General features: G+C 65.1%; 51 protein-coding genes, 1 tRNA gene and 1 riboswitch (2 of these 53 only partly in view). Of the genes, 38 read left to right on the top strand and 14 right to left on the bottom strand.

Annotated elements, in window-relative coordinates:
- The 3 genes from ACXR2T_RS08000 to ACXR2T_RS07990 all read left to right on the top strand — a co-directional run.
- Nucleotides 1-541 carry the end of a PucR family transcriptional regulator gene (locus ACXR2T_RS08000; RefSeq protein ID WP_458838804.1) on the top strand. Its footprint begins 749 nt before the window's first position, so the window shows 541 of its 1,290 coding nt (coding positions 750-1,290); its start codon lies off the left edge, out of view; the stop codon is at nucleotides 539-541.
- A 136-nt stretch (nucleotides 542-677) separates the two neighbouring features.
- Nucleotides 678-2,036, top strand: coding sequence for an MFS transporter (locus ACXR2T_RS07995; protein WP_458838805.1), 1,359 nt, complete (start codon nucleotides 678-680; stop codon nucleotides 2,034-2,036).
- Nucleotides 2,033-3,142, top strand: a complete 1,110-nt coding sequence (locus tag ACXR2T_RS07990) for an alcohol dehydrogenase catalytic domain-containing protein (protein ID WP_458838806.1) — start codon at nucleotides 2,033-2,035, stop codon at nucleotides 3,140-3,142. The genes ACXR2T_RS07995 and ACXR2T_RS07990 overlap by 4 nt, the downstream gene beginning before the upstream one ends.
- Nucleotides 3,143-3,251: 109 nt before the next feature.
- Here the strand turns inward: ACXR2T_RS07990 and ACXR2T_RS07985 are convergent, their stop codons facing one another.
- Entirely contained in the window at nucleotides 3,252-4,604 is a 1,353-nt protein-coding gene (locus tag ACXR2T_RS07985; RefSeq protein ID WP_458838807.1) for an MATE family efflux transporter, read from the bottom strand.
- 86 nt (nucleotides 4,605-4,690) lie between these two features.
- Here ACXR2T_RS07985 and ACXR2T_RS07980 point away from each other — a divergent pair, with 86 nt between their 5' ends.
- From ACXR2T_RS07980 to ACXR2T_RS07935, 10 genes are all read left to right on the top strand, one after another.
- Nucleotides 4,691-6,703 (top strand): M13 family metallopeptidase, encoded by a 2,013-nt coding sequence (locus ACXR2T_RS07980; RefSeq protein WP_458838808.1) that lies wholly within the window; start codon nucleotides 4,691-4,693, stop codon nucleotides 6,701-6,703.
- A 40-nt stretch (nucleotides 6,704-6,743) separates the two neighbouring features.
- Nucleotides 6,744-8,051, top strand: a complete 1,308-nt coding sequence (locus ACXR2T_RS07975) for a DUF4232 domain-containing protein (protein WP_458838809.1) — start codon at nucleotides 6,744-6,746, stop codon at nucleotides 8,049-8,051.
- Nucleotides 8,052-8,086: 35 nt separating this feature from the next.
- Nucleotides 8,087-8,180, top strand: a riboswitch (TPP riboswitch).
- On the top strand, nucleotides 8,170-9,009 hold the full coding sequence (thiM, locus tag ACXR2T_RS07970) for a hydroxyethylthiazole kinase (RefSeq protein ID WP_458838810.1): 840 nt from the start codon (nucleotides 8,170-8,172) through the stop codon (nucleotides 9,007-9,009). It overlaps the preceding riboswitch by 11 nt.
- Complete coding sequence (gene thiD / locus ACXR2T_RS07965; protein ID WP_458838811.1) at nucleotides 9,006-11,408, top strand: bifunctional hydroxymethylpyrimidine kinase/phosphomethylpyrimidine kinase; 2,403 nt, start codon at nucleotides 9,006-9,008, stop codon at nucleotides 11,406-11,408. Before thiM ends, thiD begins: the two co-directional genes overlap by 4 nt.
- Before the next feature lie 149 nt (nucleotides 11,409-11,557).
- Nucleotides 11,558-12,376 (top strand): DUF1684 domain-containing protein, encoded by an 819-nt coding sequence (locus tag ACXR2T_RS07960; RefSeq protein WP_458838812.1) that lies wholly within the window; start codon nucleotides 11,558-11,560, stop codon nucleotides 12,374-12,376.
- Nucleotides 12,377-12,515: 139 nt separating this feature from the next.
- Nucleotides 12,516-14,030, top strand: coding sequence for an ABC transporter substrate-binding protein (locus ACXR2T_RS07955; protein ID WP_458815833.1), 1,515 nt, complete (start codon nucleotides 12,516-12,518; stop codon nucleotides 14,028-14,030).
- Between the two features lie 6 nt (nucleotides 14,031-14,036).
- Nucleotides 14,037-14,999, top strand: a complete 963-nt coding sequence (locus ACXR2T_RS07950; RefSeq protein WP_458838813.1) for an ABC transporter permease — start codon at nucleotides 14,037-14,039, stop codon at nucleotides 14,997-14,999.
- Nucleotides 14,996-15,937 (top strand): ABC transporter permease, encoded by a 942-nt coding sequence (locus ACXR2T_RS07945; protein ID WP_458838814.1) that lies wholly within the window; start codon nucleotides 14,996-14,998, stop codon nucleotides 15,935-15,937. Before ACXR2T_RS07950 ends, ACXR2T_RS07945 begins: the two co-directional genes overlap by 4 nt.
- Nucleotides 15,934-16,818: an ATP-binding cassette domain-containing protein gene (locus tag ACXR2T_RS07940; RefSeq protein ID WP_458838815.1), complete on the top strand. Its 885-nt coding sequence runs from the start codon at nucleotides 15,934-15,936 to the stop codon at nucleotides 16,816-16,818. The genes ACXR2T_RS07945 and ACXR2T_RS07940 overlap by 4 nt, the downstream gene beginning before the upstream one ends.
- The gene (locus ACXR2T_RS07935) at nucleotides 16,815-17,588 is read left to right on the top strand and encodes an ABC transporter ATP-binding protein (RefSeq protein ID WP_458838816.1); all 774 of its coding nucleotides are present in this window, start codon (nucleotides 16,815-16,817) and stop codon (nucleotides 17,586-17,588) included. Before ACXR2T_RS07940 ends, ACXR2T_RS07935 begins: the two co-directional genes overlap by 4 nt.
- Before the next feature lie 134 nt (nucleotides 17,589-17,722).
- Here the strand turns inward: ACXR2T_RS07935 and ACXR2T_RS07930 are convergent, their stop codons facing one another.
- Nucleotides 17,723-18,658 carry a tRNA uridine(34) hydroxylase gene (locus ACXR2T_RS07930; RefSeq protein ID WP_458838817.1) on the bottom strand — a complete coding sequence of 312 codons (936 nt, stop codon included), beginning with the start codon at nucleotides 18,656-18,658 and terminating at the stop codon, nucleotides 17,723-17,725.
- A gap of 259 nt (nucleotides 18,659-18,917) precedes the next feature.
- On the opposite strand from ACXR2T_RS07930, the gene ACXR2T_RS07925 reads away from it, so the two are divergent.
- Nucleotides 18,918-19,712: a MerR family transcriptional regulator gene (locus tag ACXR2T_RS07925; protein WP_458838818.1), complete on the top strand. Its 795-nt coding sequence runs from the start codon at nucleotides 18,918-18,920 to the stop codon at nucleotides 19,710-19,712.
- Nucleotides 19,713-19,852: 140 nt separating this feature from the next.
- On the opposite strand, the gene ACXR2T_RS07920 is transcribed toward ACXR2T_RS07925, so the two are convergent.
- The gene (locus tag ACXR2T_RS07920; protein ID WP_458838819.1) at nucleotides 19,853-21,355 is read right to left on the bottom strand and encodes a carboxylesterase/lipase family protein; all 1,503 of its coding nucleotides are present in this window, start codon (nucleotides 21,353-21,355) and stop codon (nucleotides 19,853-19,855) included.
- 50 nt (nucleotides 21,356-21,405) lie between these two features.
- On the bottom strand, nucleotides 21,406-22,212 hold the full coding sequence (locus ACXR2T_RS07915) for a FadR/GntR family transcriptional regulator (protein ID WP_458838820.1): 807 nt from the start codon (nucleotides 22,210-22,212) through the stop codon (nucleotides 21,406-21,408).
- Nucleotides 22,213-22,280: 68 nt separating this feature from the next.
- Here ACXR2T_RS07915 and ACXR2T_RS07910 point away from each other — a divergent pair, with 68 nt between their 5' ends.
- From ACXR2T_RS07910 to ACXR2T_RS07890, 5 genes are all read left to right on the top strand, one after another.
- Entirely contained in the window at nucleotides 22,281-22,841 is a 561-nt protein-coding gene (locus ACXR2T_RS07910; protein WP_458838821.1) for a YbhB/YbcL family Raf kinase inhibitor-like protein, read from the top strand.
- 148 nt (nucleotides 22,842-22,989) lie between these two features.
- Complete coding sequence (locus ACXR2T_RS07905) at nucleotides 22,990-24,015, top strand: ABC transporter substrate-binding protein (protein WP_458815854.1); 1,026 nt, start codon at nucleotides 22,990-22,992, stop codon at nucleotides 24,013-24,015.
- A gap of 132 nt (nucleotides 24,016-24,147) precedes the next feature.
- Complete coding sequence (locus ACXR2T_RS07900; protein WP_458815856.1) at nucleotides 24,148-25,167, top strand: ABC transporter permease; 1,020 nt, start codon at nucleotides 24,148-24,150, stop codon at nucleotides 25,165-25,167.
- Nucleotides 25,168-25,171: 4 nt separating this feature from the next.
- A complete protein-coding gene (locus ACXR2T_RS07895) occupies nucleotides 25,172-25,963 on the top strand; it encodes an ABC transporter ATP-binding protein (protein WP_458815858.1) in 792 nt (263 codons plus the stop codon).
- A gap of 177 nt (nucleotides 25,964-26,140) precedes the next feature.
- Entirely contained in the window at nucleotides 26,141-30,064 is a 3,924-nt protein-coding gene (locus tag ACXR2T_RS07890) for an aldehyde dehydrogenase family protein (protein WP_458838822.1), read from the top strand.
- A 6-nt stretch (nucleotides 30,065-30,070) separates the two neighbouring features.
- On the opposite strand, the gene ACXR2T_RS07885 is transcribed toward ACXR2T_RS07890, so the two are convergent.
- Nucleotides 30,071-30,568, bottom strand: a complete 498-nt coding sequence (locus tag ACXR2T_RS07885) for a GNAT family N-acetyltransferase (protein WP_458838823.1) — start codon at nucleotides 30,566-30,568, stop codon at nucleotides 30,071-30,073.
- Between the two features lie 91 nt (nucleotides 30,569-30,659).
- Between ACXR2T_RS07885 and ACXR2T_RS07880 the strand changes: the two genes are divergently transcribed.
- From ACXR2T_RS07880 to ACXR2T_RS07870, 3 genes are all read left to right on the top strand, one after another.
- Nucleotides 30,660-30,740, top strand: a tRNA-Tyr gene (locus tag ACXR2T_RS07880).
- 165 nt (nucleotides 30,741-30,905) lie between these two features.
- A complete protein-coding gene (locus ACXR2T_RS07875) occupies nucleotides 30,906-31,433 on the top strand; it encodes a DUF7718 family protein (RefSeq protein ID WP_489945506.1) in 528 nt (175 codons plus the stop codon).
- Between the two features lie 103 nt (nucleotides 31,434-31,536).
- On the top strand, nucleotides 31,537-31,839 hold the full coding sequence (locus ACXR2T_RS07870; RefSeq protein ID WP_458838824.1) for a hypothetical protein: 303 nt from the start codon (nucleotides 31,537-31,539) through the stop codon (nucleotides 31,837-31,839).
- A 79-nt stretch (nucleotides 31,840-31,918) separates the two neighbouring features.
- Here ACXR2T_RS07870 and ACXR2T_RS07865 read toward each other — a convergent pair whose 3' ends face one another.
- Nucleotides 31,919-32,380, bottom strand: a complete 462-nt coding sequence (locus ACXR2T_RS07865; RefSeq protein ID WP_458838825.1) for a tRNA (cytidine(34)-2'-O)-methyltransferase — start codon at nucleotides 32,378-32,380, stop codon at nucleotides 31,919-31,921.
- Between the two features lie 95 nt (nucleotides 32,381-32,475).
- On the opposite strand from ACXR2T_RS07865, the gene ACXR2T_RS07860 reads away from it, so the two are divergent.
- The gene (locus ACXR2T_RS07860; RefSeq protein WP_458815870.1) at nucleotides 32,476-33,984 is read left to right on the top strand and encodes an APC family permease; all 1,509 of its coding nucleotides are present in this window, start codon (nucleotides 32,476-32,478) and stop codon (nucleotides 33,982-33,984) included.
- 123 nt (nucleotides 33,985-34,107) lie between these two features.
- On the opposite strand, the gene ACXR2T_RS07855 is transcribed toward ACXR2T_RS07860, so the two are convergent.
- Both ACXR2T_RS07855 and ACXR2T_RS07850 read right to left on the bottom strand, forming a co-directional pair.
- Nucleotides 34,108-34,662, bottom strand: a complete 555-nt coding sequence (locus tag ACXR2T_RS07855) for a hypothetical protein (protein WP_458838826.1) — start codon at nucleotides 34,660-34,662, stop codon at nucleotides 34,108-34,110.
- A 155-nt stretch (nucleotides 34,663-34,817) separates the two neighbouring features.
- The gene (locus tag ACXR2T_RS07850) at nucleotides 34,818-35,018 is read right to left on the bottom strand and encodes a hypothetical protein (protein ID WP_458815874.1); all 201 of its coding nucleotides are present in this window, start codon (nucleotides 35,016-35,018) and stop codon (nucleotides 34,818-34,820) included.
- Nucleotides 35,019-35,066: 48 nt separating this feature from the next.
- Between ACXR2T_RS07850 and ACXR2T_RS07845 the strand changes: the two genes are divergently transcribed.
- Both ACXR2T_RS07845 and ACXR2T_RS07840 read left to right on the top strand, forming a co-directional pair.
- Nucleotides 35,067-36,017 (top strand): 2-hydroxyacid dehydrogenase, encoded by a 951-nt coding sequence (locus ACXR2T_RS07845; protein WP_458815876.1) that lies wholly within the window; start codon nucleotides 35,067-35,069, stop codon nucleotides 36,015-36,017.
- Between the two features lie 131 nt (nucleotides 36,018-36,148).
- On the top strand, nucleotides 36,149-37,525 hold the full coding sequence (locus ACXR2T_RS07840; RefSeq protein ID WP_458838827.1) for an NAD-dependent succinate-semialdehyde dehydrogenase: 1,377 nt from the start codon (nucleotides 36,149-36,151) through the stop codon (nucleotides 37,523-37,525).
- A 380-nt stretch (nucleotides 37,526-37,905) separates the two neighbouring features.
- On the opposite strand, the gene ACXR2T_RS07835 is transcribed toward ACXR2T_RS07840, so the two are convergent.
- Nucleotides 37,906-39,225 (bottom strand): MFS transporter, encoded by a 1,320-nt coding sequence (locus tag ACXR2T_RS07835; protein WP_458838828.1) that lies wholly within the window; start codon nucleotides 39,223-39,225, stop codon nucleotides 37,906-37,908.
- A 120-nt stretch (nucleotides 39,226-39,345) separates the two neighbouring features.
- Here ACXR2T_RS07835 and ACXR2T_RS07830 point away from each other — a divergent pair, with 120 nt between their 5' ends.
- The 8 genes from ACXR2T_RS07830 (at nucleotide 39,346) to ACXR2T_RS07795 (ending at nucleotide 46,065) form a co-directional block, all read left to right on the top strand.
- Entirely contained in the window at nucleotides 39,346-40,731 is a 1,386-nt protein-coding gene (locus ACXR2T_RS07830; protein WP_458838829.1) for a glycine--tRNA ligase, read from the top strand.
- A gap of 122 nt (nucleotides 40,732-40,853) precedes the next feature.
- Nucleotides 40,854-42,062 (top strand): CPBP family intramembrane glutamic endopeptidase, encoded by a 1,209-nt coding sequence (locus tag ACXR2T_RS07825; RefSeq protein ID WP_458838830.1) that lies wholly within the window; start codon nucleotides 40,854-40,856, stop codon nucleotides 42,060-42,062.
- On the top strand, nucleotides 42,055-43,539 hold the full coding sequence (locus ACXR2T_RS07820) for a hypothetical protein (protein WP_458838831.1): 1,485 nt from the start codon (nucleotides 42,055-42,057) through the stop codon (nucleotides 43,537-43,539). The genes ACXR2T_RS07825 and ACXR2T_RS07820 overlap by 8 nt, the downstream gene beginning before the upstream one ends.
- Before the next feature lie 86 nt (nucleotides 43,540-43,625).
- The gene (locus ACXR2T_RS07815) at nucleotides 43,626-43,967 is read left to right on the top strand and encodes a YtxH domain-containing protein (protein WP_458838832.1); all 342 of its coding nucleotides are present in this window, start codon (nucleotides 43,626-43,628) and stop codon (nucleotides 43,965-43,967) included.
- Nucleotides 43,964-44,425, top strand: coding sequence for a phage holin family protein (locus ACXR2T_RS07810; RefSeq protein ID WP_458838833.1), 462 nt, complete (start codon nucleotides 43,964-43,966; stop codon nucleotides 44,423-44,425). Before ACXR2T_RS07815 ends, ACXR2T_RS07810 begins: the two co-directional genes overlap by 4 nt.
- Complete coding sequence (locus ACXR2T_RS07805) at nucleotides 44,422-44,679, top strand: DUF3618 domain-containing protein (protein ID WP_458838834.1); 258 nt, start codon at nucleotides 44,422-44,424, stop codon at nucleotides 44,677-44,679. The genes ACXR2T_RS07810 and ACXR2T_RS07805 overlap by 4 nt, the downstream gene beginning before the upstream one ends.
- A gap of 175 nt (nucleotides 44,680-44,854) precedes the next feature.
- The gene (locus ACXR2T_RS07800; RefSeq protein WP_458815894.1) at nucleotides 44,855-45,646 is read left to right on the top strand and encodes a uroporphyrinogen-III synthase; all 792 of its coding nucleotides are present in this window, start codon (nucleotides 44,855-44,857) and stop codon (nucleotides 45,644-45,646) included.
- Between the two features lie 2 nt (nucleotides 45,647-45,648).
- A complete protein-coding gene (locus ACXR2T_RS07795) occupies nucleotides 45,649-46,065 on the top strand; it encodes a hypothetical protein (protein ID WP_458815896.1) in 417 nt (138 codons plus the stop codon).
- Nucleotides 46,066-46,211: 146 nt separating this feature from the next.
- On the opposite strand, the gene ACXR2T_RS07790 is transcribed toward ACXR2T_RS07795, so the two are convergent.
- On the bottom strand, nucleotides 46,212-46,787 hold the full coding sequence (locus ACXR2T_RS07790; protein WP_458815898.1) for a nitroreductase family protein: 576 nt from the start codon (nucleotides 46,785-46,787) through the stop codon (nucleotides 46,212-46,214).
- 114 nt (nucleotides 46,788-46,901) lie between these two features.
- Nucleotides 46,902-47,792: a LysR family transcriptional regulator ArgP gene (locus ACXR2T_RS07785; protein WP_458838835.1), complete on the bottom strand. Its 891-nt coding sequence runs from the start codon at nucleotides 47,790-47,792 to the stop codon at nucleotides 46,902-46,904.
- A 94-nt stretch (nucleotides 47,793-47,886) separates the two neighbouring features.
- On the opposite strand from ACXR2T_RS07785, the gene ACXR2T_RS07780 reads away from it, so the two are divergent.
- Nucleotides 47,887-48,528 (top strand): LysE/ArgO family amino acid transporter, encoded by a 642-nt coding sequence (locus ACXR2T_RS07780; protein ID WP_458815902.1) that lies wholly within the window; start codon nucleotides 47,887-47,889, stop codon nucleotides 48,526-48,528.
- A 2-nt stretch (nucleotides 48,529-48,530) separates the two neighbouring features.
- On the opposite strand, the gene ACXR2T_RS07775 is transcribed toward ACXR2T_RS07780, so the two are convergent.
- Nucleotides 48,531-49,379, bottom strand: a complete 849-nt coding sequence (locus ACXR2T_RS07775) for a MurR/RpiR family transcriptional regulator (protein ID WP_458838836.1) — start codon at nucleotides 49,377-49,379, stop codon at nucleotides 48,531-48,533.
- An 80-nt stretch (nucleotides 49,380-49,459) separates the two neighbouring features.
- On the opposite strand from ACXR2T_RS07775, the gene ACXR2T_RS07770 reads away from it, so the two are divergent.
- The 4 genes from ACXR2T_RS07770 (at nucleotide 49,460) to ACXR2T_RS07755 (ending at nucleotide 53,265) form a co-directional block, all read left to right on the top strand.
- Nucleotides 49,460-50,389: an ABC transporter substrate-binding protein gene (locus ACXR2T_RS07770; RefSeq protein ID WP_458815906.1), complete on the top strand. Its 930-nt coding sequence runs from the start codon at nucleotides 49,460-49,462 to the stop codon at nucleotides 50,387-50,389.
- Nucleotides 50,390-50,487: 98 nt separating this feature from the next.
- Nucleotides 50,488-51,246: an amino acid ABC transporter permease gene (locus ACXR2T_RS07765; RefSeq protein WP_458815908.1), complete on the top strand. Its 759-nt coding sequence runs from the start codon at nucleotides 50,488-50,490 to the stop codon at nucleotides 51,244-51,246.
- Nucleotides 51,239-52,042 (top strand): amino acid ABC transporter ATP-binding protein, encoded by an 804-nt coding sequence (locus ACXR2T_RS07760; RefSeq protein WP_458815910.1) that lies wholly within the window; start codon nucleotides 51,239-51,241, stop codon nucleotides 52,040-52,042. The genes ACXR2T_RS07765 and ACXR2T_RS07760 overlap by 8 nt, the downstream gene beginning before the upstream one ends.
- A 38-nt stretch (nucleotides 52,043-52,080) precedes the next feature.
- Nucleotides 52,081-53,265 (top strand): NAD(P)/FAD-dependent oxidoreductase, encoded by a 1,185-nt coding sequence (locus ACXR2T_RS07755; protein ID WP_458815912.1) that lies wholly within the window; start codon nucleotides 52,081-52,083, stop codon nucleotides 53,263-53,265.
- Nucleotides 53,266-53,430: 165 nt separating this feature from the next.
- Here ACXR2T_RS07755 and ACXR2T_RS07750 read toward each other — a convergent pair whose 3' ends face one another.
- Nucleotides 53,431-55,233: a hypothetical protein gene (locus ACXR2T_RS07750; RefSeq protein ID WP_458838837.1), complete on the bottom strand. Its 1,803-nt coding sequence runs from the start codon at nucleotides 55,231-55,233 to the stop codon at nucleotides 53,431-53,433.
- Nucleotides 55,234-55,374: 141 nt separating this feature from the next.
- Nucleotides 55,375-56,601 carry the 3' portion of a PucR family transcriptional regulator gene (locus ACXR2T_RS07745; protein WP_458815916.1) on the bottom strand. Its footprint extends 408 nt past the window's final position, so the window shows 1,227 of its 1,635 coding nt (coding positions 409-1,635); its start codon lies beyond the right edge, outside the window — the gene reads right to left on this strand; the stop codon is at nucleotides 55,375-55,377.

Genomic DNA, 56,601 nt, shown 5'->3' with positions numbered 1-56,601 from the left:
GTCGGGAATTCGCGGCGACGAAATCGTGGTGGTTGCTCCAGTCGATACACCCGCTGACTACGAAGCATTGAAAGCGCGATCACGAGAAGCAGCTGGTCAATTGTCGGTCTTTGTCGGGGCGATTGGGCGCATGCACCGACAAGTTGCAGGCATCGTGAAGAGTTATAGCGAAGCGCACGAGGCCGTAGTGACTGGCCTGTCTGCCGAGTTAACCGGACAGTGCCTCGCGTACTCAGACGTGTTACTAGATAACCTCGTGCGTGAATCCAAGTACGCGGATGACTTGCTCCAAGAGGTGATTATTCCCTTGAATGATTATGATGCTCGTCGTGGTACGGAGTTGTTGCATACTCTTGAGTGTTTCTATGACAACCGCTTCAACCTGTCGCGTGCCGCCGCAACATTGCTGGTGCGACCCAACACGGTCACGTATCGCCTCGAACGGATTCGAGACATTACGGGTTACGACCCGGCGTACCCCGACGGGCTGTTACTGCTGAGTCTTGCTCTGAAGCGACACCGCATTCGTAGAATTCTATAACCAGTTGCGCTTCTTGCAATGAATTGTCTGATTTTCTGCAGAAAAGTCCATTCAAGAGGTTGGAAGTTGCCCTCTACAGTGTGGGGAGCGTCTCTTCGACGCGAATGCACCATGAGGGATTCAAAGGAGATGGCCCATGGCTTCCAATACACAATCGGTCACGGCGAGACGGGTCGCGTTCGCGAGTCTCGTTGGTACCAGTATCGAATGGTATGACTATTTTTTGTTCGGTACAGCGGCGGTTCTCGTCTTCAATACTCAGTTTTTCAGCAGCCTTAACCCGACGGCAGGAATGCTCGCCTCGCTTGCAACATTTGGAGTGGCATTTATCGCTCGGCCCTTTGGCGGTATCATTTTCGGGCACTTTGGGGACCGGATCGGGCGTAAATCAATGCTCGTGCTCTCATTGCTCATGATGGGAGGCGGCACGATTGTGATCGGTCTGCTGCCCACCTATGCGCAGATCGGTGTTTGGGCGCCGATTTTACTGGTGGCGGCACGCGTATTGCAGGGCTTCGCTGTTGGAGGTGAGTGGAGCGGCGCGGTGTTGATGGCGGCTGAGCACGCCCCTGCCGACAAACGCGCCTTTTACGCGAGCTGGCCTCAGAGCGGTGTCCCGATTGGAATGGCATTGTCGACGGGGGCGTTCTTCTTTATTCAGTTGTTACCAGCGGAAGACGTGCAAGCCTGGGCTTGGCGTATTCCGTTCCTAGCGAGTGGCATTCTGGTGGTGCTTGGGTTGTGGATTCGCCTCACAGTAACCGAATCTCCAGAGTTCGCAAAGATTAAAGCATCGGGCTCCGAGGCCAAGTTGCCCGTCGCTGAGGTAATGGCGACGTCGAAGAAGCCACTGTTACTTGGTATCTTCGTTCTCTTCGCGCCCAATATACCGTTCTACATCGCAACTGTGTTTCTACTTACTTACGTACCCGAAAATGTGGGTATTGGTTCGAGTGTGGTGCTACTCCAACTCACTGTCGTCTCTGTGCTCGAGGCCTTCACGATCCCTCGCGCGGCACAGTTGGCCGATAAAATTGGCCGTTCGAAGACGCTAATGATCGGCGCGGGGATGTTTATCGTGCTGGCGTTTCCCATGTTCTTGATGATTAACACCGGATCTGCGTTCTGGCTCTTCATCGCCTTGCTTCTACTCTTGCCCGTCTCACACGCGTTGTCGTACGCTGCCGCGGCGAGCTACATCTCAGACATCTTCCCAGCTCGTGTCCGATACACAGGAACGGCTATGTCATACCAACTGGGAAGCATCGCGTCGTCGGCAGTAGCGCCGCTCATCGCGGGAGGACTTCTTGCTGCAACCGGATCTTGGGTGGGCGTGGCGCTCTACCTTGCTCTAGCGGGGGCTATAACCGTCACAGGTCTCGCGGTGTCGGGTGGCGACGCAGCACTGCAGCATAAGGGCGAGGACGGGCGGAATTCGCCCGGGAATCGCAGCGGAGATACGGGGCCTAAGGATAAGGTGCTGGTGAACCGATGAACATTACAGGAGCCGTTCTCGAAGAGTGCGGGCGCCCGGGGCCCTATGAACAAACTCTCCCGTTGTCGGTGGGAGAACTGCAGCTCGCATCACCCCAGCAAAATGAGGTATTGGTACGCATGGAAGCCGCAGGGGTCTGCCATTCAGATCTCTCGGTCATTAATGGTGATCGCGTTCGTCAGGTGCCGATGGTCCTTGGGCATGAGGCTTGCGGCATCCTTGAAGAAGTGGGTGATGGTGTAGATCTTCAGCCTGGCCAACGTGTGGTAATTGTGTTTCAACCCCGATGCGGCGAATGCGAAGCTTGCCGCGTGGGTGGGAGAAAACTATGCACGCCTGGTAACCAAGCAAATTCAGCTGGTCTGCTGATGGGAGGCGGTATGCGCCTGCAACGTCAAGGGCAGCCGGTTCACCATCACTCGGGTGTTTCGGGGTTCGCCACTCACTCAGTGCTCCACCGCAGCTCAGTGATTCCGATCCCGCAAGATGTGCCCGCTCACGTGGGTGCGCTTCTTGGTTGCGCGGTTCTTACCGGGGGTGGAGCCGTTAAGAATGCTGCCAGAATCCGTGCTGGTGAAACCGTTGTCGTGTTTGGTGCGGGCGGCGTCGGTCTAGCAGCAGCACTAGTTGCCTCCGCACTGGGAGCATCCAGGGTGACGGTCATCGACCCTATCGAAAGCAAGCACGAGGTTGCGTGCAAGATCGTGGCAGATGAAGCTATGACGCCTCAGGAAGCCGTCGAATGTGGCTTGCAGGCAGATATCGTGATTGAGGCGACAGGTAACGCACATGCCTTTGAGCAGGGAATCGAAACGCTGGCACCGGGCGGCCGACTCGTGGCCGTCGGTTTGGGTCACCCGGCCGACACCGCGAGGGTCAACCCGCTCGGGGTAGTGTCACAGTCAAAGACCATCATTGGTTCGTATCTGGGGTCTGGAGATCCCGTGCGAGATGTGCCTGAGTATGTCGAACTATGGAAGGCAGGCCGCTTGCCAGTTGAACGACTGGTAAGCGCAACTGTGGGACTGCGTGAGATCAATCGAGCAATGGACGACCTTGCTGCCGGTCGTGCCCTTCGACAGATCGTCGACTTCTCAATCGCGTAGATCTCATATGTGACGACTGCTCCGGCCTCTCATATGGAGGCCGGGGCAGTAGGGGTGAGTGATGGCTGAAGTGCGGCGCGGGGTGCGGCAGCTTGGAATGATCCGGAGCTTAGGCCCCAAGCACCACCCAGCGGTCGCCCCGAGCGCGCAGCCCGAGGGTGAGCGCGCGGGCGAGCATAAACACGAGCGTAAACCCGGCAGTGAGCGCGACGAGCGCGGCGGTGCCGGTGGGCACGAGCACCGTGATCGCCCACAGCACGGGCAGGTAGAACGCGAGGTTCACGAGGCTCGTCCACGCGAGGTAGCGGGCGTCGCCCGCGCCCATGAGCACCCCGTCGAGCACGAACACGAAGCCGCCCAGCGGCAGTGAGATACCCAGCGTGAGCACCGCGGCGGGCAAGATCGAGAGCACCCGCTCGTCGCTCGTGAATACGAGGCCGAGCACCGGGCTGAGCGCGGCGAGCAGCGCGCCGATCGCGACGCCGCAGGCGACGCCCCAGAACACGCAACGCCGCACGATCGCCTTCGCGCGGGGGGCGTCGCGGGCGCCGAGCGCGTCACCCACGAGCGCCTGCGCGGCGATGGCGAGCGCGTCGAGCGCGAACGCGGCGGTCGAAAAAACGGTGAAGATAACTTGGTACCCGGCGGTGGCGGCGGTGCCGTGACTCGTTGCTGCAAACACGGTCGCGAGTAGGGCCGCGCGCAGCCCGAGCGTGCGCACAAACAACCACCAGCCGCTGCGGCCAGCGTGCCCGAGTCCGTCGCGCCGGGGCCAGGCGCCCGCGCCGGCCTGGCGCGCGTGCCGCGCAATCACGGCGAGGTAGACGGCAACCATGCCCCACTGCGCGATCACCGTGCCGATAGCGCTGCCCGCGACACCGTAGCCGAGCACGTAAATGAACATCCAGTTGAGGCCGACGTTCGCGGCGAACGCGATCGTCGCCACGACGAGCGGTGTGCGGGTGTCCATGAGCCCGCGCAACAGCCCGCTCGCTGCGAACACGAGCAGCATCGCGGGCACACCGAGGCACGAGATCTTGAGGTAGGCGAGAGCCGCGGCCGCGGTCTCAGCGTCGACTCCAAAGGCAGCCACCAGGGGGCCCGAACTGAGCCACAGCACGCCGCCCACGATGACACCGATGCCGAGCGCCAGCCACAGCCCATCGATGCCCGCCTGCACTGCACCAGTGAGATCGCCCGCACCCCGCCGCCGGGCGACGAGCGGAGTCGTCGAGTACGCAAGAAACACCATCAGCCCGACGGCAGTCTGCAAGATCGCGCTGGCGACCGCGAGCCCCGCAAGCGGTGCGGCGCCCAGGTGCCCCACCATCGCCGAGTCGGCAATGAGAAACAGCGGCTCGGCGATGAGCGCGCCGAGCGCGGGGAGCGCGAGGTGCGCGATCCGGCGGTCGATGACGGCGCGCTGAGCGCGGTCGCGCGGGGACTGGGGCGTGCGGGGCATACACGCAACGCTACCGGGCTGCGCCCGCCGCTACGCCGCCAGCTGACTCTCGCCACGCGGCCCGGGGCGCCCGCTAGGCTTGACGCATGAGCAACGCAGCGCCCGCCTCCGGCCCCGTATCAGGCAGCATCTCAGGTCAAATCTCAGGCATCGACCTCGCAGAACTCGACCCCGCGACCCGCCCGCAAGACGATCTCTATCGTCACGTCAATGGCCGCTGGATCGACCGCACCGAGATTCCCGGCGATAAGGCTCGCTATGGCTCCTTCGCCGTTCTCGCCGAGAACGCCGAGGCCGCTGTGCGCGACATCATCACCGGCACTGAGGCCCCCGCGGCCGGCGCCCCCGCCCAGACCGAGGCCGACAAGGTCGCGGCCCTGTACGCGAGTTTCATGGACACGGAGCGCGTCGACGCACTGGGGGCCCAGCCCATCGCGCCGGATCTCGCGCGTGCGGCCGAAGTCACTTCAATCACTGAGCTGGTGGCGCTCGTGGCCGAGCTCGAGCGGCAGGGGCTCAGCGGCTTCTACGGTATGTTCATCGACAACGACCCGGGTAACCCCGAGCGCTACATCGTGTTCGTGATGCAGGGCGGTATTGGCCTGCCCGACGAGTCGTACTACCGCGAAGAGCAGTTCGCCGAGATTCGCGAGCAGTACCGAGCCCACATTGCGCGCATGCTGGCGCTCGCGGGCGTGGCTGACGCCGAACGCGTCGCCGAGCTCGCCTACGGGCTTGAAGCGCGCATCGCCGAGTCTCACTGGGACAAGGTCGCCAGCCGCGACATTCAAAAGCTGTACAACCTGCGCACGTTCGAGGGGCTCGGCGAGATCACCCCCGAGCTTGACTGGCCCACCTACCTTGCCGCGATGGGCGCCCCCGAGTCTGCGTTCGCCGAGGTCGTCGCCGCCCAGCCTGAGGCCCTCGCCGGGCTTGCTGCTCTGCTCGTCGATAGCGAGCTCGAAGCATGGAAGGCCTGGCTCACCTGGTCGATCGTGCGCGGGTCCGCGGCGCTTCTGTCGCAAGAGATTTCACGCGCCAACTTCGACTTCTACGGCACCGCACTCACCGGTGCACCCGAGCAGCGTGACCGCTGGCGCCGTGGCGTCTCGTTTGTTGAGGGGGCGATGGGCGAGGCGGTAGGCAAGCTCTACGTTGAGCGTCACTTCGACGAAAACTCGAAGGGCGCGATGGACGAACTCGTCGGCCACCTGATCGAGGCCTACCGCGACTCGATCACCTCACTGTCGTGGATGAGCCCCGAAACCCGCGAGCGCGCCCTCGACAAGCTCGACAAGTTCACGCCCAAGATTGGTTACCCCGTCAAGTGGCGTGACTACTCGGCGCTCGCCGCTGACTCGGGTGACCTGCTGGGCAACTCGCGCCACGTCGCTGAGTACGAGTTCGCGCGCGAGTTCGCCAAGATCGGCAAGCCCATCGACCACGACGAGTGGTTTATGACCCCGCAGACGGTCAACGCGTACTACAACCCGGGCTTCAACGAGATCGTGTTCCCCGCCGCCATCTTGCAGCCGCCGTTCTTTGACGTGGCGTGGGACGCGGCGACGAACTTCGGCGCGATCGGTGCGGTGATTGGGCACGAGATCGGTCACGGCTTCGACGACCAGGGCTCGCGCTACGACGGCGACGGCAAGCTCGTCGACTGGTGGACGGAGGGCGACCGTGAGGCGTTCGAGAAGCTGACCGGCGCGCTGATCGAGCAGTACAACGAGCTGTCACCCGAGGGCGCAGACGGCCAGAAGGTCAACGGCGAGCTCACCATCGGCGAGAACATTGGTGACCTCTCGGGCCTCGAGATCGCGTGGAAGGCGTATCTGCGCTCGCTCGCCGGGGCCGAGTCGCCGGTGATCGACGGCCTCACGGGAGCCGAACGCTTCTTCCTCGCCTGGTCGCAGGCGTGGCAGCAGAAGTCGCGCCCCGCAGAGACCGTGCGGCTGCTCACGATCGACCCGCACTCGCCCAACGAGTTTCGCTGCAACCAGATCGTCAAGAACCTCGAGGCGTTTCACACCGCGTTCGAGACGCAGCCCGGCGACGGGCTGTGGCTCGACGAGGCCGAGCGCGTCTCGATCTGGTGATCCAGACCTGGTGATCCCGACCTGGTGAAGTAGGGCGACGATGAACATGATGCGGCGTAGCGTCCTCTGGCCCAGTGCGACCGCGGGCCTCCTGTGGCTGCTGGTTGGGGGCGTCGCGCAGGCGCTGACCTGGTTCACCAGCGTGGGGTGGCTGATGCGGCCGGTGGCGCCGCACACGATGCCCGGCGCCGTGTGGATGTGGCCCGGCGCGTGGGGCATCGCCGCCGCGCTGCTCGGCGCGCTCGCGGTCGGCTGCGGCACCGCCGCGGTCTTGGCCTTGCAGGCGCGCGGCCCCTCCTTCGGCTGGGTGGGGGCCGGGCGTGCCTGGCTCGCGATGATTCTGGCTTCGACCGTCGTGGGCATCGCGACCGACGTGGGCGTGCTGCTGGGCTTTGGCCCGATCCCCAGCGTGGGGGAGGGGCTCAGGTCTCAGCTATCCATCGCCAGCCTCGGCTCGTACGCTGCACTGGGCGCCTACTTTGGGGTGCTCTACGGGTGGGTTGCGGCGCTGGTGGCCCGCTCGCTCGATCGGGCCGCGCTGCGCGAGGCGGTGCGGGCGGCACAGCTCGAGGCGGCGGCGGGCGCTGGGTTTGATCCGGATCGTGCGGAGAGCAGCCGTGGCGCCGGTGTCGGCGGAGCGCCCGGGCCCAGAAACGTCGCGCCGCCGCGCCGCGCCGGCGCATTTGTGGGCGCGGTGCTGCCCGTGCTGGCGGCGGTAGCGCTCGCCGTCGCGTACACGGCGGTGTCGAGCGAGGGCGCGCGCGTGCACACGCGGGTCACGCAGGCCGAGCTTGCCCAAGCAGAGCGAGACGCGGCAGAAGCAGCCGGGGTTTTAAGCGTTGGTGCCCTGCCAGATTCGACTGCCGAGGGAGATCCCGTGCCCAGCCGCGACGAGGGCGCGCCACCGCGCGACCCAACGTGGTGCAGCGCCGCAGACACGACGCTCATGTTCGATGGGCCCGATGCGGCGACAGGGCATCGCCTATTGACGCTGCGCGTCGTGAACGGCGGTGAGGAGTCGTGCGTGCTCGAAGGGTATCCCGACATTGCGTTCGCCGATCAAAATGGCCACCTGCTCGATGCAGAGCTGTCACACGGAGGCTCTTTCATGCGGCAAGATGCGGGGCCCGCGGCGATCACGCTCGAGCCAGGAGCTTGGGCATCGAGCGGCATCGGTTGGAATGCGAACTCGACGCAGGGTGAGCTCGTGGCAGCTCAGGTGTACAGCGCGCTCGTGCCGGGAGACGAACGGCACGCATGGCCGCCGCGCACGCCGCTCGACATCGTGCCGGGAGCGAGCGTGGCAGTGAGCGCCTGGGAGCCCAGCGACGGGCCGCAGCCTGATTGATGCGGTCGACGCGCACCGTGCGATAGGCTCACACTGCAAGTGACACGGGGTGCCGCGTAAGCGGCTGAGACCACACCCGTCGAACCTGATCTAGTTCGTACTAGCGAAGGGATGTCGCGTGAGCGATCGTCTATTTTGTACACCCGCAAACCTGGCCACGGCCACCCACCAGCTGCTGGCGGAGGTGAGACGGCGCAGCCCGCTCACCCACTCCATCACCAATAATGTGGTGCCCAACTTCACGGCCAACGTGCTCCTGGCGCTGGGAGCGGCCCCGGCCATGGTCGACATCGTGGGCGAAGCCGGAGCGTTCGCCGAGGTCGCCGATGGTCTGCTCATCAACCTGGGCACACCGACCCCCGAGCAGTGCGGCGCCATCGCCGAAGCCGTGCCGGGCGCCGCTTTAGGCGGCACGCCCTGGGTGCTCGACCCCGTCGCGGTGGGCCTGCTGCCCATTCGCACGGCCCTCGCCCACGAACTTCTCGCGGCCGGCCCCACGGCGGTGCGCGGCAACGCATCAGAAATCATTGCGCTCGCGGGGCTCGGCGACGGCGGGCGCGGCACCGACGCAGCTGACGACGTCGATCAGGCACTGCCCGCAGCGCTCCGGATCGCCACCCGCCAGCCCGGTACCGTCGTTGCGGTATCGGGCGACCGTGACCTCATCACTGACGGTGCAACCGTGGTGCGCGTACTGGGCGGAAGCGCACTGCTCACGCGGGTGACGGGAGGCGGCTGCGCACTCGGTTCGGTGATCGCGGCCTTCTTGGGGGTGCGGGCAGACATACCTGCGCTCACGGCGGTCGCGGCCGCGCACGCCGTCTACAGCGTTGCTGCCGAGCATGCCGCGCTCGCGTGCGAAGGTCCCGGCACATTCGCCGCGCACTTTCTCGACGCGCTCGCCGCAGTGACGCCCACAGCAGTGGCCGCGCAGGCTCGATTCGAGGTGGCAGCGTGAACGTGCAACTCGACGTCTACTTCATCACCGACAGGGCGCTGAGCGGCCCCCGCGGCGTAGCTGAAACGGTGCGTCAGGCGGTAGATGGAGGGGCCACGATCGTGCAGCTGCGCGATAAACACGCAAGCTTTGACGAGCTGCTTGACGAAACCGAGCGGGTCGCCGCTGCCATCGCTGGCAGAGTGCCGCTGCTCATCAACGACCGGCTTGATGTAGTGCTCGAAGCGCGCAAGCGTGGAATCCGCGTCGATGGTGTGCACCTGGGGCAGGGCGACACCGCTGTGTTGGGTGCGCGCGAGGCGCTCGGGCCCGACGCCGTTATTGGACTCACCGCCAATGCCCCCGAGCATCTCGACGCGGTAGCCGCGTTGCCCGCGGGAACTGTTGATCACTTGGGGGTGGGCGTGATCCGGCCCACCAGCACGAAGCCCGATCACCCTGAGCCGCTTGGCGTGAGTGGGTTTGAACGGTTCGCGGCCCGCGCTGCGCAGCTGGGTCTGCCGTGTGTGGCGATTGGCGGCGTTGAAGTGGGGGACGCCGCCGCACTGCGGCGCGCGGGGGCCGCGGGGCTTGCCGTTGTCTCGGCGATCGCGGCCGCGCCCGATGCTGCGGCGGCAGCGCGGCAGTTTGTGCGCGCGTGGCAGTCGGCTGATCAGCCGCGGCGCGAGCAGGAACCGTCCGCAGAAGCGCTGCGCGAGCAGGCGCTGCCTGCCGCGGGGCCCACGAAGCGTGCGCGAGCGAGTTCGACGCCGAACGTGCTGTCGATCGCGGGCACCGATCCGACGGGCGGTGCTGGAGTGCAGGCCGACCTGAAGGCGATTGCGGCGGGCGGCGGCTATGGCATGGCCGTGGTGACGGCGCTCGTGGCGCAGAACACCAGGGGCGTGCGTGAGGTGCACATCCCGCCCACAGCGTTCTTGGCGGCACAGCTTGACGCCGTGAGTGACGATGTGCGCATCGATGCGGTCAAGATTGGCATGCTCGCGAACGACGCCGTGATTGACACGGTACGCGCGTGGCTGGAGCGGGTGCGGCCGCCGCGCGTGGTGATTGACCCCGTGATGATCGCGGCGAGCGGTGACACGCTGCTTGACGAGCAGGCTGTAGCAGCGCTGCGACGATTGCTGCCGCTGGCAGACCTGGTGACTCCGAATCTGCCCGAATTGGCAGTGCTCGTGGGCGAGCCGGAGGCAGAAGACTGGGCGGCGGCGCTCGCACAGGCCGCAGAACTGGCGAAGCAGTGTGGCGTGCGCGTGCTTGCGAAGGGCGGGCACCTCGCGGGGGACGCGGTGCCCGACGCGCTTGTGCTGCCATCGGGGGCGATGCAGGAGTATGCGGGGCGCCGGATCGCGACCCGCAATACACACGGCACCGGGTGCTCGCTGTCGGCGGGCATCGCGGCCCGAGCGGCCCGGGGCATCGACTGGAGCGACGCTGTCGCCGAGTCAAAACTGTGGTTACGCGAGTCGATCGAAGCCGCTGACTCACTCGACGTTGGCGGCGGGGCAGGGCCCGTGCACCACTTCGCCGGGATGTGGCAGCGCGGCGGGTTGGCGACCGTTGGTGTGGGTGTGGGTGTGGGTGTGGGTGTGGGTGTTGGCGTTGGCGTTGGTGTTGGTGTTGGTGTTGGCGGGTCTGAGTGTGGGGCTGGCGGGGTCGCCACTAAGCGGCTGCGGGAGGATTGGTGGCAGGGCATCGCTCGGGTGCGTCAAGAGACAGACGAACTCGGATTCATTACGCAGCTCGCCGACGGCACTCTCGACCGCGCAGACTTCTTGTTCTACGTGGCGCAAGATGCGCTGTACTTGCGTGAGTATGCCCGCGTGCTGGCGCGCATCTCAGCATTGGCGCCGTCGTCGCAAGAACAGCAGTTCTGGGCCGACAGCGCCAAGGGTGCAATCGCGGGTGAATATGCGCTGCACGAGGAGCGGCTGAGCGCCGGTGTTGCTGCCGGTGTTGCTGCCGGTGTTGGCGTGGCTGCTGGCGAACCGGTTGCGGGTGGGGTGGCCCAGGCCGGCACGTCGACTCGACTCGGGGGAGCGACCCAGCGTTCGCGCGTTACAGACGGCTACATCTCGCATCTGCTCGCGGCCACCACGAGGGGGTACGCGGTGGCCGCAGCGGCGGCGCTACCGTGTTTTTGGATGTACACCGATATTGGCACGCGCCTCAAGGGCGGGCATCTCGGCGAGTATGCGCGTTCGAGCGATCACCCGTACGCCGAGTGGCTTGACACCTACGATGACCCCGCATTTGCCGTCGCCACCGAGCAAGCGATCAGCTACGTGGCTGCGGCAGTGACCGCTGCACACGAGCACACGAGGGCCGAAGCGTGGCGTGCGTTTGCCGTGTCGGCCGAGTGGGAGCGCGACTTCTTTGGGCAAACCCGGGCCCGCTGATCAATACTGGAGGGCTGACACACAGCTGGCGGGGCGACCGCCAGCTGTGTGACGCTGTGTGTCGGGTGTGGTGCAGCCGATTCGTGCGCGGTAGGGGTTATGCGCCATGCTTTCAGTAAGTGAATAGCTCGTATTGCAATAATCGAGTAATGAGCGCGACGAAGGACACCGACTTGACGACCGCGACACCCCAGGCCGCGCACGATATATGGCGCGAGAGTCGCTACGAAGCATTGATCGCCCCCACCGGCAACCTGAGCCTCACGCTGACGCGGTGGCTGCCCACCGGCACCTCCGCTGAAGACGCGGCCGCGCAGGTGGCTCAGGCGCGCACCACTGACGCCGTCACTGTCACTGAGCTGTCGCGCCGCAACATCGGCACCGGCGAACCCGAGTACGGCCTGCGGGTGTGGGATGCGCATTCGCAGGCGATTCGAGCCTTCGAGCACGTCGACACGTTTGACTACAACCCCGACTGGGTGGTCGACGCGACCTTTACCCCCGTTGCGGCCGATCGCACCGTGCCGTTTGAGCACATTCGCGATGCCGGTGGCACACGCGACCTTGTGGTGCCCGGCGATATTACGTTTGAGCGCGACGGGCAGAGCTTCACTCTCGCTGCCTTCGACGACGACGGCACGCTGCTACTCGTCTTCGGTGACCCCACGAACACCGCGACCGACGACACCCAGACGTACGGCTCTGGCCGGTTCTTGTTCGTCGAGTTCACCGATGGCGAGACGAAAGCTGACGCTGAAGTTGACGCTGACGCTGACACCGTCACGCGGACGCCAGCGCGCCCGGTGCGGCTCAACTTTAACCGCGCCTTCGTGCCCCCGTGCGGGTTCTCGGCGCAGTACAACTGCCCCATGCCGCCCCCGCAAAACCGCCTCCCCTGGCCGGTCACCGCGGGCGAGAAGCTGCCCGTCTTCTCGGGCGGTTTCGACATTTACGACGCGCTGGTGTGACGCGCTTCATCTGACGCGCAGGCCCTGATCCGGAACGAAGCCGGTTCGCCCCACGGGCCTGCAGCCAGCCAGGCCCGCAACACCCAAGCACCCAAGCACCCAAACCCACCCCCACCCCCCCCACTCCAAAGGAACCCCGATGCCCTCGTTCAAGAAGCACCTCTTCGCCGCAGCAGGCGTGCTCGCCGTCTCGGCGCTCGCCCTTACAGGCTGTGCAGGGTCAGGCGGCCAAGACCGCGGCGGGGCAATCGGCCCAGACGCCACGATCTCGATCGGCTCACTCTACGAGCCCGTGAACCTGAGCAACACCGCGGGCGGCGGCCAGGGCGTAACCGAGGCGCTCACCGGCAACGTGTACGAGAGCCTGTCAAAGCTGAACGACGACGGCACGGTCACACCGCTGCTCGCGACGGGCCACGAGGTCAGCGATGACGGCCTCACCTACACGTACACGCTGCGCAACGACGTGAAGTTTCAGTCGGGCAAGGCCCTCACCGCCGAAGACGTGAAGGCCAGCATCGAAGCCGTACTCGCCCCCGACTCGCAGTCGGCGCGCAAGGGAAGCCTCGAGGTCATCACGGGCATCGAAACCCCTGACGAGCACACGGTCGTGTTTACGCTCGACCAGCCGTCGATCTCGCTGCCGTACCTCCTTTCGTACGTGTGGATCATTAACGCAGATGCCACCGACATTGAGAAGCAGGCCGACGGCACCGGCCCGTACACGCTCGGTGAGTGGAAGCGCGGCTCGACCCTCACGCTCGACCGCTGGGACGACTACTGGGGCGACAAAGCAACCAATAAGCAGGTCGTGTTCAACTACTTCACCGACGCAACGGCCGAAGACACCGCGCTGCGCAGCGGCCGCGTCGACCTGATTACGAGCGTGCAGAACCCAGACTCGCTGCCGCAGTTCGAGCAAGAGGGCGGGTTTACGATCAGCGAGGGCCAGTCGACCACCAAGGAGCTGCTCGCGTTCAACGACCGCGTTGCACCCTTCGACGATGCCAAGGTGCGCCAGGCCGTCTACTCGGCGATCGACCGCGAGAAGCTACTGAACGCGATCTGGGGCGACTACGGCACCCTGATCGGCTCGATGGTGCCGCCGAGCGACCCCTGGTATGAAGACCTGAACGACCTCAACCCCTACGACCCGGCACGCTCAGAAAAGCTGCTCAAAGAAGCGGGTCTGCCAGACGGCTTCGAGTTCACGCTCGACACCCCCAGCTACGACCCGCACCCCGCGGTCGCAGAGCTCTTGCAGTCAGAGCTCAAAAAGGTGGGCATCGACGTCAAGATCAACACGATCAGCGCCGACGAGTGGTACACGAAGGTGTTCAAGGAGCGCGACTTCGAGGCGACGCTGCAAGAGCACGTGAACGACCGCGACGTCGTCTGGTACGGCAACCCCGACTTCTACTGGGGCTACGACAACGCTGAAGTGAGCAAGTGGATTAGCGAAGCTGAGCAGGCCGCCACCGAGGCTGAGCAGACCGACCTACTGCGCAAGGCCAACCGTCAGATCGCCACCGACGCGGCGAGTGTCTGGCTGTACCTCTACCCGCAGATCGTCGTCGCGTCTGACAAAGTGTCGGGGTATCCCGTCAACGGTCTCAACTCGCAGTTCTTCGCGTACGACATCGTGAAGAAGTAGCCGCCTATGCTCGCATACGTGCTGCGGCGCGGCGCGCTGCTGCTGGGGTCGTTCGCCATCGCAATGGTGCTGATTTTTGTACTGTTGCGCATGCTGCCGGGCGACCCCGCCAACGCGCTGCTCTCGGTGGGCGCAACAGATGAGCAGATCGCGGCCGCCCAGGCACAGGTCGGCTCCGATAACCCGCTGCTCGTGCAGTTCGGTGCGTGGGCAGCGCAAATGCTGCGCTTCGATCTTGGTGAATCGGTCATCACCGGCGCCGCGATCGGCCCCGACGTGGCGGCGCGGCTGCAGGTCACGATCCCGCTCACACTCATCGCGTTCGTGGGGGCGGTGATCGTTGCCCTCGTCGCGGGTGTTACGAGCGCCGTGCGCGCCGACCGATGGTACGGCGTCGCCCTCTCGGGCGTCGCCCAGCTGGGCATCGCGGTGCCCGTGTTTTGGATCGGCATGATCCTCGTGTGGATCTTCGGCCTCATGCTCGGCTGGTTTCCGACCGGAGGGTTTCCGACCGACGACTGGGCCTACCCGCAAGACGCGCTCTCATCGCTCGCACTGCCTGCCATCTCGATCGCCATCGTCATGGGAGCATCGTTGACCCGGTACGTGCGCTCGGCCACGCTCGACGTGCTCGGCAGCGACTACCTACGCACGGCCCGCGCGCACGGATCGGGGTTTGGTGAGGCGCTGTGGCGCCACGGCCTGCGCAACGGCTCGGTGCCGGTGATCTCGATTCTCGGTATCGAGCTCGCGTCAACCCTGCTGGGCGCGGTCGTCGTCGAGAGCGTGTTCGCGCTGCCGGGGCTCGGCAGCTACCTCGTCGACGGCATCGCCAAGCACGACTTCGCCGCTATCCAAGGAGTGCTCGTGGTGACCACGCTCATGGTGCTGCTCGTCGGCTTCACCGCCGATCTCGCGCAGCGCTTCGTCGACCCCCGCCTGCGCAAAACCGCGGGGGTGAGCGCATGACCGCGCCAGTGACCGGCCAGGGCGAGACCGCCCCCACGGGCGAGCGCACCACGGGCCAGCACGCCGCGAGCTCCCTGGCTGCCGCGGGCATCGCGGCAGAAGGATCCGGATCAAAAAAGCGCCCGCGCAGCGTCACCCTGTGGGCGGGCGCCGCGATGGTGGGCCTCGTCGTGCTGGCGGCCCTCGTGTCGCTTGTGTGGCTGCCGTACGCGCTCGACGATACGTCGGGCGGGCGGCTCGAGGGCCCCAGCCTCGAGCACCTGTTCGGCACCGACAAGCTGGGCCGCGACCTCGCGAGCCAGCTGATGGTCGGTGCCCGCATCGCGCTCGCGGTCGGCGCCGGGTCGGTCGCGATTGCGGCCGTGTTGGGTGTCGCGATTGGGCTCGTGGCGGCGCTTGCAACCGCGTGGGTCGACGACGCCATCTCGGCGTTCATCGACGTCGCGATCGCCTTTCCGGTGCTGCTCACGGCCATGCTTTTCGTCGCGCTGCAGCCGCCGTCGCTGGGATCAGCGATCGTCGCGATCGGCCTCGCCATGTCGGCGGTCGTCGCCCGCATCGCCCGCATCCTCGCGAAGGGCATCGTGTCGGCGCAGTTCGTGACGGCCGCCCGCACGAGCGGCACCTCGACCTGGGGCATCGTGCGCCGGCACCTGCTGCCCAACATGGCGCCCACGCTGTACGTCACGTTCGCGCTGCAGTTTGGCGCCGCGGTACTCGCCGAGGCGAGCCTGTCGTACCTGGGGCTCGGCGCGCCGCCGCCCAACGCCTCATGGGGGCGGCTGCTGCAGGAGGCGCAGGGCACCGTGCTCGTGGCTCCCGCCGCCGCGATCGCACCCGGAATCGCGCTCGTCGTGCTCGTGCTCGGCGTGAACTTCGTAGCCGACGGCCTGCGCGACGTCGCCGACCCCACCCGCCGAAAAGGGAGTGCCGCATGAGCGTCGCTGCAGCTACGCCCGACCTGTTGCGGGTGAACGGCCTCTCGATCGATGCGGGCGCGGCCCGCCTCGTGAACTCACTGTCATTCACGGTCGCGCCCGGCGAGCGAGTGGGGCTCATCGGCGAATCCGGATCAGGCAAATCCCTCACCTCGCTCGCCCTGACCGGCCTGCTGCCGGCCGGGCTCACCGCCACCGGGTCGGTGCGGCTCGACGGCGTCGAAACCGTGGGCGCCTCGGAGGGTGCACTCAAGCCGCTGCGGGGCGCGGCCCTGGGCATGGTGTTTCAAGAACCACTCACCGCGCTCGACCCGCTCATGCGGGTGGGCAAGCAGATCGCTGAGCCGATGCGCCGCCACCTCGGATTGCGCGGTGCCGCCCTCGGCGCCTCGGTGTCGAAGGCGCTCGCCGAGGTGAGTCTTTTTGAGCCGAGGTTCGCACGGGCTTTTCCGCATGAACTCTCGGGCGGGCAGCGGCAGCGGGTCGCGATTGCTATTGCGCTCGCTGCTGGGCCGCGCCTGCTCGTCGCCGATGAGCCGACCACCGCGCTCGACGTGACCGTGCAAGCCGAGGTGCTCGCCCTGCTCGATCGGCTGGTGGCCGAGCGCGGCATGGGGCTCTTGTTTGTGAGCCACGACCTCGCGGTGGTGTCGCGCATGACCGACCGCGTGCTCGTGTTGCAGCGCGGCGACGTGGTCGAAGAGGGTGCGGTGGGCGCGCTGCTGCGGGCCCCGTCGCACCCGTACACCGCGCAGCTCGTGGCGCACGCGCGGGCGCTCGATGCAGCCCTCGACGGGGTAGCTGCTGGTGATGCGGCGGGTGACGCTGGTGCGGGCGAAGCTGCCGGGAACACTGATGCAGAGGGTGATGAGGAACGATGACCACGATTGCGGCCCAGCCGTTGATAGAGGCCCGCGGGGTCGACTTTTCGTACGGTAAACAGCTGACGCTGTCGGGTATCGACCTCGCGATTGGCGCCGGTGACTCGGTGGGCATCGTGGGGGAGTCTGGCGCGGGCAAGTCGACGCTTCTGGCGCTGCTTTTGGGGCTCGCGGCGCCCAGCCGTGGCGAGGTTCTGTTTGAGGGGGCGCCGCTCAACCTGCGCGATCGTGCACTGATGCGGCGGTTTCGCGGGTCGGTGCAGGCCGTGTTTCAAGACCCGTACTCGTCGCTCGACCCGCGGCAACGCATTGACCGCATCGTGTCAGAGCCGCTCGAGTCCCTGGGACTCGCGCGCGGTGCTACCGCCCGCAGTCGGGCGCTGGCCGCACTCGAATCGGTGGGGCTACCCGCAGACGCGGGCAACAGGTACCCGCACGAGTTTTCGGGTGGGCAGCGGCAGCGCATCGCGATCGCGCGGGCGACGGTGGTGGCGCCGCGCGTGCTCATCGCCGACGAGCCGGTGAGCGCGCTCGACGTGAGCACACGCACGCAGGTGATCGAACTCGTGAACTCGCTGCGCGAGACGCACGGGCTCGCGCTGGTGATGGTGTCGCACGACCTCGGCTCGGTCGCGGCGACCTGCGCTCGCACGGCAGTGCTCGAGAAGGGTCGGCTGGTCGAAGTGGGTGCGACGCGCGAGCTGCTGGTGTCACCCCGCGAGGCTTACACGCGGTCGCTCATCTCGGCGATTCCCCGCCTGCCCGCGTAGCCGCGCCTCCGGCCGAGTGCAGGCAGCGGGCAGAGCCAGCGTCTCGAGCATCGATCCAGCGTCAAGCATCAATAATTCGCGAACACTGATGCCATTGGCGTGATTGATGCGTTTCGCGGTGTGGGGGCCGCGGGCTACGCCGCGGCGTGCTCGGGGCAGGTCGAGCCCGCGTGGGCTGCGCACGCGACGACGCGCACGCGACACGTCTGGTCGGCGCAGTTGTCGAGCCGGTTCGTGGCGGTGCCGCACACAAAACAGCTGCCGAGCACGGCGGCGCCCGGCGCGAAGTCGGTGGCCTCGCGGCCGTCGAACACGGCGAGCGAGCCCTCCCACAGGCCGTCGTTGCCGTAGGCCTCGCCGTACTTTACGATGCCGCCGTCGATTTGGTACACCTCGCCAAAACCGCGCTTGATCATTGCGGCCGACAGAATCTCGCAGCGAATTCCGCCCGTGCAGTACGTGACGACGGGCTTGTTCTTGAGGTCGTCGTAGGCGCCCGATTCGATCTGGGTGATGAAATCGTGTGTGGTGGTGACGTCGGGCACAATCGCGCCCTTAAACTTGCCGACCTCCGCCTCCCACGCGTTGCGGCCGTCAAAAAACACAACCTCGTCGCCGCGTTCGGCCACCAGCTCGTTCACCGCCTGGGGAGAGAGGTGTTGGCCACCGCCCACGACACCGTCTGCGTCGACAACCGTTTCGTCGGCGATACCAAACGCGACAAGCTCGTCACGCACCTTGACGCTGAGCTTCGGAAAATCGCTGATGCGCCGCCACGGCACAGTGCGGTCGATACCCTTCATGGTTTCAGGTGCGACCGGGTCAAACCCGGTGCCGTCGCTCCACTTCACCTCGAGGCCCTTAAATGCGCTGAATTCGCGGGTGCGCTTGAGGTACTGCTTGCATGCATCAATCTCGCCGCCGACGGTGCCGTTAATGCCGTGCTTCGAGATGATGATGCGGCCACGCAGTCCGAGTGACTCGCACAGCTCACGCTGCCACAGCATGACCGACTCGGGGTCGGCGACGGGGGCAAACACGTAGTACAGCAAGATCTTGGGGTGGCTCACCCGACCATCGTACGCGTATCGCCTGCGCGAGCATGATTGTTGGTGCAAAAGTTGTGGGGAAAAGGCCACATCCACCACGACATTTGTACCAAAGAACCCGGGCAGCTTGTCGCACGAGGCTGCGAGTTATCTTGGGCGCCGCAATTGAGGCTTGACATTAACGTAACGTCAACTTTTAGAGTGAGAACGCGCCCGCCGACACCAACACCAACGCCAACCCCAACGCCAACCCAACCCAACCCAACACGAGAGACGCACTATGCACCACACCATCCAGCAGGTCGCAAAGGCCGCCGGCACCACCGCGCGCACCCTGCGCCACTACGACCAGCTCGGCCTCGTGACACCCAGCCACATCGGCACCAACGGCTACCGCTACTACGACGACCGCGCCCTTGTCAGGCTGCAGCGGGTGCTGCTGCTGCGCGACCTCGGGCTCGGCCTCGGCGCCATCGGTGAGGTGCTCGAAGCGCAAGACGCGGGCGGCGAGGGGCCTGTTGCCGAGGCGCGGATCCTGCGCACGCACCTCACGCTGCTGCATGCCGAAGCCGCCCGCCTCGCCACCCAAATCGCCTCGGTCGAGCGCACGATCGCGGCGCTCGCCCCCGCGGGCCAGACCACGGCGACACAAACAGAACAGGAACACACCATCATGACCGAGAACATCTTCGACGGCTTCGATCACACGCAGCACCGCGACGAGGTCGAGCGGCGCTGGGGCGCCGACGCCTACGCCCGGAGCGCAAGCTGGTGGGAATCCCAAACTACCGAGGAGCAAGAATCAATGCAGGATCGCGTGCACGCGTTGAACACCGACTGGTCGGCACTTGCTCGTGAGGGTGCGTCGCCAGACTCTGCGGTGGCCCGCGCGCTTGCAACCCGCCACCTCGACTGGCTGCGCAGCGTGCCCGGCATCCCTGCCGACTTTGAGGGCTACGTGCGAGGGCTCGCCGACATGTATGTACAAGACGAACGCTTTGCCGCGAACTACGGTGGCACGGCGGGGGCTGAGTTCGTGCGGGCGGCGCTCTTGGCACACCTCGACGCGGGCTAAGCCTCGACCGCGGCGGGAACGAAAAATATGCGCGACTACTTCTGCTTATGGATGAGTGTTAAGCGGAATTGGTCGCGCATATTTTATGCACAGGGGTCGGGGCCAGCGGCCAGCGGTCGGCGGCCAGCGGTCGGCGAAGGCTAAGCCTCGACCGCGGCGGGCATCAGTGCGCGCGCTCCCGCATAGGCGTCGGGCATGTCACGCACGGGCACGTCGAATACGCGACTTGGGCCCTGCCCGCCGACGTCGTGCGCCCAGCCCGGGTCGCCATGCTGTGCGAAGCGCACGAGTGCGCCGTGCACCGCTCGTGCGAGCTGCTCGGGCGGGTGTTCGCCCGCTACACGTGCAACACCCTGTGCGTCGAGTCGGTCGAACACGAAGGGCACGTCGATGCAGTGCCCCGCCTGCGGCGGCTCGTCTGCGTGCCAGGCAAACCGGTAGCTCCACGTCGCACCGGCCTCGGCGCGGGCGGTGCGGGCGGCGGCGATGCGCGGCACCCACGTACGAAACACCGAGTCTGTGGCATAGTGGCCGAGCAACACCACGGTGCTCGCAGTCGATTGTGTGAGCGGATCGGCCAGCCACCTGTCGGCCACGAGCGCTGACGCGCCGAGCGCCCGCAGCGCGGCCCGACGTGGCACCCGGTCGAACACGGTGCCTGGTTTGAACAGCCCCAGCAGCTCGCCGTCGGCGGTGCCGAGAACGAGCGGAACGCTGGCACTCGGGCCCTGCGCGACGGCCACGTCGACGGGGCAGGTGACGGTGCTGCCGTCGGCGACGGGCCCGAGCATCAGACCGTCACGCAAGAGCCCGTGAATCTCGCGCACGAGCCGCGGCGCCGAGGGTGACGTGATGTGGGGCTGCAGTTCTAGGATGCGCGCCTCAGATAACGAGGCAAACCCGCGGCGATCCGGAGTCACGCCAGCGAGCTTCGCGAGCCGCCGTGTGCGCTCGAGAGCGGCATTGACCGAGGGGTCAGCGATCGCCGCGCTCATGGCATAGCCGCCGTGAAATAGGCCGCGCGCCGCGGGCACCCCCAGCAGAGTGAGCACCGCGCCGCCGCCCGCCGACTGGCCCGCGATGGTCACGCGCCCGGGATCGCCGCCAAACGCGGCGATATTCTGCTGCACCCACTCGAGGGCGGCGACCCAGTCCAGCACGCCACGGTTGGGCGTCGCGCCGGGGATCCAGCCGAAGCCGGTGAACCCGAGCCGGTATGACAGCGTGATGAGCACGACCCCGTCGCGGGCGAACGCGGTGCCGTCATACCAGGGGCTCGCGGGGGAGCCCGAGATGAAGCCGCCGCCGTGAATCCATACGACCACGGGCAGCTTTGCCGCGGGGTCGGGGGCCGGGGTCCACACGTTGACGCTGAGCGTATCGCCGCCCGCGATCGAGTGCTCGGGGATGAGGGTCATGCCCGATTCGCCGCGCTGCGGGGTAGGTCCAAACGCGGTCGCATCGAGAATGCCCGCCCACGGCCCGCGCGGCATGGGCGCCGCGAACCTGAGCGGCCCCACCGGTGCGACCGCGTAGGGAATGCCACGAAACACTGCGGCTCCCTCGTGCCACGTGCCCAGCACGCGGCCCAGCGGCGTCAGCGCGACAGGCGCCTCGGGATCACACGGATCGCAGCGGTACATGACTGCATGTTATCGAGCGATCGCGGTGTGAGGGAAGAGGCTGCCAGGGGCTACGCCTTCTCTGGTTCTTGCGCCTCCTGTGCCTCCTGGGCTTCCTGTGCCTCCCAAGCCTCTTCGATGCGCTGCTGCTGTTCGGGGGTGCGGGTGAGGGGCGGCACCACTTCGTGCTGGTCGTTGACGATCACGACGTCGTGGTCGACGTGATCGACCATCGCGTGCACCGCGTCGATAAAATCGCGGCGACGAATCGCGTCGAGTACTCTGGCGTGGTCGCGCTCCATCTCGGCGCCGGTGGCGACATTCGCGAGGCGGCCGCGGTGCTCGGGCGTGCGCAGCTGATCGTTGATGCCCGCGTACAGCGACGAGAGCAGTCGATTCTTGGCCGAGTCAAACACGAGCCGGTGAAACTTGCTGTCGAAGGCGTTGTCTTCGCCGCCCGCAAAGCCGAGCACGGGGCACCTGGTGCAACCGATCTCATCAGCGGCGGCCTGCTCGAGCGCCAGCACGTCTTCGTCGGTGCGGTGAATCGACGCCTGCTGGGCAGCCTCAATCTCGAGGGCGCGCCGATAGCTCAAAATTTCCTCGAGTGAAAAGTCGCTCAAGAACTCGTTGAGCAGCGCGCTCGTGGGCGCCGCCGAGCGCACGAACGTTCCGCGGCCCGGCAGCGTCTCGAGCATGCCCACCGAGGCCAGCGACCGCACCGCCTCGCGCACGGTCGAGCGACCCACGCCGGTCTGCTCAGCGAGCGCTGGTTCGATCGGGATCCGGCTGCCGACCTCCCACTCACCGGTGGTGATCTTGCGGCGCAGGTACGCGAGGGTCGCGCGTGCGCGCTCTGATCCGGTGGTGCCAGCCATGTTGCCCCTGTCTGGCGCTAAATTGCGCCGAAGCCTAGGCTCATGAGTATAACGAGAGAGGAACGAATATGGCACACGAGACACTGGGGCGCGGCGCCTTGAACCCCTACGCGGGTATGCGGCAGGTGCCCGGGTTTACGCTGACAAGCGACGACATTCAAGACGGTGAACCGCTGCCGGCCGAGGTATACGCCGACTACGCGGGCGGGGCGAACCGCTCACCGCACCTGATGTGGTCGGGATTTCCGGCCGAGACGAAGAGCTTCGTGGTCACGGCGTTCGACCCCGACGCTCCCACGGGATCGGGCTTTTGGCACTGGGCCGTCGCGAACATTCCGGCGAGCGTCACCGAGCTGTCGGCGGGTGCGGGCGCCGCGGGCGCCATCGAGCTCTTGCCTGAAGGGGCGATCACGATGCCCAACGAGATGCGCGAGCCGGCGTTCACCGGGGCAGGCCCGCCCGAGCACACGGGGGTGCACCACTACTGGTTTGTGGTGCACGCGCTCGACGTGGCGCACATCGACATTGACCCGCAGGCGACTCCTGCCGTGCTCGGGTTCATGATGCGTGACGCGGTGCTCGCGCGCGCGATCATTGTGTCGACGGGTGAGTTTGGCGGGGCGGCGTAACCGCAACAGCTCGGTCACGAACCGCCACACGTTTGGGTGAAACGGTCGCGCGCCAGTTACGATGCTGGAAACGGCGTATTGCTGCGCCGTTTTCCCGTATCGCCGCGGCACAGCAGCCGCGGCCAGCATCGTAAGGATTCGATAGCACATGCGCCAGACCTCGTTTCGCCGCCGCGCGCTTGCCTTCGCGGGTATCGCCGCGGCTGCAGCCCTCACACTGACCGCCTGCTCGTCGGCCCCCGCCGACTCCAAGGGAGACGCCGGCGGCAACGCCGTCGAGACGGTCAACATTGGCATTAGCCAGCTCGCACCGCACCCCGCGCTTGACGCGGCAACCGAGGGCTTCAAGCAGGCGTTCATTGACGCGGGCTATGTCGAGGGCGAGACGGTCAACTTCGACCTGCAGAACGCCAACGGTGAGCAGTCGACCGCGGTCACGATCGCGCAGAGTTTTGCTTCGTCTGACGCAGACCTCGTGCTCGCCGTGGCAACGCCTGCCGCGCAGGCTGCCGCGCAGGCGATCCTCGACAAGCCGGTGCTCTTTACCGCCGTCACCGACGCGGTTGCTGCAGAGCTCGTTGACTCAAACGAGAAGCCCGGCGCCAACGTCACCGGCACGGTCGACGCGGTGCCCGCCGACGCGCTCAAAATTCAGCTCGAGCTCGTGAAAGAGCTCAACCCCGACGCCAAGACCGTGGGCATTGTGTACGCCTCGGGCGAGGTGAACTCTGAGGTGCAGGTGAAGGCGGCCGAAGAGGTCGCGAAGGAGCTCGACCTGAAGATCGTCACGAAGACGGTCACCACGGCAAACGACATTGCGCAGGCGACCGAGGCACTCGGTGACGTCGACGCGATCTACGTGCCCACCGACAACATGGTCGTGAACGGTATCGCTTCGCTCGTGCAGGTGGCAGAGAAGACGAAGACGCCCGTGATTGGCGCTGAGCCCGGCACCGTCGAGGGCGGCGCGGTCGCGACCTACGGCATCGACTACACGAAGCTCGGCAAGCAGACCGGCGAGATGGCGATTCGCGTGCTCGAGGGCGCAGACCCGGCAACCACGCCGGTCGAGACCCCGAGCGAGCTCAGCTACGTCGTGAACCCGGCCGCTGCGGAGCGCATGGGCGTCGAGATCCCCAAGGAGATTCTCGACAAGGCCACGATCGTCGAGTAACCCCGACAGCCCAACCCGCCTGGTAATCCACGCGGTAGAGTGCAGGTGCCCGGTCGAACGCAATCGCCAGACCGGGCACCTGCCCTGTTATCCAAGCAGTAACGCGAATGAACGCAAGGAACACATACACGCATGATCGGTGCGCTTGAACTAGGCCTCATCTATGGAGTGATGGCGCTCGGCGTCTATCTCACCTTCAGGGTGCTCAACTTTCCAGACCTCACGGTCGACGGTAGCTTTACGACCGGCGCGGCAACGGCCGCCGCGCTCATCACGGCCGGCCAGAGCCCCGTGCTCGCTACGCTCGCGGGTGCCGCGGTGGGGCTTGTCGCGGGCGCCGTCACGGGCCTGTTGCACACGAAGGGCAAGATCGACGGTCTGCTCGCCGGTATTCTCACGATGATCGCCCTGTGGTCGATCAACCTGCGCATCATGGGCACGGTGAAAGAGAACTCCGCGGTCGCCGCAAACCTGCCACTTTTGCGCGCCGACACCGTGTTCACGCCGCTGCGCGACGCTGGACTACTCGGCACCTGGGGCGGCGTCGCGATCATCGCGGCGGGCGTGCTCGTGCTCAAGCTCGTCGTCGACTGGTTCCTGTCGACGAACCTGGGCCTCGCGATCCAGGCCACCGGCGACAACGGCCCGATGATTCGCAGCTTCGGCGTCAGCACCGACGGCACCAAGATTCTTACGCTGGCGCTGTCGAACGCGCTCGTGAGCGGCTGCGGCGCGCTCGTCGCCCAGTACCAGGGCTTCTCGGACATCAGCATGGGCGTCGGCCTGATTCTCGTCGGCCTCGCCTCGGTGATCCTCGGCCAGGCCATCTTCGGCCAGCGCTTCATCTGGGTCGCGACGCTCGCCGTCGTGCTGGGCGCGGTGCTCTACCGCCTCATCATCTTCTTCGCGCTGCGCGGTGGGCTCGACCCCAACGACATGAAGCTCGTCACCGCGGTGCTCGTGGTGGCGGCGCTGCTGCTGCCGCGCTGGGGCTTCTTGCGCAAGCTCCCCAAGCTCGGCAGGCGCGGCGGCAGTGTCGTGTTTGAGAACGGCACGGCCCAGGCTGCGACTGCAGCTCCGGATCCGGCACTTACGGCCCAGGAAGCTGCGGCAGCACCTGCCGCCGCCCCCGATCGTGCGAGCGAGAGGTAGAGACATGCTCAACATTGATCACATTGAGAAGACGTTTTTTCCGGGCACAATTAACGAGCGGCGCGCGCTCGCGGGCCTCGACCTAAAGCTCGAGGAGAAAGATTTCGTCACCGTTATCGGGTCGAATGGCGCCGGCAAGTCGACGCTCTTGAACGCGATTTCGGGGCGGTACTCGGTCGACGCGGGCACGATCGAGATCGATGGCACGCGGGTTAATAGGCTCAGCGAGCACCAGCGCGCGAAGTTTATTGGGCGGGTGTTTCAGGATCCGATGGCGGGCACAGCGCCCGAGCTGACGATCGAGCAGAACCTGGCGCTCGCGGTGCGCCGCGGCAAGAGCCGGGGGCTGGGGCCTGCGCTGTCGAAGCCGCTGCGCGAGCGGTTTGCCGAGGAGCTCGCCACGCTCGAGCTGGGGCTTGAGAACCGGCTTACCGCCAAAGTGGGGCTGCTGTCGGGCGGTCAGCGGCAGGCGCTGTCGCTGCTGATGGCCGGGTTTACGCACCCGCGCATTCTGCTGCTCGACGAGCATACGGCGGCGCTCGACCCGCAGCGCGCGGCGCTCGTCACCGAGCTCACCGACCGCATCGTGACGGCGGGCGGGCTCACCACGCTCATGGTGACGCACAACATGGAGCAGGCGATTCGTCTCGGCAATCGCCTCATCATGATGCACGAGGGGCGCATTGTGTTTGAGGCGTCGGCCGAGCAGAAGAAGGCGCTCACCGTGCCACTGCTGCTCGCCGAGTTCGCAAAGATTAAGGGTGCGCAGCTCGACGACCGCGCGTTGCTCGCGTAGTTTCGCGTAGTTTCTCGTAGCTTCGCCCAGCTTCGCGCAAATATGCGGGGGTAATTCTGCTTTAGGTTGGTTCATAAGCAGAATTACCCCCGCATATTTTGTAGTTCCCCTAGCGAGGGCGCTCGGAACGACGCGCGCCTCAAGCGGGTTTGCGGCTGCGCGTCATACAGTGGGCATATGCCCCCAGTCTCGATTCCTGCCGAACCGTTCTGGGACGATCTTGTGGCTGGCGCCCAAGCGCGGGCGGCCGAGTGGGGCGGCGTCGAAACTGGCCTCCTGCATGGCATTGGCGCCGACCCCGCGTCGGCCGAGTTCACGAGGCGCCTGCTCGAACTCGTGCTCGGCGACGCAGACGCCGTGTCGGCGGCGCTCGAACTCAAACAGCTCGCGCATGAGGCACCTACGTCGATGCGGACGCCAGGCCGGCTGCTATTACAGGCGAGCGGCAAAGTATCGCTCGGTCTGCCCTGGGCCGTGATGCCCGTCGCCAAGCGCTGGCTGCGCGACCGACTGTCGCACATCGTGCTGTCGTCGAAGTCGCAGGCGACGCTCACCGAGGCGCTGCGCCGCCACACCGAGTCTGGCACCATGCCGGTGGTGCGCCCGATTGGGGAGCGCGTGCTCGGCCCCGCTGGCGTCGCCCGTGAAGTCGAACGGCTGGTGACCTTCGCCAAAGCCCCCGGCGTCACACACTTGATCGTCGACCCGGCGAGACTCGTGCCGGGTGGCAGCGACTGGAGCGCAGACGCAGACGTTGCCCAGGCCGCCCACACGCTGCGCCCCGTGCTCGATGCCGCGGCCGAGCACTACACGACGGTGCTCGTCGAACCGACAAGCGTGCGCTGGGCGCGGCTCGTGCCCGAGATCCTTGAACTCGCGCTCGCCGATCAAGAGCTTGACCGGGTGCAGGTGGGGGCCGCATTTCTCGCCGAGCTGCCCGAGTCGCGCGAGCTCTACAGCCGTGTGAGCCGCTGGGCGCTGCGCCGCGTAGCCGACGGCGGGGCTCCCGTCGAAGCCGTGATCGGTGTCGGCGGCGTGGCGGCGCGAGAACGCATTGAAGCGGTGCGCGCGGGGTTGCCCGTGCCCGTGATCGAAGACGAACCGACGCTCACCGCACAGGTCTTGAACCTCATAGAGTTAGCGCTGCACCCCGGACGTGCAGCCGCGTTGCGGCCGGTCATTGCCACCGAAGAGCCACTCATCGTCGCAGCGACCGTGGCGGCCGCGCACAAGCTCGGCGCGAGCCACTTGTATTCGATCAGGCTGCGGGCGGGCGTGGCCGATGGGCTCGCGGCCCAGCTGGTGGGTGAGAAACCCGCCGCTGCGGGCGCGAGTGCCGCTGCGTTCGCCGCGCCAGCTAGCCACACGGCAGCCGGTGCAGCCGCGACCGGTGAGCTGCCAGAGGTGCGGGTCTGCCTGCCGGTCGTGCGCCCCCGCGAGTACGACGGCGCGATCGAGTTGCTCGTACCGCTCGCACTCGAGACCGCGACTCGGCCTGGTGACGCAGCTGAGGCCGCACGCGTACTTCGCGCGGCCGCGGCGCTCGCCGGCCAGGGCCCCGCGTCGACACACCGCACCCAGTCACGCAGCCGCGAGTGGGATCCGACCGAGCTCGACAGCGCGCTGTTCTACCGCGCCCCCGACGAGCCCGCACGCTTCGATACCGGCGGACTCACCGCCGCGGTGCTCGGGCTCACCCGCGGTGAAACCGGCGAGGTCGAACTCACTGAGGTCGCACCAAACCGTGCGATTCCATTCGTGTCAGAGACGGGGTTCGCGAACGAGCCCGACACCGACGCCTCGCTCACCGAGAACCGCGACTGGGCGCGCAGGCTCGTCGCGCTCGCCCGTGACGACGTCTCTACGGCAGCACCCGCGGCCCGGCAGCTGGGCGGCGCGGCTGCTGCGTTCGATCCGGATCATGCCGAATCACCCGAGCGCGGTGTGCCCGTTGCTCCCAACGCCCCTGCGCCCGGAGCGCAGGATCATGCCGTGTCAGCGCCGAGCACGTCGGTGCTGGCCTGCTCAGCGCGGTGGCGTGCCCTCGGGCACGGTCAGCGAGCGATCCACCTGCGCAGGCTCGCGCTCGGCGCCGTAGCGGCGCGCGATCGACTGCTGCGCACACTCGTTGCCGAGACGGGCGCGCCCGTGCCCGAAATTGACGCCGAGGTCGGCCGCATCGTCGATGCGGCACGCTACACCGGGCAGCTAGCTGAGGGGCTCTCCGCCGTACGCGGAGCAACATTCACCCCGGGTGACCTCACGCTCGTCGCCGGCGATGCGTGGGCGGGGCTTGCCGCGCACGCCGAGGCCGTGCTCGCCGCGCTGGGAGCGGGCAGTGGCGTGCTGTGGTGTGCGCCCGCCGCGCTCGCGGGGGCGGCTCGGGCGCTCGTTGAAGAGTGGGCGGCGGCGGGGCTGCCTGCGGGGAGTGTGACGCTCACCGTACGGGAGCTTGACGGTAATGCGAGCCTCGCAGACGACGGTGGCGATGGCGGTGGCGACCACGCGATCGACCTCGCGATTACGCACGACGTGGACCGCGCGATCGTGCTGGGCGATCGCACCATCGCGCGTGCGGTCGCACGTCGCCGCCCAGACCTCAGCATCGACGGCAGATTTCTCGCACGCGGCAGCATTATCGTGTCGCCAACGGCCGAGCTGGCGAGCGCGGTCGAAGACGTGGTCAGCTCGGCATTCAAAGGCTCCCCGCTCGCCCGGGCAAACAATGTGATCGTGGTGGGCAGCGTGGGGCGCGTGCGCCGGTTCACGGTGGCGCTCACCGACGCTGTCGCAGCCCTGCGCATCGGCGACACCGGCGTCTCACCCGGCGCAGAGCCGAGAAACGACCGAGCGCATGAGCGCGATGCGACCCCGTCGCGCAGCACGGCGCTGACGCTCGAAATCGATTCCCAGATCGAGGTGTGCCCAATCGCGATCGAAGTGGGCCCGCTGCCAGCGCCGGCCACCCCCGCGCAGCTGCGCGCACTCACCGAGCCGGGCCGCGGACACCTTTGGGCACTCCCACCGCTGCAGCTCGACGAACGCGGCCAGCTGTGGCGCCCAGGCGTGCGCCTGGCAGGCCTCGCCACCAGTATCGGCGCCAGCCTCAGTGCGGGGCGCACCGGTCTCGGCGCTCGCGGGCTCGACGCCGAGCGCACCGCGACTCAAACGGCTGACGCGCTGCCGGGGCTGCCCGTGATCAGCGTCACCCATGCGCACACGCTGACAGAAGCGATCCGGCATCAAAATGACAGCGGCACAGGCGCGGTCGCGGGCCTGCAGGCGACCGCCGCGGGAGAGATCGAGCAGTGGCAGGGCAGTGCCGAAGCCGCGACGCTCGCACTGAACCGGCCCACGAGCGACGTGCGCGTCGAGCGGCAACCCGTGGGTGCATGGAACGATGCAGCGCTGGGCACCGCAGCGCTCGCCGCGGGCCCGAACCGCCTCGTGACGCTGGGATCGTGGCGGCTGCGACAGGGAACCCCCAGCAGCACGCTGCATCTGCGCGGCCTCGAGCCAGAGGTGAAGGCTCTCATCGAGGTGCTGCAGCCCGCGATGTCGTACACCGATTTCGATGAGCTGCGCCGTGCAGCCCTCGCCGACTCGCTCACCTGGCGCACGACGTTCGCGCCCGATCGCGACGTCGCGGGCCTCGGCATCGAACGCAACCTGTTGCGCTATCACCCCGTTGACACGCAGATTCGGCTCGCCGAGGGGGCACCCATTGTCGAACTCGCGCGCGTGACCGCGGCGGCGCTTTTGGTGCGGGCCGACGTGACGATTTCGACGGGAGAGGTGCTGCCTCAGGAATTCGCCGAGTTTCTCGAGAAGCTCGGCATCGAGGTGTCGCTTGAGCGTGACGACGATTGGCTCGAGCGTGTCGCGGCGTCGGGGCTTGGCGCTGCAAGGCGCCTGCGGCTCATCGGCGGCGACGCGGTGCGCACCGCCGAATGGTTTGGCGGGCGTGACCGCGTCTCAATGTGGGCCGAGCCCGTGACCATGGCGGGCCCCGTCGAGCTACTCGCGCTCGTGCGCGAACAGGCGGTGTCGGCCCGCGCGCACCGTCACGGCGTCGCCGTGCCGGTGCCCGGGCTCGACTAGCAGCGGCTATCTGATCCGCATTTCTTGATGCGGAATATCATCTTCCAAGAACACGTCACCCACGGGTCGAAACCCAAACTGCGCGTACCAGGCGGTGAGGTGGGCCTGCGCATGGATCCGGATCGGTGCCTCGCCGCAGCGTGCCACCGCGGCCCGCATGAGAGCGGCCGCCGCACCCCGCCCGCGCCAGGCGGGCGCGGTGACGACGCGACCGATGCTCACGAGGCCGGGTTCGTCTCGGTGCTCGCACAGCACGCGCACCGAGCTTGCGACCTCGCCCGCCGGCCCCTCGAGCCACATTTGCACAGTGTCGGGCTCGGTGTCGCGGCCGTCGAGGTCGAGGTAGACGCAGTTCTGCTCGAGCACAAATACCTCTTGGCGAAGGCGGGCGATCGCGTGGAACGTGCGCGCGCTGAGGTCGTCGAAGCTCGTGACCGTGCGCAGGGTAAGGCCTGCGGGCAGCTGCGCCTGGTCGGTGGCGCTTTGGGGGCGTGGGGTGCTCATGAAGCCAGTGTGCCACGCCGAGGCGCGCTCGATTTCCGTTCTTGGATGCGAGACGGTAGTGTCTATTCTTGTTCGTGTTCGCATGAACAAAGGCGGATTGCCCGAGCGGCCAAAGGGAGCTGACTGTAAATCAGCCGCGCAAGCTACGTGAGTTCGAATCTCGCATCCGCCACATATCACCCCCGGGTCTTAGACCCGGGGGTTTTGTGATTCGTGGGCGGTGTTTGTCGCCGTGCTTGCTGCCGTGTCGACGAGACGGTACCGAAACGACGAGTCGGCATCGAAATATCGAGACGGCATCGAAAATACGCTTTTAACATGCCGACTCGTCGTTTCGATGCCGACTCGTCGTGGGCGACCCTGCCGCTCGACTTATCCACAGGCAGTTGCGTGCATCCCAGTGTGGACCAAACGGAGGTACCCTGTGGGCATGGGGAGGGGCAAGTACGGCGCATCGTCGGCGAAGAGCGCAGCGCGTAATGTCTTTGACGCAGCCAGAGAAGAACCACGTTGGGCTCCTCCGCGTAAAGATGAGTGCGATCCTGAGGAGCCGCCGATGGTGTATCCGCTGTCGGACGTGACTCGCATCTGTCACCGGCAGCGCACGATGAATAACAGAGTCGTGGATTATTCAGTGCAGCACGAGGGCCTCTTGCCTTCAGGTCAGACGGATCCCATTATGCGGGTGGACTGTGCCCACGCGGAAGTGCATGCACATCGATTCTGCCCCCGTCCTGAGACGCGTGAACTTATTCGGATAATATTTGACCAGAGTGATGTCGAAGCAACCATGCAAGATGCATATGATCTAGTTTTCGACGAATCGGCGAAGAATGAGAGGTGCTGGCGCAATGCAAAGCACTGAGTCTAAAAGGCACCGGATCGCATCAGAATTTATGCAAACCATTGCCCAAACAGGGTCGAATGAGTACCTGAAAGTAACAGGTTTGAACGGCGAGAAGCCCTTGATGGTCGCATTCGAAGACGAACTCATCAGTGACGTGTTGGCTCGGATCGCCTGGACCGGTGGGTACTCGAATCTTCTCGTTGTAGGAAACGCGAGATCTGTGATGGTTTCCGTGCTGCCGGCGGCATCTGCGATTCCCGAGGGCGAACCCGTGGCGCCCGCTGAGATTCACGCTGACGCCTCAGTGGGAATGCTTGTGGCGGTGGCGGGTGCCTATTCCAACGGACTGCGGATCCCGGTGCGTATCGGCGAACTATCGGGCGATGTGCTCTCAGGCGCAGAGCGAGTACCGGTCGGTGCGTAAGTAAAACTGCAGGTGCTGGAGCGCTGGAGCGTTGGAGCGGCGAGGTGGGCGCAGAGCTACCGGCGACCCGCGGCCCGCCCTACTGCGCTCCGGGAAAGCCCTGCTGGCGCCAGGTCTCGTAGACGGCCACGGCCGCACAGTTGGCGAGGTTCATAGAGCGGCGACCTGGCACCATGGGCACCCGCAGTGAGTCGGTGATGGCAGGGTGGTGCAGAATTTCGTCGGGGAGGCCGGTCGGCTCTGGCCCAAATAGCAGCACGTCGCTCGGCTCGTAGGCGACATCGGTGTAGCGGCGATCGGTGCGAGCAGTGAACGCGAAGATGCGCGCGGGCCCAAGCGTCTCGAGCGCGGCGTCGAAGGAGTCGTGCACGGTGACGACGGCGAGGTCGTGGTAGTCGAGGCCTGCGCGCTTGAGTTTTGCGTCTTCGAAGTCGAACAGCGGGCTCACGAGGTGCAGCTCGGCACCGCTGCCCGCGGCCATGCGTATGGCGTTGCCGGTGTTGCCGGCGATCCGGGGTTCAAAGAAAAGTACGCGAGTCACCACACGAGCCTACCGCGCGTCATTAGGACTATGCTTTCGACGAAAGCACGCAACGTCGCGTGCCCATGGATCAACGCTGATCCGAAAGGAAGATCATGTCTGACACCCCCAAACCGGCCCATCTGGCCGATGATGAACACCTCGCCGTTCTCGGCTATGAGGGCAAGTTCGACCGCTCAATGAGCCTGTGGGCGAACTTCGCGCTCGGCTTCACCTACCTTTCGCCCCTCGTGGGCGTCTACTCGCTGCTTGCTGTCGCGCTGTCAACGGGCGGCCCGCCCTCGATCTGGTGGATCGTGATCGTTGCCTGCGGCCAGCTGCTCGTCTCGCTCGTATTTGGCGAGGTCGTGTCGCAGTTTCCCATTCACGGCGGCATTTATCCGTGGGCGCGCAGGCTCTGGGGCAGGCGCTACGCATGGATGGCAGCGTGGGTCTACATTTGGGCTCTGATCGTCACGATCACGTCGGTCGCCGAGTTCGGCGCCGGTTTCGTGACGAGCCTGCTGGGCATCGAACTCACGCCTCTTTCGACGCTGCTCACCGCACTCGGGTTGCTGCTGCTCGCGCTCGCGATCAACTTTACGGGCACCAAATGGCTGGCCCGGATCGCCCGTCTCGGGTTGTTTGCAGAGCTGATTGGCGTGATTGGGTTGGGCTTGTACCTGCTGCTCTTTCAGCGGGTGCACGACTTCTCGGTGTTCTTCGACACGATGGGCAAAGCGGGCGACGGGTCGTACTTGCCGGTGTTCATGGGCTCTGCGCTCGCCGGCCTGTTCTTGTTCTACGGGTTTGAGGCGTGCGGCGACGTGGCCGAGGAGGTTTCTGACCCCGCTCGTCGTATTCCGAAGGCCATGATGATGACGATTCTGGTGGGCGCGGTGTCTGCGCTGTTCTCGTTTGGTGGGTACGTGCTTGCCGCCCCCAACCTGCAAGATATTGTCGATGGTAAGGTCGCCGACCCGATCCCCGCGATCCTCGAGGCGACGCTGGGTGCGGCAGGCGCGAAGGTGTTCTTGGTGGTCGCGGTGCTCGCGTTCATTTCGTGTGTGCTGAGCCTGCAGGCTGCCGCCAGCCGGTTGCTGTACTCGTTTGCACGCGACGGCATGCTGCCGGGTCACACCTGGTTGTCGAAGGTGTCTGAGACCACGAAGGTGCCCACCAACGCGCTCATCGTCGCGTGCACGGTGCCCGCGCTGATCTGTGTGCTGATTTACGTAAACGATGGCATTCTGGTGGCGGTAACGTCGTTTGCGATCCTCGGCATCTACCTGTCGTTCCAGATGGTCGTGTTTGCGAGCCTGAAGCAGCGGTTCCAGGGCTGGCGACCGGCGGGGCCGTTCAACCTGCGGGGCATGGGCTTCGTGGTCAACGTAGTGGCTCTGGCCTATGGCATCTTCGCGATGGTGCTGCTGGCGACCCCCGGCGAATCGGGTGATTTCTTTGCAGATCACGTCGTGCTGATCGGTCTGGTCGTGGTGTTGGTGCTGGGGTTCATTTACCTGTTTGTGGCACGCCCAGACCGTAAGTCTGACGCCCCGCAGGGCGACGCCAAGCAGGTCGCCGACGAGATTCGCAGGCGCACGGGCCAGATCGACGTTCGGTAGATTCCCTGCGGTAGATTCCGTGCGGTAATGCCCGCGTGGTAGCTTTCGCCCGGCATGCGGGCGTCGTCGCGAGGATGGCGTCGCGTTCCTGGCTTCGCAGCTCGGTTGGTTTGAGCTGCGAGGCTAGGCGCAGCGCACGCTTAAGGTGGCTGTGCCTCGGTCTGCGCCTTCATCGTCCCACGCTGTGGCGGTGAGCGCTAAGTTGTCGCTGGTGAACTCGGTCACGTCGATCGGGCCCATGGGCGCGCCCATCGCCACGAACATGTCGGTGCTTTGTAACTTTCTCGTGGCGCCGAGATCAATGCGCGCCTCTCCGTTCAGCTCGCCAGAGCTGTTGGTGAAGTCTCCGTCTAGGTATCCGATCACCTCGCCACCGTCGTCGTGTACGGGCCCACCAAACAGGGCGTCGTTGCCGTCGTACAGCGAGCACGACTCGAGGTCAGCGGTAAACGTGACATCGCCCACTGCGAACGTGGCAGTGCCGATCTCGTATGTGGCCGGCGTGTTCGCACCGTCTGATGTTTCGGGGTGATCGCCGGGGGCCGCGTCCGTGACGCTTTCGGGTGCACACCCAGACAGGCCGAGCGCGAGAAGCGCGCAGGCGCCGAACACCGCGGCGACAGAACGGGTGGGTCTCGGCCGCCGTGGAACCTGCTCGAAACGAATGACAGCGTGCACGAGATCCTCATCTCAGTCAGAGCGAGGGCGCACAGCCCACGCAGGGCAAATCAGAAGACAGCTGCGATGGATCGTAACAGAAAACCCCTCATCACGGGCTAAAAGCGCGTGACAAGGGGGTCTGGTGAGTAGAAAAACGAAGGGTCTTAGGTCACCTAGTCGGTTGTGAAGCGGCCGAGCAGCTCAGCCGCGTGACGAATGTCGCCCTCGAGCGAGTTGACCTGCTCTTCTGAGAACGTGCCTGACTTCTTAGCCTTGTCGAGGCGTTCAAGCCCACCCTGTACCTCGTTGTCGAGACCATCGGTGACGAGGCGCTGCACGCTCTCGGGGAGACGGTGAAAACTCGATGTATCCATAACCACCAGAATACCTGATCAACAGAGCAGGTCGGTAGACTCAAATTTATGAGCGAGTTTGTCGTGTCACTGCCGAGCGATCCGAGCCTTGTCGAGGCCCTGCACCAGCGGCTGGGGGAGTCGCCCGAAGTGCGGTTTATCGAGTGGAATGTCGACGGCCCCGCCCCCGAGGCGCACATCGATATCGTTGTGCCGCCCTACTGGGGCGGCGCGCGCAGGTTGGCGAACCTCGGCAGCGTTAAGGCGCGTCTCGTGCAGTGGCAGTCGATCGGCTACAACGGAGTCGCGCGGCACCTGCCCGCGGGGCTGCCGTTCGCGAACGCCGCCACCGTGCACGAGGGATCGACCGCTGAGCTCGCCCTCGCGCTCACCCTCGCATCGCAGCGCGGGCTCGACACGTTTATTCGCCAGGGCGACAAGCGCACTTGGCAGCTGCACTCACTCCCCAGCCTCGCCGATCGCCGCGTGATGATCCTCGGTTACGGCGGGGTGGGTAAGGCGGTTGACGCCCGGTTGCAGGGCTTCGAGGTCGAGGTGATCCGAGTAGCGCGCTCGGCGCGCCAGCAACCCGGTCCCGCGGGTGAGCTCGTGCCCGTGTATCCACTGAGCGAGCTCACCGAGCGGCTGCGCGACACCGACATCGTGATCATTGGGGTGCCGCTCACCGATGACACGAAGGGGCTTGTCGGCGCCGAGCAGCTCGCCGCGCTGCCCGACGGTGCGCTGGTCGTAAACGTGGCCCGCGGCCCGGTTGTCGACACCGACGCGCTGATCGCCGAGCTGAACTCAGGCAGGTTGCGCGCGGCCCTCGACGTCACAGACCCCGAGCCGCTGCCCGCCGAGCACCCGCTGTGGGACTGCCCGGGGCTCATTGTGACACCGCACGTTGGCGGCGATTCGAACGCGATGATGCCGCGCATGTCTGCGTTGATTGTGCGCCAGATTGAACGGTTGAAGGCGGGCGAAACCCCCGAAAACCTCATTGATCTCGGCAACTAAGGCACGGATTCGTAGCGAATCGACGCCCCGACGATGCTTTCGCACTGCCATTTCTTAGCCTGTGGTGTCACGATAGAGGGGCAGCCACGATGACCGTGCGCTGTCACAGTTGAGACAGGAAACGATAAACAATGGCGAAGTATCGAGTTCAAAACCCCGCTACGGGCGAGATTGTCGAGACCTTCGAACAGGCTACCGACGCGCAGATCGAGCAGGCGCTTGCCAGTTCTGACGCCGTCTACCGCGAGTGGCGCGAGCGCAGCGTGCAGGAGCGCGCACAGGTCGTAAAGCGCGTCGCCGAGATTTTCGAGGAGCGCAAGGACGAGCTTGCGGGCATCATCGCGCTCGAGATGGGCAAGTCGATCGCAGAGTCGATCGACGAGGTCGAGTTTGCGCGCGACATTATTGAGTACTACGCGGTGCACGGCCCCGCGCTCATCACCGACTACGAGATTCCCAGCACGATCCCCGGCAAAGCCATCATCGAGCACGTCTCGGTGGGCGCGCTGCTGGGCGTCATGCCCTGGAACTTTCCGTACTACCAGGTGGCACGCTTCGCGGCCCCCAACCTGCTCTTGGGCAACACGATTCTGCTCAAGCACGCCGACATCTGCGCGAAGTCGAACCTTGTGATGCAAGAGATCATGGAGCAGGCAGGCGTGCCCGTCGGCGGCTACCAGGCACTGTTTGCCTCGCACGACCAGATCGCCACCATGATCGCAGACCCCCGTGTGCAGGGCGTCTCGCTCACCGGCTCCGAGCGTGCGGGCTCGATCATCGGCGCGCAGGCGGGTGCGAACCTGAAGAAGGCCGTGCTTGAGCTCGGCGGCATCGACGCGATGGTCGTACTCGACTCAGACAACGTCGCCGAGATCGCAAAGACCGCGTGGGAGTTTCGTACCTACAACGTCGGTCAGGTGTGCAACTCGAACAAGCGCATGATCGTGATGGACGACATCTACGACGAGTTCGTGGCCGAGCTCGTGAAGCTCGCTGACGGCCTGACACCCGGCGACCAGCTGAACCTGAGCGAGGGCGAGTACGTGCCGATGTCGACCCGCGCCGCGGCCGAAACGGTCGACGCGCAGGTCAAGAAGGCTGTCGAAGAGGGCGCTCGCGTGCTCGCGGGCGGCGTGCTGTCAGAGGGCCCGGCGGCGTACTACTCGCCGACCGTGCTCGTCGACGTGCCCCGCGACTCGGTGTCGTACCGCGAAGAGATCTTCGGCCCCGTCGCCACGGTCTACCGTGTATCGAGCGACGAAGAGGCGCTTGAACTCGCGAACGACTGCGCACTGGGCCTGGGCGGCTCGGTGTTCTCGACCGATGAGGCACGCGCAGCGCGCATCGCCTCGCGTCTCGAGGTGGGCATGTCGCACGTCAACACGATCGCCGCTGAGGCCGCCGAAATTCCCTTCGGCGGCGTGAAGCGCTCGGGCTTTGGCCGCGAGATGGGCCCACTGGGCATCGGCGAGTTCGCTAACAAGCGCATGTACTTCGTCGCCGAGTAGCCGCTCTCGGTTCTGGATTCTGCGACTGCGCTCGCAGGCTCGCTTCGCGCAGAATGACGGGTGGGGTGTGTGCAGGCTCGCTTCGCGCAGAATGACGGGTGGGGCAGGTCCCCTCGTCATTCTGCGCGATGGTCTCACCCCTCGTCATTCTGCGCGACGGTCTCACCCCTCGTCATTCTGCGCGACGGAGGAGTCGCAGAATCCACGCCGGATCGCCGCCGTCCAAATATGCGCGACTATTTCCGTTTAAGGGCCGGCTTTAGACGGAAATTGTCGCGCATATTTTCGGCGGCGGCCGGCGGGCGGGGAATACCGCCCGACAACCGCCGACAACCGCCGGCTACCGGCCGCTACCGGCCGCTACCGGCCGCTACCGGCCGCTACCGGCGGCGCGGCACGTAGCGCGGGATCCAGCGCAAGAATCCAACCGCACCGAGCAGCCCCACGGCGCCCATCACGGCGGCCGCGGCGGGCAGCGACACGGCCGCTACCCCCGCGATGATCAGCGGAGCTGCCGCGCCGCCCGCGTCACTGATCGTGTGCCAGGAGCCAAAGAACGGGGCAGGGTTGCCGCGCGGCGCGAGGTCTGAGCCCAGGGTGAGCAGCAGCCCGCTTGAGAGACCGTTGCCCACGCCCAGCACGGCGCCGATCGCCAGCCACCAGCCCGTCGCGTTCGCCAGGTCGGCGGTGAAGGCGAGCACGATGAGACCTGCGCCCATCAACACCATCGCGGGCGTCGTCGCCCACAACCGGCCAAAGCGGTCGGTGATCTGCCCGCTCGCGTAGAACAGCGCGAAATCACACGCCCCCGAGATCCCGGTGACGAGCGCGATGGTGCCGGCGTCTGCGCCGATCGCAATGCCCCACACTGGAATCAGCACCTGCCGCGCCGACCTGAGCGCCGCGAGCGCCGCGGCCGACAGCCCGAGCCTGACGAGCACCCCGCGGTGGCGCACCATCGTCGCAAACACGCCCGTGGGCTCTGGGCTGTCAGGCTCGGGGCCGACGGGCGCACCCGCGACGGCGGCTGCCTGCTCGGAGCTCGCGCGCGGGCGATGCTGCGGCGATGGCGAGGCGTGATCCGGATCGAGCATCGCGGGGGCAGCCTGCCCCCGAGCCTGGGGCGGCATGTCGGGCTCGCGCGCGATCAGAACGAGCGCGATCGTGAGCGCGAGGCACCCCGCGAAGAACCACATGGTCCATGCGGGGCTACCCATTGTCGCCAGCAGCCCCGCCGCGATGAACGGGCCCGTGAACGTACCAAAGCGAAAGGTGCCCGCGAGCACAGCGAGTGCTCGAGCCCGCATCTGCACGGGCACGTGGATCGTCAAGAAGGCGTGCCGGGCGAGGCCAAACACGGCAGCGCTCAGGCCGATGACGAGCGTCGAAAGGGCGAGCAAAAACAGGGTGGGGGCAAGCGCTGCACCCGCCGTGCCCACCAGCGCAAGCACACCCGATACGGCCATCGAGCGGCGCTCGCCGAAGCGGGCGACGGCCCATCCGGCGGGCAGATTGCCGAGTAGCTGGCCGATCACGAGCATCGCGGCGATGAGCGTCGCGAGGGCGACGTCGGCCCCGAGCCGCGTCGCCAGCACCGGCAGCACCGGAATGATGGCGCCCTCACCCACCGCGAACAGCACCGTGGGGCCGTAGATCGCGGGTGCGAAGCGCAGCAGGATGCGGCCGATGGGTGTGCTCATGGGCCTTCCATGCTAATACCCAGGGGCATGAGCGCGCGCGGGTAGACTTGACCGGGAGTGCGCCGAAGTCTCGGCGTGCGTTCCCAAGATCCCCGCTTGCCCCTTGGAGTGATAAAACACATGGCTGAACAGTCCCGCCTCGATAAGGTCATCGCCCTCGCCCGCCACCGCGGCTTCGTGTTTCAGGCGGGTGAGATCTACGGTGGATCTCGCTCGGCGTGGGACTACGGCCCGCTCGGCACCGCGCTGAAAGAGAACATCAAGCGCCAGTGGTGGAAGACGATGGTGCAGAAGCGAGATGACGTTGTCGGTATCGACTCGAGCGTCATCTTGCCAAAGAAGGTGTGGGAGGCCTCGGGCCACGTCGAGGTGTTTAGCGACCCGCTCGTGGAGTGCACGAGCTGCCACAAGCGCCAGCGCGAAGACCACCTGCTCGAAGCCTACGAAGAGAAGAAGGGCCGCGTACCCGAGAACGGCATGGCCGACATTGTCTGCGTGCACTGCGGCACTCGCGGTCAGTGGACCGAACCGCGCGCCTTCTCTGGCCTTTTGAAGACCTACCTCGGTCCCGTCGACGACGAGCAGGGCATGCACTACCTGCGCCCCGAGACCGCGCAGGGCATCTTCGTGAACTTCTCGAACGTGCTGCAGGCGTCGCGTATGAAGCCTCCGTTTGGTATTGGCCAGATTGGCAAGAGCTTCAGAAACGAAATCACGCCCGGCAACTTCATCTTTAGGACCCGCGAGTTCGAGCAGATGGAAATGGAGTTCTTCGTCGAGCCCGGCACCGACGACGAGTGGCAGCAGTACTGGATGGACGAGCGCATGGCCTGGTACACCGGCCTCGGCATCAACCCCGAGAACCTGCGCTTCTACGATCACCCGAAAGAGAAGCTGTCGCACTACTCGAAGCAGACGACCGACATCGAGTACCGCTTCGGCTTCACCGGCAGCGAGTGGGGCGAGCTTGAGGGCATCGCGAACCGCACCGACTACGACCTCAAGACGCACTCGGAGCACTCGGGTAAAGACCTGAACTTCTTCGACCAGACCAACGATGCGCGCTACACGCCGTACGTCATTGAGCCCGCGGCGGGCCTGACCCGCTCGGTCATGGCGTTTCTCGTTGATGCGTACCGTGAAGAAGAGGTGCCCAACGCGAAGGGCGGCACCGATAAGCGCACCGTGCTGGGCCTGGACCCCCGCCTCGCGCCCATCAAGGTCGCCGTGCTGCCGCTGAGCCGCAACGAGAAGCTTTCGCCCATGGCGCGCGAGCTCGCCGCAGACCTGCGCGAGGACTGGAACATCGACTTCGACGACTCGGGCGCGATTGGTCGCCGCTACCGTCGCCAGGACGAGATCGGCACGCCGTTCTGCGTCACGGTCGACTTCGATTCGCTCGACGATAACGCGGTCACCGTGCGCGAGCGCGACACCATGCAGCAGGAGCGCGTGCCCGTCGCAAACCTGTACGCCTACCTCGCAGAGCGCCTGCGCGGCGCGTAACGCCACGCGTTGCGTCACGCGTTGCGTCACGCGTAACGCCACGCGTAACGCCACGCCCGTGAACCGGGCACACGCCGATCTTCTCACCCGCTACACCTGATGCGGGTGAGAAGATTGACGTTATGACGAGCAGCACTCCGGCAGACCCGGCGCCCGAGCATCAGCCCGCCCAGCCCGATCCGGCGCCTCAGCAGGCCCAGCAGGCCCAGCAGGCCCAGCAGCCCCAGCAGCCTCAGCAGCCAGCCGCGCAGCCATTTCAGCCCGCGGCGCCGATGCCGCCAAAGGTAGAGCGGCTCCAGCAGGCCCGGTGGGCCTGGGCGCAAAGGTTCACGTGGCAGACCCGCGAGACCGAGCCGCTCGAATACCACCGACTGCTGCGCGGCATCGAGAACTACCGGTGGTGGAAGCCGCTTGTGCTGCTGATCGTGTCGGGCGTCTACTTCGGCGTGTTTAGTGTCGCGGTGGTGCTGCTGTCGCTGCCGCTGATCTTCGCGTTCGACCCGACCTACCTCGACGACATCGTCGCAAACCCCGACGCGGTGCTCGACACGCAGCGGCCGGTCTCGGTGTTCATTGCGATGGCTTCGATCATCGTGATGATTCCAGCCGTCACTCTCGGCATGCTCACCCTCGGCATGAAGCCGGTGGGCCGCATTTGGTCGGTGGCAGGGCGCCTGCGCTGGGGGCTGCTGGGCAGGCTAATGGGGGCTGCCGTGCTCTCGGTGATCGCGATGAACGTAGTGGGCATCGCTGCGGGCTTGGCGCTTGAACCGCCCGTCGCGGGGGCGGCAGACGTCGGGCTGCCCGACTCCTACAGCTGGCAGATGGCCGCCATTTCGATGGCGCTCGTTGTGCTGCTCGTGCCGTTTCAGGCGACGGCCGAGGAGGTCGTGTTTCGTGGCCTGTTCATGCAGGTGCTGGGCGCGTGGGTCAAAACGCCGTGGCTCGCCATCTTGCTGCCGTCGATCGGCTTCGCGCTCGCGCACATCTACGACATCTGGGGTCTCGCCGCTGTCGGTTTGATGGGCGGCGTCGCCGCGTGGCTCACCTGGCGCACCGGTGGCCTCGAGGCCGCGATGGCAATTCACATCGTCAACAACATCATCGCGTTTGGGTTCATGGCCTCGGGTCTCGCCGGCTCAACCGCGCAGACCGAAGCGAGCGGTGGCCCCGGCGGGGTCATCGGTGAGGTGGCGGGCCTTGCCCTGTTTATCTGGCTCACCGTGCGCATCTTTACCAAGGGCGGGCACGGCCGCGAACGCATCGACCTGATCAAGGTGCAGGTGCCCGTCGCCGCCACCTCGTCACAGAACGGAACTCACCATGCTTGACGCCTACGTTTTAGGCCACGGGATCCCCGAACTCGCCGCCGCCCTCGAGCTCGCCGAGGTGGGGCTGCGCGTGCGCGTCGCCCCGCACGCAGGGCCCGCGCCCGTGAGTCCTGCCGAGGCGGCAGGCTCGCTGGCTTCGGGCGATGGCTCGCTGGCTTTGGGCGATGCTGCGGCTGCGTCAACTCCGGATCGTGGCGTGCGCGACCCCGAGGGACTCTTGCGCGCTCTGCTCGAGCACGTCGCTGCTCCCATCGACCCCGAAAAGGATGCCGTCACAGCAGCCGGGTTCCCGGCGGCCGCCCCTGTCGCAACGCCGCCCGCGCACACGCTGCTGCGCGGGGCGGCGGGAAGCTGGCTGCCACTGCCCGCGACGAACGTGTGGGGCCTGCCCGCGGTTCCGATGGCGAGCGACTCGATCGCACTGCTCGGAGGCCGTGGCGCGCTGCGCGCCACTGTCGACCGCATTCGCCCCGTACTCACGATCGGCCAGACCCCCAAACTAGGGGCGCTCGTGCGCAGCCGCATGGGGCAGCAGATGCTCGACCGAGTAGTCGATCCGCTTGTGCGAGACCGCTTTGGCGTCGCTGCCAGCGAGCTCGACGTAGCGATTGCAGCGCCGGGCCTCAACGGCGCGCTCACGACCGCGGGGTCGCTGTCGGGGGCTGTGTTCGCGACGGCGGAAGACTACGTTGCGCGCGAGACGCTGGTAGCCCCCGCGGGCGGCTGGGCGGCGCTGCGTGACGCCCTGCTCGAGCGGCTTGCGCTCTACGGTGTGCAGTTTGGCGGCGAGGTTGTAGAGGTCGCTCCGCTGCCTACCGCACAGACTGATGCGGCCGCGAGCGGAGGCCACGCCGGTGAGCCGCGGTGGCGTGTCACAGAAGAGCAGGGGCAAGCATTTGAGGCGGCGGCCATCGTGGTGGGTGACGACGGAGTGGCTCAAGACGCACAGGTGAAGGGTCGCTGGCGGCAGGTGCTTACCGCGACTGTAGCCGGTAGCGCTGCGGGAGTGCCCGCCGATCTCGCTGAGGCCGCGGCTGCGGCTTTCGAGGATCCTTCGGGCGGATCCGGAGCAGCGGGTATCGAAGCGATCGAAGCGCTCGAGGGCCCTGCGGGTGACTGGACCGTGCGCTACGAGCAGCTCGCGCCGGATCACTGGCGCGTCACGGCGGCGGGCCCCGCGGGGGCCGCCGGCCTCGCGCGCAGCGAGGCTACCGCAGCGCAGGCGAGCAGCGTGGATGCCGTGCGGCGGCAGGTGTCAGCGCTCGCGCAGGCGCAGTCGTCGTGGCGGCTCGCGCCGTGGTCGCAGGCCGCCGAGCGCGACGCGGCCGCGGCAGAGATTGCCGTGGGGCGCGATGCGAGCCCGTGGCAACTGCTCGTCGGGCGCGGTGTGCACGCGGGCGACCTTGCCGAAGCTGTCGGTGACGCGCGTGAGGCCAGCGTGCAGCTGCGCCGAAGACTCACAGGAATCGCCGAGTAAGTACATATTCCGTAGTTGGCATGCGAGCCCGAGGCTGGGCGAGTAGGCTGGCTGCAACTCACGAAACGCCATTGGCGGGAGGCATTATGAAGGGCAAAGTCGCATTCGTTTTTGGCGCTGCGGTTGGCTACGTGCTGGGCACGCGAGCAGGGCGCGAACGCTACGCGCAGATCAAGCGCGGTGCACAGGCTGTCTGGGAGACGGCACCGGTGCAGCGCGGAGTGGGCATCGTGCGCGAGGCCGCACAGGAGCGCGTTGATGCGGTGAAGGCTGCCGCGGCGCGCGCCGGTAAGGGTGCGTTCAACGCGTTCATGCAAGATAGCGGGGCTGCGAAGCCGGGCGCTGCGGCGACGCGGGCGACGCCCGCCGAGTCAGCGAAACCCGCCGAGCAGGCGAAGCCCGCCGAGACAGAGGCGGGTGGCGCGTGAGCCGCAAGAAGGGTGAACCGGGCACCTTCGAACTGCTGGCCCGGCTGCCACAGCAGATCATCAACCTCGCCAAGGTTGAGTACGAGAACGCAAAGCGCGAGATTGTCTCGAAGGCCAAGAAAGCCGGAATCGGTATTGGCGCGATCATCATTGCGCTGTTCTTCGTGTTCTTTATGCTCGAGGCGCTCGTGATCGCAGCTATCGCAGCGCTTGCGCTCGTGTGGCCGTGGTGGCTCGCAGCGCTCACGGTCGCAGCGGCGCTGCTGCTGCTGGCGGCGGCCGCGATCGCGGGTGGCGTGTGGCTGATCAAGCGGGGCAACCCGGTGCCGGGCGAGACGCTCGGGCGGCTCGAGGGTGACGCGGCGGCGCTCGCGCAGGTGCGCGTCAACTCTGAAGCAGACACGGCAGCGTCGCGCGGCGATATGCCGCAGGCCAATGGTGAGGGGAACTGGCGATGAACGCGCACGAGAAACAGCAGGGTATCGCCGACGCCGCCAAAGCGCGGGCAGAGCTCTATGACACCCTTGGTCAGCTCACCCACCAGCTCAACTACGCGCGACGCGTCGACGAAGCGATCGACGATGCGCGTCGCCGCATGGCCGAGGTGAAGCGATCGCGCCCCGTCGTGTTCGCTGCGTCGGTTGCGGGGGTCGCAGCTGTGGTCGGGCTCGGGGTGTGGGGAGTCGTACGCGCGGTCTCTAAGCGCGTATAGTTCACAGTGTGAGAGGTCACGGTTCGGCTACTGTTTGACGCTCGGCGTGCCCCAGTTTTGCGTGAACGGGTCGGCAGGGTAAGAATAGGGACAACGGATTTCCGTCGTCAGCCGGGTCAGTTGTAGCTGTTTATGACCGCTGAATTCAATGTACAACGTCGAGTGAGTGGGGTCTATGTCGGCTGAGGCGAAACCGCTCAGTGGCCTGCGAGTGCTGGTCCCGCGCGGAGGAACTTGGGGCGATCTGGTCTCGAAAGCGCTTCGAGAGCAGGGCGCGCACACTGTCATCGCGCCGCTCGTTGACTTCGCTCACACGCGCGAGGAAGACAAGCTCGTTGCCGCGCTGAAAGACCTTGAAGCGGGCAAATTCGATTGGATGACCGCCACGAGTTCGACGGTCGCCGACGTGCTGCAGCACCACAACGCGGTGATTCACCCCGATACGCAGATCGCCATTGTTGGCGAGGCCACCGCGGTCGCGTTTCGCGCTGCAGGTTACGGGATCACCCGCACGCCGAGCGAAGAAAACAGTACCCACGCGCTGCTGCGCGAGTGGCCCGAGATCGACACGGGCGAGGTGCTGCGCGTGCTCACGCTGCGCTCAGACGTCGCGGTGCCGGTACTCACACAGGGTCTCATCGGTCGCGGGCACGATGTAACGCAGGTGCTCGCGTTTCGCACGGTTGGCGTGCCCGCTTCGGTGCACATTCGCGAGGACATCGAATCGGGGCGCATCAACGCCATCGTTGTCGCGTCGGCGAAGATCGCACAAGAGGTGGCTGCACAGTTTCCGACGCTGCCCGACGACACGCTGCTCGCCTGCGTGGGCGAGAACACCGTCGAAGCCGCTGCAGCGCTCGGCCTGCCGGTGGAAGCCGACGAGCTGGGGCACCCGCTGTACGAGACGAAGCGTGCCATGATCGCGGCGGTTGAGTCGGTCATCGACCAGAGCGACACGCTGGACTAGAGATGGCGCGCGTCGAGGTTTACGAAGACCGGGTGGTGGTGAAGCTCACCACGGCCGAGAAGGTGGCGACGATGCGTCGCCGTGATGTGACGCTCGAGCGCGCTGCAATTGCTTCGGCTGTCATCACCGACGACCCGTGGATTTGGATTCACGGCGTGCGAGCTCCCGGCACGCACGTGCCCGGAAAGTACGCTGCCGGCACCTGGCGCAACCTCACCGGCCGAGATTTTGTACTGGCTCGCGCGGGGCGCGACGCCGTCGTGATCGATTTCGAGCGGCCTGAGCACCCCGATGAAGAGCGCGGCTGGGTGGGTGAGTTCGACCAGTATTCACGCGTCATTCTGTCGACCGTGCACGCGGCCGAACTGGTGCGCGCACTGCGCCTCGAAGACACAGACGCTGACTTTACCGCGGGCTAGTGCGCCTGCGCCTCGCAGCCGCGCCTCGCGCCCGCACCCGGGGCATCAATCACGCTTCAAGCATCACTTTTCGTGAAGTATTGATGCTTGAAGCGTGAATGGTGCCTGAAGTGACTTACTGTACTCCGAGCACCCCGAGCAGCGCGCTAGTCGCGCACGATCACGATGTCTTCGAGTTCGAAGCGGGTGCGCGGTGCAAGCTCGCGCTCGCGCAGCGGCTCGGGCAGCGACTCGGCGGCACCCAGCGCCCCCACAGCGGTGATCGACACCGGCTTGAAGCGCGCGTCGAGGTCAAATGCGGCCGCGATGCCGTCACGATCAAAGCCGCCCATCTGGTGTAGGTGCAGGCCCTCACTCTGCGCCTGCACGCTCAGGTGCGCGACGGCCTGGCCGAGGTCGTACTCGGCCCACGTGCGCTCCTTGCCCTCGTCGTCGAGCATCTCGGCGACGTTCACGATGAGCGCGGCGGCATTGCCAGCCCACGCCTTGTTGAAGCCCATGAGCTGCTCTTCAATCTTTGCGAAGCTCTCGGTGCCGCGCCGCGCGAGGATGAATCGCCACGGCTGCGTGTTCGCAGCGCTCGGTGCCCAGCGCGCAGCCTCAAAGATGCCGCGCAGTGCGCCCTCGGGCAGCGTGTGGCTGTCGTCGAAGGCGCGGGGGCTCCAGCGCTCGGCGAGAACGGGCAGAACGGGGGCGCTGGTCTGGGCGATACGCGGGTTCACGTGGCTCCTTATGAGTGTCAAAACAATATGCCGAGTAATGTAACGCCCCGGTCGGCATAATATTCCCGCGGCCGTTCACTGGCCGCGTGTCTTCCCCGGTTTCTTCGCTCCGGATCACGGCGCAAGCGCCGCCCCTGCCTCTTCTTCGACCACGCGGGTAAGGGTGTCGAGCATGGGGGAGCTTAAGTTCCAGCGCTGCCAGTAGAGCGGCACGTCTAACGTTCTTCCTGGCACGAGCTCGACGAGACGGCCTGCGGCAAGTGCCTGCGCACACTGCAGGTCGGGCAGCATGCCCCAGCCGAGGCCGTGTTCGACTGCGAGCGCGAACTCGGCAGAGGAGGGGATGAAGTGGCGCGGCGGGTCGATCTGGGCGCGCGTCACCAGTGCGATGAACCGGCGCTGGTAGGTGTCGTACCGATCGAACTCAACGATGGGCGCCGACGCGAGGGTTTCGCGGTTCACTGTGCCCTGGGTGAAGTGCGCGGCCGCGAACTCGGGGCTCGCGACAGCGCGGTACCGCACGACGCCGAGCATGGTCGAGGTGCAGCCGGGCACGGCCTCGGCGGTAGCGGTGAGCGCCGCCATCGCCTCACCGCTGCGCAACCGATCGGTTGAGATTGATTCGTCGGCGCGCAGCACATCAAACCGCGCCCCGGTGAGGTGCGACGCTCGCGCTAGGGCGGGCACAAACCAGGTTGCAAGGGAGTCGGCGTTGACGACGACGGCGATGGGCGATCCGGAGCCTGGATCGCCCCCGAGCTCTCGCGCAGCGTCGCTCGCGAGCAGTTCGAACTGCCGTGCGAGGCGCAAGATCGTCGCGCCCGCCGTCGTCACCTGCACGGGGCGCGTGCGCTGCAGTAGCACGGACCCGACGCGCTGCTCCATTGCGCGCACGCGCTGGCTCACGGCGGAGGGAGTGATGTGCAGCCGGGCGGCGGCGGCCTCGAAGCTGCCCTCGCGCGCGATGGCGGCGAAGGTGGCGAGGTGCTCGATCGGTAGGTCCACGGCGACTCCTAAGTGAAGCAATACTAATGCAGCTTCAGTAAGTTTAGGGCCGCTCAATTAGGCGTTGGGGGCCGCCGGGCCGTAGCGTACGAGAGTGATCCTTCCCATTCTCATCGGTATTGGTAGCGGGCTGTCGCTGATTATGGCGATCGGTGCGCAAAACGCGTTCGTGCTGCGGCAGGGGATTCGGCGCGAGCACGTGCTGCCGGTCGTGCTGATTTGCGGGCTCACCGATGCGGTGCTTGAGACGCTGGGCGTTGCCGGCATTGGGTTTGTGGTCGAGCGAGCGCCGCTCGTGCTCGAGATTGTGCGCTGGGGCGGGGTCGCGTTTCTGCTGTGGTACGCGTGGACCGCGGTGCGGCGGGCGATGAAGCCCGAGGCGATGATCGTCGACCAGGGCGGTGCGGGTGCTTCTGAAGCCGCTGGGTCTTCGGGGTCGCTGAAGCGCGTGGTGCTCGCGTGCCTCGCGATCACCTACCTGAACCCGCACGTGTACCTCGACACGATGGTGCTCATGGGGTCGATCGGTAACGCGCAGGGTGATCCTGAAAAATGGTGGTTTGCGTTGGGCGGCGCCCTCGCGAGCATCGTGTGGTTCTTCGTGCTTGGTTACAGCGCGCGCATGTTGACGAGGTTCTTTGCGACGCCCAGGTCGTGGCAGATTCTCGACGGCATTGTCGCCGCCGTGATGCTGGTCATCGCCGCCCGCCTCGCGTTTGGTGGCATGGGGGTGTAGTGCTACAGCCGGTCGCGGCGGTCGAGCATCTCGTTGTACGCCGCGACAGCGGTCGACGGCGCGGCAGCCGCCGCTTCTTGTGCGAGCGATGATGCGACTAGCAGCGGCAAGATGACGTTTGAACTGTTGCGCAGGACCGTGCTTGGGGTTTGCAGAACAATCGAAGACTCATGAGCAAATGACAAGTCCACCGTTTCCGTGATGACGATCGTGTCGACCCCAGCCTCATGGGTGATTCGAAGTAGCTCTTTCACCTCAGGAATGATGCGCAACGGGCAGATGACCACTACACAGTCTGCGTTTCGAATGAGAGACGCGAACGGCGCGAATGATAAGCCAGTGGCGTTGTTGGCGATGGCATCGAAGCCAAATGATCGAAGCTCGTGCGCGAGGAAGTCAGCAACGTGGCCAGCTTCTTCGAACCCGTAGGCGAAGGTGCGAGTCGAAGAAGCGAGCCGGTTGGCGGCTCTTGCCCAGGTGGTGGCGTCGATGGCAGCTATCCCCTCTTCGAGGAGGCCGATGGTTTCTCCGAGTAGATCGAAGAGTCTATTAGGGGCCTTGCCGTTTTGGTAGAGGCGCTCCTCCCATTGGGTGCCAGGGCTCACGCCTTTATGGCTGATCTCAACGGCTAGGTCGCGTTTTAGCTCAGGCAGGCCGGCATAGCCGAGTGATTGCGCCGAGCGAATTACTGATGCCGAGCTCACGCCCAGGCGCTCGGCAAGTTGATCTGTGGACAGGGTGAGCGTCAACGTTGGATTCGTTTGAAAGTAGCGAATCACCTTTGACTGCGCCGGAGTGAGGTCGTTTATGACATCGGCCACGCGCTCAGAGAAATGTTGCGATGTAGTCATTGCTACATTCTATCGATCTATGTAATGATTGCTACACCAATCGACAAGGGTGTCGAAATTTTATGAACTAGGAGGCACCAATGAGGGTGACAACACGACTCGCACGAGTTGGGTCAACGGTGGGCATGGCGGCGGTCGCATCGCTACTACTGGCGAGCTGCAGTGAAGGGGCCGGGGCCGCGGAGCAAGATCTGGCACCGGTCCCAGACCAAGTCTTCGTCGTTGAAGTTGACGATGCCTTGACCGAGCAGTTGCCAGCAGAGCTACGCGACTCCGGGGCAGTGAGCATTGCCGTCTCCGTTGGGTCTGCGCCTGACGACTTCCATGACGAGAACGGAAAACTGGTTGGGTGGGAAGTCGATCTCGCCCGAGCGGCATTCGACAAATTAGGTCTCACGCCTGAGTTTCATGAAATCTCCTTTGACTCGATCATCCCTGGCCTGAAGGGGGAGCGATACGACATCGCCTTTGGTCAGATCGGCATTACCGGGGAACGCATGGAAGTTATGGATCAGGTGGGCACAGCGCTCACAAACCAGGGGATCGCAGCCCCCGCAGAATCAGACATCAAGATTGAAAGCCTGGATGATCTCTGCGGGCTCAGTGTAGGAGTGAACCGTGGCTCAAGGCAGCAAGACTTTGCACTAGAGCAGAGTGACAAGTGCGTTGCTGATGGAGGAAAAACAGTGGACCTTCAGGTTTACGAAGATGGTAATAAAACGAACATGGCAATGCTCAGTGGCCGAACAGACGTGAGCTGGAACGGCGCCACGTCGATCAACTACTTTGTGGCTGTTAGCAACGGCAAGGCGAAGCTCGTCGGCGAGTACTTGGAGCCCTACCCGATGGGGGCAGCCCTGCCAAAGGCATCACCGCTATCGCAACCATTTGCTGACGCAGTCAATCAACTGCTCGATGACGGCACCTACGACGCAATTATGGCGAAGTGGGGGCTCGAGGGCAACGCGATTCCCGAGGCAACGGTGAACCCCGAACTTGAGAGCGAATAGAAATCATGGTGCAACTAATGCTGCAACGAGAGACAGAGCGCGAGCCGCTCAAGATACTCCCGAAGAGGTCGCGACTGACCTGGATACTAGCCGGGGTAGTGATCCTGATTGGTGGCCTCGCTCTTAGCTCCGTCTTCCGTAACCCCAACTTTCAGTGGGCAGTGGTCGGGCAGTACTTTTTTCATCCTCAGATCATTTCGGGGCTCGGGCGCACAGTCCTGCTAACTGCGGTGGCCATGACGATCGGCCTTGTGCTTGGCGTTGCACTAGCCATTATGCGGTTGTCAGGTAACCCGTTTCTATCGGGTGCGAGCTGGGTGTACACCTGGTTCTTCCGCAGCGTGCCGCAGCTGGTGCAGCTGATCTTCTGGTTCAATTTTGCGGCGCTGTACCGACACATCGTCGTCAAGGTGCCGTTCGGACCAGAGCTTTTTGCGTGGGACACGAACACATTGATCACGCCGTGGAGCGCTGCGATCTTGGGATTCGGACTGAGTCAGGCAGCCTACACGGGCGAGGTGGTGCGCGCAGGCATTAAGGCTGTGCCTGCTGGCCAGCTGCGCGCGGCCAAGGCACTTGGAATGTCGCCCCAGCTAGCGTTCTTCCGAATTGTGCTGCCGCAGGCAATGCGTGTCATCATCCCACCGATTGGCAATGAACTGATTTCGATGGTGAAGGGCACGGCGCTTGTGAGTACCATTGCGCTCGCTGACTTGCTCTACTCTGCGCAACTGATCTATTCGAGAACGTTCGAAACGATCCCGCTGCTCATTGTGGCCACACTTTGGTATCTGGTCATCGTTTCGGTGCTGTCAGTCGGGCAGTACTTTGTGGAAAGGCATTACAGCCATGGTTAACAAGCAAGCGGCGAAGGTCGATCTTCGTGTTGACGACGAAGTCATGGTGGGGATCGAGCGGGTTTCCAAGTCGTATGGCTCATTGCAGGTGTTGCATGACGTGTCGCTCGACGTGGCCCGTGGGCAGGTCGTGTGCATTATTGGGCCGTCAGGCTCAGGCAAGAGCACGCTGCTCAACTGCGTGAATCACCTTGAATCGATCGACGGTGGCTCGATTCATGTCGGTGGGGAATACATCGGCTACCGCAGAGACGAGGCGGGGCTCCACGAACTTTCGGAGTTTCGTACCGCCAAGCAGCGCCGCCACGTAGGAATGGTGTTTCAGCAGTTCAACCTCTTTCCTCACCTCACGGTTCGCGACAACGTTTCTTTTGCGCAGATCAACGTCTTGGGTCGACGGCCGCAAGAAGCGCATGAGAATTCTGCGAGGCTGCTGGAACGTGTAGGGCTTGGCGATAAAGGGAAGGTGTATCCGCAGTCACTGTCTGGAGGTCAGCAGCAGCGAGTCGCGATCGCTCGTGCGCTTGCGCTGGGACCAGAGGTCATGTTGTTCGATGAGCCCACTTCTGCGCTTGATCCCGAGCTTGTGGACGATGTGCTGGTCGTAATGAAGGAGCTGGCGCGCTCTGGTATGACGATGCTGGTTGTGACTCACGAGCTTGGTTTTGCTCGCGAGGTCGCAGATGTCGTGGTCTTCATGGCCGACGGGCGAATCGTAGAAACGGGTAGCCCGCAGCAGGTGCTTGAAAATCCGGTTGAGCTAAGAACGCAACAGTTCATCTCTCGGATTCACTAATGCGCGTTGTGCGCTAACAGAAAAGGACAAGAAAAAACATGCGATACGACCACATTATTGTCGGGGGCGGCGTTCACGGTTGCGCGGCAGCTTACTACCTTGCAAAGGGAGGCACATCGGTGCTTCTACTCGAGCGGCACACGTTGGCGTCTGGTGCCTCGGGGGGTGTCGGCCTTCGGGGTGTACGCGCGAATGGGCGTGACATTCGAGAGCTCCCACTGATGCGACGGGCCTACGAAATCTGGCCTGAGCTCAACGATGAGCTTGGCCTGGACGAGGGGTACCGCAGAGTGGGCGGTATTGAATTGCTGGGAGCCGAAACTTTTGAAGAGCAGAGTCGGCTTGACGCCGTGCGCACCAGGGTCGCAATACAGTGCGCGTTTGGCATCCCGACTGAGCTATTAGATCGAGAAGCTCTTGATGAGCTAGAGCCGGGGGCAGCGGAGAGCGTTGCTGGTGCAATCTATTGCGCGCTTGACGGCACAGCAGAACACAATGAAGTCACGCGTGGCTTTGCACGGGCCGCACAGCTGTACGGCGCAGACGTGCGTGAGGGCGTCACTGTCGTTGATATTGCGGCAACAGCGAGCGGCTACGAAGTCGTCTCAGCCAGTGGAGAAAAGTTTGTGGCAGATGGTCGTGTCCTGCTGCTCGCTAACTATCAGACTCCTCAGATCCTCAGCCGATTGTTTGGTGTTGAGCTGCCTATTTCAGGGCACAATTACCAGGCGACCGCGGTCAAAACAAAGACAGACTTCACCTTCACACACCTCATGGGGCATCAGTCCCTGCCGTTTGCGGCAAAGACGATCGAAGATGGGCTGGTTATGCTCACAGGCGGTCGGGGTGGGATCTGGGACCAAAGAGAAGAATCAGGTCAGCCGCGGCCAGGCAACGCGCAGTCCTCTGTGCGCGAGACCGCAAGCATCTATGGTGCGTTCGCCGACGCCGAGGTTGCATTCACAGATGCGTCGCGCATCGAAACGCAGTGCGTCGATGATATTCCAGTAATTGATGCAGTGCCTGCGGCGCCTGGAGTAATTTTTGCTACTGGCTGGAGCGGTCACGGCTTTGCGATAGCTCCTGCGGTGGCCGAGCTTATTGCCCAGTGGTGCGAGACCGGGCAGAAGCCAGCGCTGCTCGAGCCGTTCCACCTGGCGAGATTCGACGCGGCCGTTAAGTTTGTTGCGCCGTCCCAGCGTGTAGAGCTAACTGTGGGCTGAGCTTCCGCCCGCTTCGCAGCGCACGGGGACCGAGTAGATGGCGAGACCACCTGAAGGCACAGGTTCCAGGTGGTCTCGCTGTGTGTGGCCGCAGTACGGTGGCACCATGCGCCGGGAGGTCACAAGGCTCGGCCACGAGCAAAGCTGACTCTGCCGCAGCTTGGGCTATACGCTCCCAAGTTTCTCGTCGAGGTCTGGGTCGGTCACAGGCGAGAGTTCGTGCTCCTCTAGAAGAGTGATGGTTCGCTTGATGACACTGAGCTTTTCGTTCAGTTGTTTGAGGAACGGTGACCCACTGTCAGAGAACTCGTCGAGCTGCTCGTACTGGCGTCGTACCTGCATTTCTGTCTGAACTAGGTTGTCCCAGAGCACGCCATCGGTTTCGATATCTTGGTCCTTCAGGAGGAGTTCCTTGGCCAGCTGGCTGGCAAAAAACTGCTCGAAAGTTTCCGTCGACGTGCTCGGGCTGGCGAGCCCAAACGCGATGCCACCGCCGCCTGCGGTCGCAAGGGTACCAGCGGTAAGTAGGCCACCGATCATCCCGCCAGGCCCGAAGGTCGCAAGTGCACTTGTGATCGCTGCAGCGCCCGCAAGGCCGGTTCCAGCAGCGAGCACCAGCCCACCCGTGGCAGCCACTAGCGCGACCGCGCCAAGGCTTACAGCACTCCACTTGATGATTGCGGCGGCGCGGCCCCCGGCTATAGTCTCTCGCGCGAGCTTCAGGTTGGATACCGCGTCGTCCGCGAACTTGCTAGGGAGTTGCATCTCGCGAGCCAAAACCCGCAATGAGTCATGTAGTACAGACTTGGGGACTGCGATCTCAAAGGGGCGAATTGGATTTTCCGTGGCCAGTACCGTGAACAGTACCGCAGCATTGAAGCGCGTGAGGTGAGAGTGCGCTGCCGGCATGGGAGGGACGGAATCGGGGTCGGCCAGGTCAACGGTGAGCGCCGCAATGGCACTGGGGAGGGGGCGTTTCGTTTCGCTATAGCGACTCTTGAGTGCATCGATTGCAGCCGCCTGGGTCGAGCGCAAGGCTCCCGCGAACCGGTTCTCCCGGTCGCCTTTCATTCGCATGGATATGAGGTGCGCGAAGCGCAACGACATGAGCAGCGAGATCTCTTCTGGCTGGAGTGCAAGATCAGTGGTTGTCACTGACTTCACGAGCTCAGTCGATCGCGACCCGAAGAGAGCAAAACCTATGGTTTCGGCAACTCGAGCTTGTGAGAGATAGTTCTGAGCAAAGTGCGAGGCGGGAAACAACCCGGATGTATAACTTGAATCTAGCATCCACGTGAACACCGAGGAAAGGCCGCGGTACCCAACTACGAAATCTGCGGTGTTCCAATAATTGACCCACCACCCCAGGTTGACAGGTGGTTCCTTCAGGAGAGCTCTGAGGTTGTCGACATCGAATTCGTTGTGGGCTAGAGGGCTACCGAGCGTGATGAGGGCTGTGACTGTGACGCTGTCGGGAAGTCTGCGAAGCAGGTCGGCTGCGATCACTGAGCCCAGACTGTGACCAACAATAATAATGTTGCCAGAAGCCGGAACTTCGGCAAGTACAAGGTTGAGGACAGCGGCGCGCACATTGTCGTTCTTCAGATAATTCTGAGCCTGGTTGAGCACTTTCAGGCCACCGCCCACTACGGTCTCTGCGCCAACATAGCCGTTGCCGGCATTCATGTGTTGAATGCGGTGTTCGATGGCGCTTGTGCGGCGCTCGAATTCACGGCGATTGAGGCGGGCCGCATCGCGAGAAGGCGTGGATACGGTGACTGGCGGTAGTTCGTGCTCGTCGTCTATTCCCTTCAGAGTGTAGGGGTATTTGGGGGTGATGACGCGAACTTCTTCGAGGCTGGGGTAACCAGCATGTTCGAGCGACGCGTCGAGACGCGTGCGCCAGGTATTGTCGAGGTCTCCATCTCCGACTCCATGGAGGAAAACTAACGTAGGGGTGTCAGGCAACAGTTCGCTCCGTAGGTCATTTGACGTTCTCACCGTGGCACGCACGGTGCACGAAGTTAGGATACTGCGATTGACAACAGGTGAGCGTCGACGCATTGGAGTGGGCGGGAGTAGTGCCCCGTAAAGTGGTGTACCGGGAACCTACTTGCCGGTGAATGTCGTGGCCGTGAGGCGCAGCCACAACCATAAGCGAGTGTGGGCGTCATTGATGTCGATACCCAAAGTGTCGGTCACACTCGTGAGCCGATATCGGAGCGTGTTTTGGTGCACGTGCAAGGTGGCAGCCGCGTCGCGCACGCTGCCGCCGCAGTCGAAGTACGTGCGCAACGTGAGCTGCAGCTGCGTACCGTGAAGACGATCGTGACGGGTGATTGCCTCGAATGCGTCTCCCCTCGTCACTGACATCGTCGTCATCGCTTCGGCCACCTGGCTCAAAGCGATCGTATTGCGTGCGTTACGGAAGGTCGCAATGCGTGTCGTTGCATCGCTTTGTAACGGGCTCAGCGGGCCAGTAGCGCCCGTGGGGCTCGTCGGGCTTGCAAGCGTGGCAGTGCTTGAGAGGAGCGCCGACACAACGAGCTCAGACTCGTGATGCGAGCGTGGCACCTGTGAATGCCCCGCTGCGACTGACCCAATACCTGCGGCGATGGTCTCATCAGCGCGGCAGACCCAAGTAGCGAACGACATAATGTGCTCTTCAGAAGCGCCCGAAATGACAATCACGACACGGTTCTCGAGCAGCGCGCACTCGTAGAAGGCAAAGGCTGTTGAAGCGTTGCCCTTCACCAGTTGCAACAAGCGACGTAGCCCAAACTGAGTGTGGGCCTCTGAATCATCGCGCACACCAAAACTCACGACCACCGTGTCTTGGCTGGGTGGCAGTGCGAGCTGCGCGTACGCGGTGGCAGCATCAGCTGAGTTCTCGAGGATCGCGCGCACCAGCTGCCGTTTGCGCTGGCCCCCATCAAGCTCCTCATTTCTTGCGCGGAGAAAGTGCTGGGTCACCACCGGGGCAACGTCATCGAGAAGTGCCATGGTCACGGCTGCCAAGGCCGGGTCTATCTGCACGACCCACACCGTGCCAAGCATCTCATTCGCATAGCGCACTGCCCGAGCGACCCTGCCATATTCGTTTGACTCGCCAGCGAAGTGGAGCGCTAACGGAGAGCGCATCACTTCACGATATTCGGCATCGCTCGATGGAGCGACAGCCTCACGAAGAGACAGCGTGCTCGCGCGCCGGGTGTCATCGATGGGTTGGTCAGCGTGGGTGGAATATCCGATAATTCGACCAGCATCATCAACGAAGCTGACCGCGCCAAACGCGATGGACGCGAGCGAGTTGGCCGCGCTAAACAAGTCGCCCAA

It is taken from the genome of Leucobacter faecis (genome assembly GCF_054456635.2).
Note: the sequence above shows the minus strand (reverse complement) of the source record. Positions and strands in the feature narration are given on the sequence as shown.

Bases quoted from the DNA above. Each gene is read 5' to 3' on its own strand.
- ACXR2T_RS07995 (WP_458838805.1), top strand. From the start codon at position 678: ATGGCTTCCAATACACAATCGGTCACGGCGAGACGGGTCGCGTTCGCG.
- ACXR2T_RS07990 (WP_458838806.1), top strand. From the start codon at position 2,033: ATGAACATTACAGGAGCCGTTCTCGAAGAGTGCGGGCGCCCGGGGCCC.
- ACXR2T_RS07985 (WP_458838807.1), bottom strand. From the start codon at position 4,604: ATGCCCCGCACGCCCCAGTCCCCGCGCGACCGCGCTCAGCGCGCCGTC.
- ACXR2T_RS07980 (WP_458838808.1), top strand. From the start codon at position 4,691: ATGAGCAACGCAGCGCCCGCCTCCGGCCCCGTATCAGGCAGCATCTCA.
- ACXR2T_RS07975 (WP_458838809.1), top strand. From the start codon at position 6,744: ATGAACATGATGCGGCGTAGCGTCCTCTGGCCCAGTGCGACCGCGGGC.
- ACXR2T_RS07960 (WP_458838812.1), top strand. From the start codon at position 11,558: ATGAGCGCGACGAAGGACACCGACTTGACGACCGCGACACCCCAGGCC.
- ACXR2T_RS07955 (WP_458815833.1), top strand. From the start codon at position 12,516: ATGCCCTCGTTCAAGAAGCACCTCTTCGCCGCAGCAGGCGTGCTCGCC.
- ACXR2T_RS07950 (WP_458838813.1), top strand. From the start codon at position 14,037: ATGCTCGCATACGTGCTGCGGCGCGGCGCGCTGCTGCTGGGGTCGTTC.
- ACXR2T_RS07945 (WP_458838814.1), top strand. From the start codon at position 14,996: ATGACCGCGCCAGTGACCGGCCAGGGCGAGACCGCCCCCACGGGCGAG.
- ACXR2T_RS07940 (WP_458838815.1), top strand. From the start codon at position 15,934: ATGAGCGTCGCTGCAGCTACGCCCGACCTGTTGCGGGTGAACGGCCTC.
- ACXR2T_RS07935 (WP_458838816.1), top strand. From the start codon at position 16,815: ATGACCACGATTGCGGCCCAGCCGTTGATAGAGGCCCGCGGGGTCGAC.
- ACXR2T_RS07925 (WP_458838818.1), top strand. From the start codon at position 18,918: ATGCACCACACCATCCAGCAGGTCGCAAAGGCCGCCGGCACCACCGCG.
- ACXR2T_RS07920 (WP_458838819.1), bottom strand. From the start codon at position 21,355: ATGTACCGCTGCGATCCGTGTGATCCCGAGGCGCCTGTCGCGCTGACG.
- ACXR2T_RS07915 (WP_458838820.1), bottom strand. From the start codon at position 22,212: ATGGCTGGCACCACCGGATCAGAGCGCGCACGCGCGACCCTCGCGTAC.
- ACXR2T_RS07910 (WP_458838821.1), top strand. From the start codon at position 22,281: ATGGCACACGAGACACTGGGGCGCGGCGCCTTGAACCCCTACGCGGGT.
- ACXR2T_RS07905 (WP_458815854.1), top strand. From the start codon at position 22,990: ATGCGCCAGACCTCGTTTCGCCGCCGCGCGCTTGCCTTCGCGGGTATC.
- ACXR2T_RS07900 (WP_458815856.1), top strand. From the start codon at position 24,148: ATGATCGGTGCGCTTGAACTAGGCCTCATCTATGGAGTGATGGCGCTC.
- ACXR2T_RS07895 (WP_458815858.1), top strand. From the start codon at position 25,172: ATGCTCAACATTGATCACATTGAGAAGACGTTTTTTCCGGGCACAATT.
- ACXR2T_RS07890 (WP_458838822.1), top strand. From the start codon at position 26,141: ATGCCCCCAGTCTCGATTCCTGCCGAACCGTTCTGGGACGATCTTGTG.
- ACXR2T_RS07885 (WP_458838823.1), bottom strand. From the start codon at position 30,568: ATGAGCACCCCACGCCCCCAAAGCGCCACCGACCAGGCGCAGCTGCCC.
- ACXR2T_RS07875 (WP_489945506.1), top strand. From the start codon at position 30,906: ATGCCGACTCGTCGTGGGCGACCCTGCCGCTCGACTTATCCACAGGCA.
- ACXR2T_RS07870 (WP_458838824.1), top strand. From the start codon at position 31,537: ATGGTCGCATTCGAAGACGAACTCATCAGTGACGTGTTGGCTCGGATC.
- ACXR2T_RS07860 (WP_458815870.1), top strand. From the start codon at position 32,476: ATGTCTGACACCCCCAAACCGGCCCATCTGGCCGATGATGAACACCTC.
- ACXR2T_RS07850 (WP_458815874.1), bottom strand. From the start codon at position 35,018: ATGGATACATCGAGTTTTCACCGTCTCCCCGAGAGCGTGCAGCGCCTC.
- ACXR2T_RS07845 (WP_458815876.1), top strand. From the start codon at position 35,067: ATGAGCGAGTTTGTCGTGTCACTGCCGAGCGATCCGAGCCTTGTCGAG.
- ACXR2T_RS07840 (WP_458838827.1), top strand. From the start codon at position 36,149: ATGGCGAAGTATCGAGTTCAAAACCCCGCTACGGGCGAGATTGTCGAG.
- ACXR2T_RS07835 (WP_458838828.1), bottom strand. From the start codon at position 39,225: ATGAGCACACCCATCGGCCGCATCCTGCTGCGCTTCGCACCCGCGATC.
- ACXR2T_RS07830 (WP_458838829.1), top strand. From the start codon at position 39,346: ATGGCTGAACAGTCCCGCCTCGATAAGGTCATCGCCCTCGCCCGCCAC.
- ACXR2T_RS07825 (WP_458838830.1), top strand. From the start codon at position 40,854: ATGACGAGCAGCACTCCGGCAGACCCGGCGCCCGAGCATCAGCCCGCC.
- ACXR2T_RS07820 (WP_458838831.1), top strand. From the start codon at position 42,055: ATGCTTGACGCCTACGTTTTAGGCCACGGGATCCCCGAACTCGCCGCC.
- ACXR2T_RS07815 (WP_458838832.1), top strand. From the start codon at position 43,626: ATGAAGGGCAAAGTCGCATTCGTTTTTGGCGCTGCGGTTGGCTACGTG.
- ACXR2T_RS07805 (WP_458838834.1), top strand. From the start codon at position 44,422: ATGAACGCGCACGAGAAACAGCAGGGTATCGCCGACGCCGCCAAAGCG.
- ACXR2T_RS07800 (WP_458815894.1), top strand. From the start codon at position 44,855: ATGTCGGCTGAGGCGAAACCGCTCAGTGGCCTGCGAGTGCTGGTCCCG.
- ACXR2T_RS07795 (WP_458815896.1), top strand. From the start codon at position 45,649: ATGGCGCGCGTCGAGGTTTACGAAGACCGGGTGGTGGTGAAGCTCACC.
- ACXR2T_RS07775 (WP_458838836.1), bottom strand. From the start codon at position 49,379: ATGACTACATCGCAACATTTCTCTGAGCGCGTGGCCGATGTCATAAAC.
- ACXR2T_RS07770 (WP_458815906.1), top strand. From the start codon at position 49,460: ATGAGGGTGACAACACGACTCGCACGAGTTGGGTCAACGGTGGGCATG.
- ACXR2T_RS07760 (WP_458815910.1), top strand. From the start codon at position 51,239: ATGGTTAACAAGCAAGCGGCGAAGGTCGATCTTCGTGTTGACGACGAA.
- ACXR2T_RS07755 (WP_458815912.1), top strand. From the start codon at position 52,081: ATGCGATACGACCACATTATTGTCGGGGGCGGCGTTCACGGTTGCGCG.